This is a genomic window from uncultured Pseudoflavonifractor sp. (assembly GCF_944387275.1).
GTDB classification, from domain to species: domain Bacteria; phylum Bacillota; class Clostridia; order Oscillospirales; family Oscillospiraceae; genus Pseudoflavonifractor; species Pseudoflavonifractor intestinihominis.
In genome coordinates this window covers 1-51,278 of sequence record NZ_CALXEG010000020.1, presented here as the reverse complement: position 1 = coordinate 51,278, position 51,278 = coordinate 1, and the positions used below count along the sequence as shown (strand labels likewise).

The following is a 51,278-nucleotide window of genomic DNA, read 5'->3' as shown; positions in this document are numbered from 1 at the left end:
TGGTGTGCATGATGGCGTCCCACACGGACTGGCCGGTGCCGTACTTGTTGTCATAGTAGTGCTTGGCCTTGGCGTCGTTGACCGCCATCATGGGGCAGGGCAGGATGCCCTCCCGCTCCCGGGCACGCAGGCGCAGGATGCCGGTGGTGGTCTCCTCGCAGCCGCCGATCAGGTTTTCCGCCAGGTCGGAGCGCTTGCCGCCCAGCAGGTGGACCAGGTCGCCGCCGTCGTCCACGATCAGGTGGGGCTTGTGGGACAGGGCCTGGACCAGATGGTCCTCGTACTCCTCCGCCGTGGCGCCGTGGATGCCGAAGGTCTCCACCCCCAGACTGGCAAGACCGGCGGCCACGTCGTCCTGGGTGGACAGGGGGTTGGAGCCGGTGAGCCGCACCTGGGCGCCGCCCTTGGCCAGCACCAGGCCCAGGTTGGCGGTCTTGGCCTCCAGGTGGACGGACACGGTCACCCGCAGCCCGGCAAAGGGCTTCTCCTTCTCAAAGCGGGCCTCGATCCCGCTGAGGGCGGGCATAAAGTCCCGCACCCACTGAATCTTCCTGCGGCCGGACTCGGCCAGGGACATATCTCTTACCACGCTCATGGCGTATGCCTCCTCAAGGTGTGTTTTGTCGGTTTTTTCAGTTTAACATACTTTTCCGCCGGGCGGAAGAATGTTCACAGATTTTTTATTTACTTTACTAAGAAAAGCGGGTAGAATGATGCACAACACAATCTGATTGTTAGGAGGATTTGCCTTGCGCTCCATCGACAGCTGGTTTGACCGCTTTTGCCGGAAGCATCCCAGGCTGGCCATCCCCAACCTGATGATGTACATTGTCATCGGTACCGCCATCGTCTATGTTCTGGACCAGTTCGGCCCCTTCCCCATCTCCAATTATCTGGCCTTCAGCCCCTATTACATTATCCGCGGCCAGGTGTGGCGGCTCATCACCTTTATCTTTATCCCCCTGGACGACAACCCCCTCCTGTTTATCCTCTCGTTGTACATGTACTGGTGGATCGGCAGCGCGGTGGAGCGGGAGTGGGGCTCCACCAAATTCACCGTGTTCTACGGCACCGGTGTGCTGATGAACATCCTGGCCGGGCTGATCCTGGCCCTGTTCCTGGGCGGCTTCACCACTCCCCTCCCCACCCTGGCCGGCGCGGAGTATCTGAACATGTCCCTCTTCTTCTCCATGGCCACCCTGTTCCCCGATCTGACCATCCTGCTCTTTTTTGTCATCCCCCTGAAGTCCAAGTGGCTGGCCTGGTTTGACGCGGCTCTCTTCCTCTTCGGCATCGGCAAGGGACTGGCGTACACCGTGATGTACGGGCCCTTCATGCTGGTGATGGTCATCCCGCCTCTGGTGGCCATGCTCAACTACCTGCTCTTCTTCTGGTCAGACATCGCCGGGTTCTTCACCCGCACCATTGGGCGGGCCAAGCACCAGACCTCCCGCCAGACCATCAACTTCAAGCAGGCCACCCGCCACGCCCAGCAGCAGAAGGGGTATATCCACAAGTGTGCTGTCTGCGGCAAGACCGACACCGACTACCCCGACGAGGAGTTCCGCTACTGCTCCAAATGCAACGGCTACTACTGCTACTGCTCCGAGCATATCCACAACCATGTCCATATTGAGTGATCGACCGGGAGCCGGAGGCGCTGTCCTCCGGCTCCTTCTCTCCGGGACAAATGTCCGGCCTGCGAAAATTTCCTCTTGACAAATGCCTTTTCAGCTCCTATACTTACGCTATCAGTTGAGAACGAAGGTGTTCCGACCCCCATGGGCGGAGCATCTTCGTTTTTCTATTTTCGGCCAATTGCGGCAGGTGTGATCGGTCCGCCCGGCCGGACACGCCTTGCGCGGCGCCGGAGGATACTCCCCGGTCCGCCCGGAAAGGGGCAACCACGATGAAAACCAAACGACAGCGGGGGCTCTACTCCCCCTCTTTTGAACATGACAGCTGCGGCATCGGCACTGTAGTGGACATCCACGGCCGGCCCAGCCACCGGACGGTGGACGACGCGCTGAAGATCGTCGAGAAGCTGGAGCACCGGGCCGGTAAGGACGCCACCGGTGAGACCGGCGACGGCGTGGGCATCCTGCTCCAGATCTCCCACCGGTTCTTCGTCAACGCCGCCCGGGACGTGGGCATCTTCCTCCCCGGCCCCAGAGAGTACGGCGTAGGCATGTTCTTCTTCCCCCAGGACGAGAACGTCCGCCGCCGCGCCAAGAAGATGTTTGAGCTGCTCACCGCCCGCGAGGGGCTCACCTTCCTGGGCTGGCGGAAAGTGCCGGTCTGTCCCGAGATTCTGGGCCAGAAGGCCCTGGCCAAGATGCCCTATATCGAGCAGGCCTTTATCGGCAAGCCTGCCGACCTGCCCACCGGCCTTCCCTTCGACCGGAAGCTCTACCTGGTGCGCCGGGTGTTCGAACACTCCAACGGCAGCACCTACGTGCCCTCCCTGTCCAGCCGCACCATCGTCTACAAGGGCATGTTCCTGGTCCACCAGCTCCGCCGGTTCTACCCCGACCTCCAGAGCGAGGAGTACGAGTCCGCCATCGCCATCGTCCACTCCCGCTTCTCCACCAATACAAACCCCTCCTGGGAGCGGGCCCACCCCAACCGGCTCATGGCCCACAACGGCGAGATCAACACCATCCGGGGCAACGCCGACCGTATGCTGGCCCGGGAGGAGACCATGTACACCCCCCTGCTGGCCGGGGACATGGACAAGGTGCTGCCGGTGATCGACGCCTCCGGCTCCGACTCCTCCATGCTGGACAACACCCTGGAGTTCATGATGATGGCGGGCATGGACCTGCCGCTGGCGGTGATGGTGGCCATCCCCGAGCCTTGGCGTGAGGACCGGAACATCTCCCGGGCCCGCCGGGACCTGTACCGCTACTACGCCACCCTGATGGAGCCCTGGGACGGCCCGGCCTCCATTCTCTTCTCCGACGGCGACGTGGTGGGCGCGGTACTGGACCGGAACGGCCTGCGGCCCTCCCGGTACTACCTGACCGACGACGGACGGCTCATCCTCTCCTCCGAGGTGGGCGTGCTGGATCTGCCCGACATGGAGATCGTCCGCAAGGACCGGCTTCAGCCCGGACGGATGCTGCTGGTGGACACGGTCCAGGGCCGCATCATCTCCGACCACGAGCTGAAGGAGACCTATGCCGCCCGCCAGCCCTACGGCGAGTGGCTGGACCGGAACCTGATCCACCTGCGGGACCTGCCCATCCCCAACCGCCGGGTGGAGCGGCGCAGCCACCAGGACCTAGTCCGGCTGCGCACCGCCTTCGGCTACACCAACGAGGACATCACCAGCACCATCCTCCCCATGGCGGAGACCGGGGTGGAGCCCACTGCCGCCATGGGCGTGGACATTCCCCTGGCTGTGCTGGATCCCAAAGACCAGCCCCTGTTCAGCTACTTCAAGCAGCTCTTCGCCCAGGTGACCAACCCGCCCATCGACGCCATCCGGGAGGAAGTGGTCACCGACACCACCGTGTATGTGGGCGACGACGGCAACCTGCTCCAGGAGAACGCCGACAACTGCCGGGTCCTCCAGATCCACAACCCCATCCTCACCTCCACCGATATGATGAAGATCAAGGCCATGGATCAGCCCGGCTTCCGGGTGGAGACCGTGTCCATGCTCTACTATAAAAACACCTCCCTGGCGCAGGCTCTGGACCACCTGGCCCTGTTGGTGGACCGGGCCTGGCGGGAGGGCGCCAACGTCATTGTGCTGTCCGACCGGGGCGTGGACGAAAACCACGTGGCCATCCCCTCCCTGCTGGCCGTGTCCTCCATCGAGCAGCACCTGATCCGCACCAAGAAGCGGACCGCCGTGTCCATCCTGGTGGAGACCGGCGAGCCCCGTGACGTCCACCACTTCGCCACCCTGCTGGGCTACGGCGCCCGGGCGGTGAACCCCTACCTGGTGGAGGAGACCATCGTGGACCTCATCGAGTCGGGCAAGCTGGACAAGGAGTTCCACTCCGCCGTGGCCGACTACAACTCCGCCGTGCTCCACGGCATCGTGAAGATCGCCGCCAAGATGGGCATCTCCACCCTCCAGTCCTATGAGTCCGCCCAGATCTTTGAGGCGGTGGGCATCCGGAAGGACGTCATCGACCGCCACTTCACCAACACGGTCTCCCGGGTGGGCGGCATCGGGCTGGAGGAGATGGGCGCCATGGTGGACCGGAACCACTCCAAGGCCTTTGAGGCTCCCCCCGAGGAGGAGCCCGCCTCCCCCAAGCGCCCCGGAGACGGCGAGGACCACCTCTTCAATCCCCAGACTATCCGCCTGCTGCGTCAGGCCACCCATGAGGGCAACTACGAGGTCTTCAAGCAGTACACCGCCATGGTGGACGACGAGACCAGGCCCCACACACTCCGGGGACTGATGGAGTTCCAATACGCCGCCCAGCCCCTCCCCCTGGACGAGGTGGAGAGTGTGGACTCCATCGTCAAGCGGTTCAAGACCGGCGCCATGAGCTACGGCTCCATCTCTCAGGAGGCCCACGAGTGCCTGGCCCGGGCCATGAACCTGCTGGGCGGCAAGTCCAACTCCGGCGAGGGCGGCGAGGAGCCCGACCGGCTCCGCGACCCGGAGCGCAACTCCGCCATCAAGCAGGTGGCCTCCGGCCGGTTCGGCGTCACCAGCGAGTATCTGGTCAGCGCCAAGGAGATCCAGATCAAAATGGCCCAGGGCGCCAAGCCCGGCGAGGGCGGACACCTGCCCGCCGGAAAGGTGTACCCCTGGATCGCCAAGTGCCGCCACTCCACCCCGGGCGTCACCCTGATCTCCCCCCCGCCCCACCACGACATCTACTCCATCGAGGACCTGGCCCAGCTGATCTATGACCTGAAGTGCGCCAACCGCCAGGCCAGCATCTCGGTGAAGCTGGTCAGCGAGGCGGGCGTGGGCACCGTGGCGGCCGGCGTGGCCAAGGCCGGCGCCCAGGTGGTGCTCATCTCCGGCTATGACGGCGGCACCGGCGCCGCGGCCCGCACCTCCATCCACAACGCGGGCCTGCCCTGGGAGCTGGGCCTCTCCGAGGCCCACCAGACCCTGATCCAGAACGGCCTGCGCACCCGGGTCATGCTGGAGGTGGACGGCAAGCTCATGTCCGGCCGTGACGTGGCCATCGCCTGTATGCTGGGCGCCGAGGAATTCGGCTTCGCCACCGCCCCCCTGGTGGCCCTGGGCTGCGTGATGATGCGGGTGTGCAACCTGGACACCTGCCCCGTGGGCGTGGCCACCCAGAACCCGGAGCTGCGCAAGCGGTTCAAGGGCAAGGCCGAGTATGTGGTGAACTTTATGCGGTTCATCGCCCAGGAGCTGCGGGAGTACATGGCAAAGCTGGGCGTCCGCACTGTGGATGAGCTGGTTGGCCGCAGCGACCTGCTGGCCGTCCGCACCCCCGCGGCCAACCCCCGGGCCGCCACCGTGGACCTGTCCGCCATCCTTCACAACCCCTATGCGGGCCAGCCGGGCCAGCGGTTCAACCCCGCGGATATCTACGACTTCCACCTGGAGAACACCGTGGACCTGAAGATCCTGGAGCCCACCCTGGGCGAGGCCCTGTATGAGGGCAAGCCCACACGGCTGTCCCTGCCGGTGTCCTCCACCGACCGGGCCGTGGGCACCATCCTGGGCTCCGACATCACCCGGCTCCACGGCAACAGCCTCCCCGAGGACACCTTCCTCATCCGGTGCAGCGGCGGCGGCGGCCAGTCCTTCGGCGCGTTCCTCCCCGCCGGCGTGACCCTGGAGCTGGAGGGCGACGCCAACGACTACCTGGGCAAGGGCCTGTCCGGCGGCAAGCTGGTGGTCTATCCCCCCAGAGGCAGCCGGTTCGACCCGTCGGAGAACATTCTGGTGGGCAATGTGGCGCTGTACGGCGCCACCAGCGGCAAGGCCTTCCTCAACGGCGTGGCCGGCGAGCGGTTCTGCGTGCGCAACTCGGGCGCCACCGCGGTGGTGGAAGGCGTGGGAGACCACGGCTGCGAGTACATGACCGGCGGCCGTGTGGTCATCCTGGGCCCCACTGGCAAGAACTTCGCCGCCGGTATGAGCGGCGGCGTGGCCTACGTGCTGGACGAGAAGCGGGACCTGTACCTGCGCATCAACAAAGAGCTGGTGTCCATGGACCCGGTAAAGGAACGGCACGACGCCGAGGAGCTGCGCTCCCTGATCCAGGCCCACGCAGCGGCCACCGGTTCTCCCAAGGCCAAGCTCATTCTGGCCGACTTCGACCACTACCTCCCCCTGTTCAAGAAGATTCTCCCCCGGGACTACGACCGGATGCTCCACACCATTGCCCAGTACGAGGAGAAGGGACTGTCCAGGGAGGAGGCCGAGGTGGAGGCCTTCTACGCCAGCACCGGCAAGGGCGCCGGAATGGGCCATTGACGGCCCGTACCCCAGTCTTTCATCCCCCCATAACATGGCAGCAAAGGCGCTGCGGCACCTGCCGCAGCGTCCTTTTACATAAATTTCTGCACAATTCCAAGGTATCAATTCAAGGAGTGAGCGTTATGAAGAAGATTCCCGAGCTGTTTGGCAGCATGGTGTTCAACGAGTCCGTGATGAAAGAGCGTCTGACCAAGGACGCCTACCGTGCCCTGTGCCGCACCATCAAGGAGGGCAAGGCCCTGGACCCGGCGGTGGCCGACGTGGTGGCCTCCGCCATGAAGGACTGGGCCGTGGAGAAGGGCGCTACCCACTTCACCCATTGGTTCCAGCCCATGACCGGCGTCACCGCTGAGAAGCACGACGCCTTCCTCTCCCCCTGCGGGGACGGCACCGGCATCATGGAGTTCTCCGGCAAGGAGCTGATCAAGGGCGAGCCCGACGCCTCCTCCTTCCCCTCCGGCGGCCTGCGCGCCACCTTTGAGGCCAGAGGCTACACCGCCTGGGACCCCACCTCCTACGCCTTCATCAAGGACGACACCCTGTGCATCCCCACCGCCTTCTGCTCCTACCGGGGCGAGATCCTGGACAAGAAGACCCCCCTGCTCCGCTCCATGGACGTGCTTAGCCGTGAGGCCGTGCGGGTGCTCCGCCTGTTCGGCAAGGAGGTCCGCCGGGTCACCGCCACCGTGGGCCCTGAGCAGGAGTACTTCCTCATCGACAAGGCCGACTACGCCAAGCGCCCCGACCTGATCCTCACCGGCCGCACCCTGTTCGGCGCCCCCGCCCCCAAGGGCCAGGAGATGGAGGACCACTACTTCGGCTCCATCCGGCCCCGCGTCAAGGCCTTTATGGCCGACCTGGACGAGGAGCTGTGGAAGCTGGGCATCTACGCCAAGACCGAGCACAACGAGGTCGCCCCCAGCCAGCATGAGATGGCCCCCATCTTCACCACCGCCAACCTGGCCACCGACCAGAACCAGCTGACCATGGAGGTGATGAAGAAGGTGGCCGACCGCCACGGCTTCGTCTGCCTGCTCCATGAGAAGCCCTTTGAAGGCGTCAACGGCTCCGGCAAGCACAACAACTGGGCCCTGTCCACCGACACCGGCGAGAACCTGCTGGACCCCGGCAAGACCCCCATGGACAACGCCCAGTTCCTTCTGTTCCTGACCGCCGTCATCCGCGCCGTGGATAATTACCAGGATCTGCTGCGTATCTCCGTGGCCAGCGCGGGCAACGACCACCGCCTGGGCGGCAACGAGGCGCCTCCGGCCATCGTGTCCGTCTACGTGGGCGATGAGCTGTCCGAGGTGGTGGACGCCCTCATCCAGGGCGTGGGCCACAGCGACGCCGCCCCTGGCAGCATGGACATCGGCGTCACCGCCCTGCCCCCCATCCCCCTGGACAACTCCGACCGGAACCGCACCTCCCCCTTCGCCTTCACCGGCAACAAGTTCGAGTTCCGTATGCCCGGCTCCTCCTTCAACATCGCCTGCCCCAACGTGATGCTCAACTGCGCGGTGGCCGAGTCCCTGCAGCTCTACGCCGACGAGCTGGAAAAGGCCGAGGACTTTGACGCCGCCCTCTCTGCCCTGGTCCGCCGGGAGCTCTCCGCCCACAGCCGCATCCTCTTCAACGGCAACGGCTACGGCGTCGACTGGCCCGAGGAGGCCGCCCGCCGGGGCCTGATGAACCTGCACAACACCCCCGAGGCCCTGGAGCACTTTGACGACGAGAAGAACGTGGCCCTCTTCACCTCCCAGGGCATCTACACCCTGGAGGAGATCCACTCCCGTCAGGAGATCGCCCAGGAGGAGTATGCCAAGACCATCCTCATCGAGGCCAAGACCTCTCTGGACATCCTGCGCAAGCAGATCATCCCCGCCTGCATCTCCTACTCCGGCCAGGTGGCCGACGGCGCGGCGGTAAAGAGCTCCCTGGGCGTCTCCGCCGAGGGCGAGATCGCTCTGGTCCGCTCCATCACCAACAAGACCAGCGCCCTGATGGACCGCACCGACGCCCTGGAGGCCACCGTGGCCGCTGTGCCCGACGGTGTCAAGGAGAGCGCCCGCTACTGCGCCGAGACCGTCCTCCCCGCCATGGAGGCCGCCCGCGCCATCGCCGACCAGCTGGAGCTGATCGTGGACCGCGCCCACTGGCCCTTCCCCACCTACCGGGACCTGCTGTTCTACGTATAATCGGACCCGTCCGAACATATTCAGCCGCTTCGGCGGCCGGCTTTGCCCTCTCGGCAGCGCTGTTTTTCCGGGAATCCCCATTGGGGTTCCCGGAAAAACAGTCTGTCAGAGGGCTAATCGTCGTGTCTTGAGCCAAATCATACCGTCATCCCCATCCCTTTGAGAGAGGAAGTATATTCGTGTCCATTCATGAAGAATGCGGCGTCTTCGGCGTGCTGGACCCCGCCGGAGACTGCGCACGCACCACCTACTACGGGCTCTTCGCCCTCCAGCACCGCGGGCAGGAGGCCTGCGGCATCGCCTCCATCCAGGACCGGGAGATGTCCTTCCACAAGGACCTGGGCCTGGTGGGCGAGGTATTCACCCCGGAGATCCTGGACCGGCTGGGCGGCACCATGGCCGTGGGCCACGTGCGCTACGCCACCACCGGCGGCAGCCGCCGGGAGAACGCCCAGCCCCTCACCCTCAAGTACGTCAAGGGCACCCTGGCGGTGGCCCACAACGGCAACCTGGTCAACGCCGGCGACCTGCGCACCGCCTTTGAGTACCGGGGCGCCATCTTCCAGACCACCACCGACTCCGAGCTCATCGCCTACGCCATCGCCCAGGAGCGGCTGCGCTGCGCCTCCGCCGAGGAGGCGGTGTGCCAGGCCCTGAAGGGCCTGCGGGGCGCCTTCTCCCTCATCGTCATGTCCCCCCAGAAGCTCATCGCCGCCCGGGACCCCTGGGGCTTCCGTCCCCTGTGCATGGGCCGCCGGGGCGACGCGGTGATCTTCGCCTCCGAGACCTGCGCCCTCAGCGCGGTGGGCGCCAAGTTCGAGCGGGACCTGGACCCGGGCGAGATCGTGGTGGCCGACAAGGACGGCGTGCGCTCCATCCGGGAGAACTGCGTGGGCGCCTCCAGCCACATGTGCATCTTTGAGTACATCTACTTCGCCCGGCCCGACTCGGTGCTCTGCGGCCAGTCGGTCCATGAGGCCCGGCGAAACGCCGGCCGCCTGCTGGCCCAGGAGCACCCGGCGGAGGCCGACGTGGTCATCGGCGTGCCCGACTCCGGCTTGGACGCCGCCATGGGCTACGCCGAGGCCTCCGGCATCCCCTACGGCGTGGGTCTGGTGAAAAACCGGTACATCGGCCGCACCTTCATCACCCCCGGCCAGGAGAGCCGGGAGCAGGCGGTGCGCATCAAGCTGGGCGCCCTGGCCAGCTGCGTGGCGGGCAAGCGGGTGGTCATGATCGACGACTCCATCGTCCGGGGCACCACCTCCCGGCAGATCGTCTCCCTGCTGCGGGAGGCGGGGGCCACGGCGGTCCACATGCGCTCCTCCGCGCCCCCCTTCATCGCCCCCTGCTACTTCGGCACCGACATCCCCGACCGGAAAAACCTCATCGCCTGCCACCACTCGGTGGAGGAGATCAAGGAGATGATCGGCGCCGACAGCCTGGGCTTCCTCAGTCTGGAGGGCCTGCACAAGATCGCGCCCCAGGCCAACTGCGGCTTCTGCGACGGCTGCTTCACCGACAATTACCCCGTCTGCGTCTGAGTTCTCCAGACTCCGGCGGGTTGTGTCTGCCCTTCTGCAATGGTATAATGGCTGTGTTCCAGCCATTATACCATTTTTTATTGCGCCCGGCCGGTGTCCGGGCGCTTCCATACGGAGGTACTATGATTCGAATCCAAAACATCCCCCTGCCCATCGGCGGCGGTGAGGAGCAGCTGAAAAAGAAGGCCGCCCGCATCCTGGGTATAAAGCCCGACGCCGTCGTCCGTCTCTCTCTGGCCCGGCAGTCCATCGACGCCCGGAAAAAGAGCGACGTCCACTACGTCTGCACCGTGGACGTGACCGTGGCCGACGAGGCCGGGGTCATGGCCCGCTGCCGGGACAAAAACGTCTCCCTCCACGAGAATGTCCCCTATACCTTCCCGCCGGTGCGCCGCACCTCCGCCCTGCCGCCGGTGGTGGTGGGCATGGGCCCCGCCGGGCTCTTCGCCGCCTTCTACCTGGCCCGCAACGGCATCCCCTCCATCGTGCTGGAGCGGGGCCGCCCGGTGGAGGAGCGGACCGCCGATGTGGAGCGGTTCTGGTCCACCGGCGTGCTCGACCCGGCCTCCAACGTCCAGTTCGGTGAGGGGGGCGCGGGCACCTTCTCCGACGGCAAGCTGACCACCGGCACCCATGACAGCCGCATCTCCACCGTGCTCCGCACTCTGGTGATGGCAGGCGCCCCGGAGGACATCCTCTACCAGCACAAGCCCCACATCGGCACCGACGTGCTGCGGGACGTGGTGAAAACCATCCGCCTGGAGCTGATCCGCCTGGGGTGCGACGTCCGCTTCGGCCACAGGCTGGCCGGTCTGGGGCTGAAGGATGGCCGGGTGGCCTCCCTGACGGTGGACGGCCCCACCGGGCAATACGACCTGCCCTGCGACGCCCTGGTGCTCTCCCCCGGCCACTCCGCCCGGGACACCTTCCAGATGCTGATGGACGCCGGGGTGCCCATGGTCCCCAAGCCCTTTGCCATCGGCGTGCGCATCGAGCACAGCCAGGCGGCGGTGTCGGCGGCCCAGTTCGGCCCCGCCTGGGAGCAGCTGCCTCCCGCGGACTACAAGCTCTCCTGCCACCTGCCCGACGGCCGCAGCGCCTTCACCTTCTGCGTGTGTCCCGGCGGCTCGGTGGTGGCCGCCGCGTCGGAGCAGGGGCGGCTGGTGACCAACGGCATGAGCTGCCGGGCCCGGGACGGCGCCCTCATCAACGGCGGCTTCCTGGTGGGGGTCTCCCCCGCCGACTACGGCAGCGACCACCCTCTGGCGGGCGCCGCCTTCCAGGCCAGGTGGGAGGAGGCGGCCTTCCAGCTGGGCGGCGGGGACTTCCGGGCCCCGGCCCAGACCGTGGAGGACTTTCTGGCGGGAGTTCCCTCCAGGAAGCTGGGCAGCATCGTGCCCACCTACCGGCCCGGCGTCACCCCCGCCGACCTGGACCGCTGCCTGCCCGGCTTTGTGACCGGCACCCTCCGGGCCGCTCTGCCCCTCTTTGACCGGAAGCTCCACGGCTTTGCCGCCCCCGAGGCGGTGCTCACCGGCGTGGAGACCCGCTCGTCCTCCCCGGTGCGCATGCTCCGGGACGACACCTTCCAGTCCCCTGTCCGGGGGCTGTACCCCTGCGGCGAAGGGGCCGGGTACGCCGGCGGCATCATGAGCGCCGCCGTGGACGGCATCCGGGTGGCCGAGGCCATCGCCCAGGCCCTGTAAACAGCAAGCGCCTCCGGGCTTGGACCCGGAGGCGCTGTTTTGTCTTATTCACTCTGTGCGTCACTCACGCCGGAAAAGCTGTGGGTGTCCGCCGAGAGGGTGAACTCGGTGGACGCCTCTCCTTCCCCGTCGTCCGTCATGCCGCCCTGGGGCGGCTGGCGGTCTCCGCCGTCGGTGGGCTGGGGCGGCTGCTGGCCGTCCTCACCGGCGCCCTCAGGCGGTTCAGGCCGCTCTCCCTCCGGCATTTCGCCGTCCTGGGGCGGCTCTCCCATGCCTTCAGGGGGATTTTCCATGCCCTCCGGGGGCTCTCCCATGTTCTCAGGAGGATTCTCCATCCCCTCGGGCGGCTCCCCCATATCCTCAGGGGGCTGCCCGCCCTGGGGACCGCCGCCGCCCATCATGCCGAAGTTGTGGCCGGTGAACTGCTGCTGCACCCCGTCCACATAGACGGAGTAGGTGGCCCCGTCGGCCAGGGCGGCGTCGGTGTAGGTCAGGGAGGAGAACACCCGCTGGGCGGTGTAGTTGACCAGCTCGTTGCCTTCGCTGTCCTTGATGACCAGATTGCTGCCGGCGGCCTGTTCCCCGGCAAAGGACATCTCCATGTAGGCCTGGCCGGAGGCGGTATCCGCCGCGTCGTTCCGGCTGCCCAGGGCCAGAACGCTGCCTCCGTTGAGGTAGATCCCGCTGTCCGAGTCGATGCCGCCGTCGCCGGACTGGCCGTTGGCCACGGTCACCACCTCGCCGCCGTTGATGGTCAGGTAGCCGTTGGAGTCGATGCCGTCTCCCTCCGCGCCCGGCCGGCGTTGATGGACAGCCGCCCGCCGTTGATGGTGGTGACGGACACGCCGTCCTCATTGGTGTTGATGCCGTCGTTCTGGGCGGTGATGAAGATGCTGCCGCCGTTGATGGTCAGGTGGAGCTCGCTGTCCAGGCCCTCGTTGTCGGCGATAATGTTGAGGGTGCCCGACTCGTCCGACTCCCCGTCCACATTCATGGACATCTTGGAGTAAAAGGCGCCGTCGTACTTGTGCAGCTTTTTGTCGGTGCCCTCCTTGTAGATCCGGGCCATGTGGGAACCGGTGACCGTATTCACCGAACCGTCGGCCAGAAGCACGTTGGCGCCTGCGGCGGAGGTGTCCACCGTGGGAGAGGCGGTCTCCGTGTCCTTGCTGCCGCACTCATAGACGTTGTAGAAGATGACCGCCGGAGCCACCGTACAGGTGATGTCCACCCCGTCCAGGATCAGGGTGACCACTGCATCCGGGTCCTCCTCCGCGTCCTCCCCCAGATCCACCGCCACCTGTCCGGCGGAGAGGGTACCGGAGAGACGATAGGTGCCGGGCTGGGTGATGGTGACCACCGTGTGGGCGACCGCCTCCTCGGCGGTGTGGGCCTCCTCCTGTCCGGCGCACCCGCCGCAGGAGAGCAGCAGCGCCAATATCAGAGCCGCGGGAATCCATTTGTTCCGCATAACTGAAGTTCCTTTCTGTCTCAGGATGGGAGCAAGTATAGCAGTCAAAGCTGAAAGCAACCTGAAATTTCGGTAAATGGACTGTAAACTTTCCGGCTGCGAAATAAACGGAAAAAAGATTTTTTATCCCGCAATAATCTGACCTGCTCAGGTGTGTTAGGGGTGAAAGGAGGAGGAAGCCTATGACCGGACAATTCCAGCGGGAGTGCCCGTTCTCCTACGCCTGCGACCACTACATGGACACGGTCTACCGGGTGGCGGTCCACAACGCCCCGTCGGCGGAGGACGCGGAGGACGTGACCCAGGAGGTCTTTGAGCGGCTGCTCACCTGCCGCAAGGGCTTCGCCGATGAGGAGCACCTGAAGGCCTGGCTCATCCGCTGCACCCTGAACCGGTGCAAAAACCTGTTCCGGAACCGCCGGGAGGTGGCCCTCAGCGAGACGCTGCCCGCCCCGGAGCGGGAGGAGGGCTCCGTACTGGATGAGGTGCGCCGCCTGCCCGAGCGGTACCGGAACGCCATCTACCTGCACTATTTTGAGGGGTACACCGCCGCCGAGATCGCCCAGATCATGGGCGGCACCACCAGCACGGCCCTCTCCTGGCTGCGGCGGGGCCGGGAAGCCCTGCGGAAACGGATGATAGGAGGGTTTGACGATGAATAAGCGGGATTATATCAGAGAGGTGGAGGCGCTCCGCGCCCCCGACCACCTGCGCCGCCGGATCACCTCCCTCCCCGGCCGGCGGACCGCCCGCTCCTTCCGGTGGGGCAGGCTGCTCTCCCTGGCCGCCTGTCTGGTGCTGGCGGTGGCGCTGGCGGTGGTCCTGCCTGTGCTCCTCCGGGGGCTCCACCACGGCGGAGAGATCACCCCGCCTCCGGTGGCTACCGGCTCCAGCGACACCATACCGAACGAGGAGCTGTGTACGCTGCTGGGAGATCAGCTTCCCGATCCCGGCGGGGGCGGGGAGATGTACTACTCCGCCGCCGGCAACGGCTGCACCCTGGGCGTGCTGCTCTACACCTCCCACCTCCCAGGCGTGGGTGGGGACAATCTGATTCTGTGCGTCTTTGACAACCGGACCAGGGAGCCGGTGGACCCGGCCACCATCATCTACGGCGATAGCGGCTGTCTCTACGTCTGGGACGACCTGACCACCCTCCAGCGGTATCTGCTGTGCACCAACATGACCGTTCATGAAGACGGCCGCCAGGACTGTACTGCCGCTCTCTTCGTCTTTGACGGCAGCAAGCTGCGCGCCGTAACCGAACTGCCTGAGACTGCCCTCGGAGCGGAGAACCTTCCCCAGGGTGCGGAGACCATGTTCCAGGAGGGCACCACCTTCTGGGAGGACCACAAAGGGGTCATCAACGGCGCCGGGCTGGACCTCTATGCGCGCAACCCCGACTGGGACGCGGCATCGGGCGACGAGGACAGCCAGTGGGTCTACCTGTGCTACCTACCCCTGGGCGCGGAAGACCAGGCCCCCCTCATCGGCATCACATATCCCACCCAGACCGAGCCCACAGTGGGCTTTGAGTGGTACAATCCCCCCGTTCTGCCCCTCATTGTGGACGGGGACAGCGCGGGCCTGCGGACCTGGCGGAAGCTGACCGTGGACTTTACCGACGACCTGCTCTACGGCCAGGACTATGACAGTGGCACGCCCACGCCCCGAGTGACCGACCGGTACGTGGTGGAGAACAGCAGCGACAGAGCTCTGACCGTCACCCTCTGCTACCCCCAGGCCAACAACCTGACCGCCTACTCCACCTCCCTGCCCGCCATCACCCTGGACGGCTACCAGCAGGACAACACGCCCCTCATCGGCGGGGCCCTCTTCCCCGACACCAGCGACAGCTGGGTCGGTACCTTCACCACCTGGGTGGACTACCGGAACGCTATGGACAGCGGCGACGCCCTGGCCGGGGCCAAGGCCGACCCGGTGGGAATGCTGGCCGGCGTGCCAGTGGCGGTGTACGACATTGTGCCCAGTCAGGGCTATGAGGCCGTCCGGGACAGCCTGGACGACCCCTGGTCCGCCACTCTGGCGGTGGACTGCACCCTCTCCAACCCGGAGGCCCAGGTCTTTGTCTACGGTTTCAACGGCTATGAGCCCCTCTCCAGCGACGGTCTGAGCCGGCGTTACTCCTTCTCCTGCAATGACAGCAGCCGGGCGCTCCACCGCATCATTGTGGTGGGCGGCACGCTGGAGATGGGCCCTGTCACCTGCTACACCGACGGCTCTTGCGCCCAGACAGTGCCGGAGCTCACCGGACAGGTATCTGTCAAAGAGAATCTCTCCCTCTCCGACGCGCTTCTGGGCTGTGTGGAGGACTTCTACTACCAGCCCGAGGGCAGCGTCTACTACACCGAGGATACGGTGCAGCGGGTCCTGTGCGACCTGATCCTCCTCTATGTCTGCGGTCCCGCCCTGTCCACAGCGGTGTACGGCGACCCAGATCAGGGCGTGATGGCCGACCTCTACGCGGAAAACGCCGCCTTTATCCGGGTGGACGACCTGATCTCCACCGCCTCCGGCATGATGCGGTTCCTCTTCTGGACCTACGACGTGACCATCCCGGCAGGCGGACACGTGGTCCTGGAGGCCACCCAGCACATCTCGCCCAGCTGCACCCAAACAAGAGACGAGGACGGCTACCTGGTCTCCAGCGCCCCCTATGGCTTCGACTTCGCTCCCGCCTTTGCGGGCAGCCCGCCGCTGGAGGCCATGGAGCTGGAGGTCATCCACGGCGACAGTCTGACCGTGGCTGAGAGCAATTTCAACCTGTCCTTCGACGGCTACGGCGCCATCTCCGCGCTGGACCCCTCGGCGGAGCGGTACTTCTTCTCCGTCGCCAACACAAAATAGCTGCCTCCAGCTCCAGTCTTTTTCCGGCTGGAAAGCCTTTCGGCTTTCCAGCCGTTTTTTATTTTCCTCACAGTTATTCCCTTCTCTCTCCGCCGCAATCTGGTCAAGATGTCGAAATACGCGGATTACGTTATTTATTTTGTAGAATATTGTGACTATATTGCTGATTTCTCCGATAAAGTGGACTTCATCCAGATTTTATGATATGCTGGGCGTGAGATCACCATGTTCACTTTGCACAAATCCTCCCTGCTCACACTTTTGAATTTAAAACACAATATGGAATTTGGGGCATATGCAAAACCGCTGTGGGGAGCGGCGGCGCATACTGTGCCAAGGTGAACGGAATCCCCCAGGAAAGGAGGCCGCCGAAGGGTACACAGGAAGGAATACACTGATCAGAGAAGGAGCGTGTATATGAAAAGAATGGCAAGAAGATAGATGGCAGGCCTGCTGGCCCTGAGCCTTCTGCTGGGCATGCCGGCCCTGGCCGTGGAGACCCCTGCCGGCGCCGCTCCGGCAGCGGAGGCCCAGGTCTCTCCCCTGGCCGCTGCCGATATGGGCGACGAGAGCCGCGACATCCCGGTGGACGGCCTGCGGTACCTGCCCCGTCAGGGCAACCAGCTCAACGGTACCATCACCCAGTATGAGATCTGGGCCAGCACTGACGGCGATCAGTTTGTAAAGATCGCCTCCGGCGACTGGGCGGCAGACCACGAGTGGAAGACCGCCTCCTTTACGCCCTACTACATCCAGTACATCAAGCTGGTGGCTGTAAACGCCTGTGATGAGGGCGGCGCCAAGTTTGCCTCCGCCGCCGAGATCCGGGTCACCCAGGCCGACGTGGAGGAGCCCTACGCCCTCTCCTCCTTTACCGAGGAATCCCACGGCGGCTGGCAGGTGGGCGCGGACAGCGGCACCGGCACCATCGCATTTGCCGACAATGAGATGGAGCTGTGGGGCACGGGCGCCAACGGCAACACCGCCTACTGCGACGCCCAGTCCCCCGCCCTGGCCAACGGCTACGTCCAGGCCACCATCACCCCTGTGACCACCTCCCGCTTTGCCCTGCTCTACCGGTACACCGACAGCACCCACTACACCGGCATCAGCTATGATGACAGCAAATGGGGCTGGTGCGGCAACGGCGGCAACAAGTGGGGCGGCCTGACTGCCGACGCCTCCTATGCCGTGGAGGCCGGCACCCCCTTCACCCTGCGGCTGGTCTTCAGCGGCGCCGACGTGAGGGTGCTGGTGGACGGCATCCAGGTGGCCCACGGCACCATCGACGACCCCGCCATCAGCCAGGAGGCCGGCCACATCGGCTTCCGGGTGTGGGGCGACGGGGACGACAGCGCCCGCGGCCACATCAAGGTCAGCGCCATTGAGATGGGCGCCGTCCAGGTGGAGCCCCTGCCCGAGCCCGAGGAGCCCCCTGTGGAGCCTGTGGAGCCCGTGGACGAGACCGACGCTGACGGCAACTACCTGGTCACCTTTACCGACGCCTCCAAGCGCGGTGAGCTGGCCCTCAAGTCGGGCGACGGCACCGTCACCTTCCAGGACGGCGAGGGCGCCAACGGTTACGCCACCGTGTCCAAGGTGGACGGCATGCTGACCAAGGCGCTCTTTGTGGTGGGCCGCTCCCCCGAGGTGGAGAACGGCTTCCTCCAGGCCGACGTGACCAACCTGTCCGGCGGCCGTCTGGGCATCGCCTTCCGCCTCCAGGACAACGGCAACTATGTCAGCGTGGTCTACGACATCGGCAGCTCCTGGCAGATCACCAAGAACGGCACCCAGGTCGCCTCCTTCGACGCCGGCTCCTGGGACAAAAACGCCACCAAGAACCTGCGCGTGGACTTCGCCGGCACCAAGGTCACTGTGACCATCGACGGCAGCCGGGTCTTCTCTCAGGACATCCCCGAGCTGGCGGGCACCGGCTCCGGTAAGGTAGGCGCGGTGGTCTGGGGCTATGACTCCGGCGACAACCAGGGCAAGGCCAAGCTGGACAACATCGTGGTGGGCCAGCGGGTCGCCGTGGAACTGAGCCCTGAGGAGTACTCCCTGACCTATGCCGAGGCGGGTACCGCCGACATGATCGTCCGTCTGGGCGAGACCGCCGAGCAGAACCCGCTGACCGCCGTCAAACTGGGCGAGCAGGAGCTGGCAAAGGACACCGACTACACTGTGTCCGGCAGCACCGTCACCCTGAAGGGCTCCCTCATCACCGAGGAGATGAAGGAAGCCGGCGGCGCCGCCTTTACCTTTGTGTTCCAGGACGGCTTTGAGGCCTCCTTCCACGTGCTGGTCCAGGCCAAGCCCCAGGACAGCCAGATCAACTACGTCCGGGACTTCACCACCGACCCCACCCAGGGCGAAAACCCCATGGCCGTTCTCTCCGGCAGCGCCAACCTGCGCTATGACGCGGAGAAGCAGGCCCTCATCATCTCCAACGCCTCCAACGCCTTCCTGGTGGACCAGAGCGCCCCCCAGCTGAAGAACTGCGACGTGGAGTTCACCTTCAATCTGACCACCGATTCGGGTTCCTTCTCCGCTCTGGCCCGGTATGCCGGCACCTCCAGCTACGTGGCCATGGGCCCCACCTCCAGCTCCGGCAACATGAGCCTGCCCAACTATGACGACGGCAACCAGATGTTCGGCAACCGCACAGTGCCCTACACGGTCCGGGTCCGTTTCCTGGAGAAGAACGCCGTCGTGTGGGTGGACAACTACGAGGTCTGGTCCGGCCCCGTGGACTGCTTCAACGGCGGCAACGGCCTGCCCGGCATCATCGTGAAGGGCGCCACCATGGAGCTGCTCAGCTTCAAGGTCACCTCCGTGGATATGCCCGTGGCTGAGGAGTCCACCGGTGAGGAGAAGGTCATCTCCTCCGACAGCATGTCCGTCACCATGGACAGCAGCTTCCCCCGGGTCATCAGCTACACCCTGGACGGCAAGACCCTGAACGGCCAGGAGATCCCCTACTATGTGGTGGAGCTGAACAACAAGGAGTACAGGCCTGCGGTCACCTCCGAGTTTACCGGCAGCACCGCCACCTACCACCTGACCGTGAACGTGTCTGAGACCCAGACCGTCACCTTTGACGTGGAGTTCACTGTCACCAACAACGTCCTTCAGATGAAGCTGAAGAACATCGACGACAGCGCCTACCACCTCTACAACATCAACTTCCCGGTCCACAGCCTGGTGTCCGTGTCCAGCGCCCAGGCCGGGGCCGAGCTGCGGGCTGCCAATTACAGCACCAGCGAGGTGCGCACCGACCTGACCACCGCCCCCGCAGCCGACATGTACCAGTCGGCCTCCATCGTGGTCATCAGCAACAACGAGCTGGCGGCCAGCATCAACAACGAGACCTACAACGGCCACCGGGGCATCTCCTACCAGACCATGCGCAACGGCGACCACACCACCACCGGCCTGTGGAGCACCGGCTTCCCCTACCGTGGCCTGGACGACGAGATCATGTTCGCTGAGCCCTGGGTGAAGGTGGCCGTCACCGGCGACCGCAACCAGGACAACAAGGTGGACTACCAGGACGGCGCCATCGCCCGCCGCGACGACTGCCAGAAGGACGGCCAGACCTCCGACGCCTACGGCTACGAGGTGGTCATGGGCAGCTACAACACCATCGCCATGGACGTGGGCAGCGCCGCCCAGTACCCCTTCCTCCGCATCCTGGACAACATCAAGAAGATGTCCCTGGGTCTGGACAACTTCCCCCAGACCGTCATCATCAAGGGCTACAACGGCCAGGGACACGACTCCAACAACAACGACTTCGCCAACTACAACCAGGCGGCCGGCGGTCTGACCGACTTCAAGACCCTGCTGTCCGTGTCTGAGGACTACAACACCAACATCGGTATCCACATCAACGAGACCGAGACCTACCCCGAGAGCTCCACCTACGGCCGTCTGGCCACCTCCCTGGGCGGCTGGCCCTGGTACGATGTGGCCCGGCTCATCAACCACGAGAACGACTCCCTGGACAAGTCCGATGAGGGCATGACCGCCCGTCTGGACCAGCTGAACGAGGACACCGAGGGCATGCTGGACCTCATCTATGTGGACGTGTACCACAAGACCCGCTGGCCCATGTACACCCTGGTGAGCAAGATCAACTCCATGGGCATGGCCATGGCCACCGAGTACCCCAGCGCCGTGGACCAGCACAGCGTGTGGGCCCACCATGTGGGCGCCCATGTGACCCAGGACAGCCTGGCCGGCAACCTGATCCGGTTCGTCAATAACCAGTATCAGGACATCTTCGGCAGCAGCAATCTGTTCCGTGGCACCAACCGTGTCTCCGGCATCAACGGCTGGCAGGGCGCCTCCGACTACAACGGCTCCCTGGAGCACTTCTTCACCAGCGTCCTGCCCAACCGCTTCCTGGTGCAGTACCCCATCATGCAGTGGGAGAACACCAACGAGGTGGTGCTGGGTGAGAAGCTGAACGTGGTCACCAAGATGGAGAACGGCACCAACGTCATCACCCTGGACGGCAACGAGGTGGCCAGAGGCAACAATATCTTCATCCCCTTCACCGTGGAGGGTGTGGAGAAGATCTACCACTGGAACCCCTCCGGCGGCGAGAGCACCTGGACCCTGCCCGCCACCTTCGCCGGCCAGACCAGCGTGAAGGTGTTCAAGCTCTCCGACAAGGGCCGCACCGACATGAAGACCGTGGAGGTCATCAACGGCAATCAGGTCAAGATCAATGCCGACGCCAAGACTCCCTACGTCATCTACAAGGGCGACGCCGATGTGGATGTGACCGGCAGCCTGACCAGCTACAACTGGGGCGAGGGCGGCCTGGTGAAGGACGCCGGCTTTGACAGCTTTACCCCCGGCTATGGCTGGACGGTGGAAAACGCCCAGTTCTGGGACAACGACCACGAGAACACCTACCTGGTCATGAACGGCAGCCAGGACGGCTCCGCCACCCAGACCATCACCGGCCTGACCCCCGGCAAGACCTATCAGGCCTCCGTGTGGGCCGAGGTCAGCGGCAAGACCGCCTCCATCACCGTCAGCGACGGCGACACTCAGCTGGCCACCAACTACATGACCGAGAGCAACGTGGTCTACGGCATCCACCACACCGATAAGTACAAGCGCTACCTCCAGCGGATGTGGGTGGAGTTCACCGCCCCCGAGAGCGGCACCGTCACCTTGGCCCTCACCGGCACCAACGGCACCGGCGAGAATTCCTACGTCCACTTTGACGACGTCCGCATCGTGGAGCACACCCCCAGCGACTACGGCTCCCACTACTTCTACGAGGACTTTGAGAACGTGACCGAGGGCTACGGCCCCTTCGTGTCCACCGAGTCGGACACCAGCCACCTCTCCGAGACCAACGCGCCCTACACCTTCGACACCATTGACGGAAGATTCTCCCTGAAGACCAGAGCGGGCGACTACTTCCGCACCCTGCCCCACACCCTGCGCCTCCAGCCCAACACCAAGTACACCATCGGCCTGGAGTACATCGCCGGCAGCGCCGGACAGGTCTTCACCCTGGCTGTGAAGTCGGACAAGGCCGCCGCCGCTCAGGACACCGCCAACGCCGTGGTGGGCTCCCTCGTGTGCTCCGCCGTGGGCAACTGGGGTGAGAACGCCCCCGTCACCCTGACCTTCACCACCGGCGACTACGACGACTACTATGTGGACATCACCAAGTCGGGCAGCATCTCTGAGTACGCCATCGACAACTTCTTTGTGGACGAGATCTCCGAGGCCTCCAAGGACTCTCTCCAGGCCCTGTACACCCAGTGTGAGGCGCTGGTCCAGGCGGACTACACCCCCGAGACCTGGGCTGTCTTCGCCGAGAAGATGACCGCCGCCAAGGCTGTCCTGGATGCCGACGCGCCCACTCAGGAGCAGCTCCAGCAGGCTCAGGACGCCCTCCAGTCCGCCAAGGACGCCCTGGTGGCCTACGCCAAGGCGGAGGATCTGGACCGACTCCAGGCCGTCATCACTGAGATGGAGGCCGTCTCCTCCGACTACTACCAGCAGGATGAGCAGTGGACCGCCTTCCAGAGCAAGATCGCCGAGGCCAAGGCCCTCAAGGAGACCGAGCAGGTCACCGTTCCCCAGGTGGACGCCATGATCCAGGCCCTGCGGGACGCCAAGGCCGCCCTGAACAGCCTGGTGGACAAGAGCAAGCTCCAGGAGCTGTACACCCTCTGCGCCGCCATCCCCCAGAACGATGTGGTGGACGGCAACGAGGTGGCAGCCTTCCTGAAGGCCCGCAGCGACGCTGAGACGCTCCTGAAGGACGAGACCGCCCAGCAGGCCGCGGTGGACGCCGCTCTGAAGGCTCTGTCCGACGCTTACGGCAAGATCATCCCCAAGCGCACCACCAACGAGGGCCACATGGACGCCGCCATTGTCACCCAGCTGGCGGCCAAGCTGGCCGAGGCCAAGGCCGTGGAGCAGCCCAGCGCCGAGCTGACCGCCGCCATCGCCCTGGCGGAGGCCGCCAGCGAGCCTCTTGCCACCTGGAAGTCCGTGGTGGAGGCCATCGAGGCCCTGGATGCCGCCATGGTCCCCTCCGGCAACACCTTTGTGGTCACCTTTGATTCCCAGGGCGGCAGCGACGTGGCCGCTCAGACCGTGAAGGAGGGCGAGAAGGCCGCCGAGCCCACCGCCCCCACCCGTACCGATTACATCTTCACCGGCTGGTACACCGAGGCCGCCTGTGAAAACCGCTACGACTTCGATACCCCTGTGACCGCCCCCATCACCCTGTACGCAGGCTGGTCCTACGACGGCGACTCCCAGTCCACCATCCCCATGCCCGGCAGCCCGGTCACCAGCGACGGCACCACCACGGTCACCACCCAGCTCTGGCCCGGTGTCTCCGCCGGCACTGCCGCCGTCAGCGTCACCACCTTTACCATGAACCGGGCGGTAAACAGCGCTCTGTCCGCCGCCCAGGCCAACGGCTCTGCCCCCGTGGTGGAGTTCGTGGTCAAGGGTCAGGCCGGCACCGTGGAGATCACCCTCCCCACCGACGGTCTCAAGACCCTCAGCGCCAACGCGGACGCCTCCCTGCGGGTCGTATCCGGTCTGGGCACCATCACGCTGGACTCCGCCGCGCTGGCTGCCGCCTCCGCCGTGGAGGGCCGGTCCGTCACCCTCACCATCTCCCTTCTGTCTGAGGACGACCTGACCGACGCCCAGAAGGCGGCCGCCAACGGCATGCCCGTATACGAGATCACCCTGACCAGCGGCTCTGTCACCATCAGCGACCTGGGCGGCGGCCTGGCCTCCGTCACCCTCCCCTACGCCGCTGAGGACGGCCAGAAGCCGGAGTGCATCGTGGTCTACTACATGGCTGAGGACGGCGCTCTCACCCCCTGTGAGACCACCTACCACGCTGTGGACAAGACCGTCACCTTTGTCACCGGCCACTTCTCCAAGTATGTCATCGGCTACGATCCCGCCCTCACCTGGGTCAACCCCTTCACCGACGTGAAGGAGGGCGAGTGGTACTACCCCGACATCCGCTATGTCTGCAGCACCGGCCTGATGACCGGTACCTCCGCTACCACCTTCAGCCCCGACATGTTCACCACCCGCGGCATGATCGTCACCATCCTCTACCGGCTGGAGGGCTCCCCCGCTGTCAGCGGCGCGGCCCCCTTCGGAGACGTGCCCACCGGACAGTACTACTCCGAGGCTGTGGCCTGGGCCTCCGCCAACGGCATTGTGAAGGGCTATGACACCGGCCTCTTCGGGCCTGACGATGTCATCACCCGGGAACAGCTGGCCGTCATCCTGTACGGCTATGCCCGGTACAAGGGCCTTGACGTCACTGTCAGCGGCGACCTCTCCGGCTTTGCCGACAGCGCCTCTGTCAGCGCCTGGGCTGCCGACGGCCTCAAGTGGGCCAACGGCCAGGGCCTGATCAACGGCAAGAACGGCAACCTGCTGGACCCCGCCGGTACTGCCACCCGCGCCGAGGCGGCCGCCATCCTCAGCCGCTTCTGCCAGAACATCTGATTTTCCCATCAGCGCACAAAAGAGCGCCTGCGAACCAAGTTCGCAGGCGCTCTTCCTTTTCAGTTTGCAGGTAAGGGCAACTGCCCTTCCTCCGCCAGCGTTTCCCGGGTAATCTGCCGGTAGGGCAGCCAGACATAGTGCCCGTCCTCCAGGTCTACCGCCTCCCCCGGGTCCTCTCCCCTGTTCAGGGCCAGCACCAGGTCCAGCATGGCTCCCGCGATGCCCTGGGCGTCGTTGAGGACGGTGCCCTGCAGCGTACCGGCGGCCACCGCCTCCAGAGCCGGGGCGGTGGCGTCCACCCCCACCACCAGGGGCGGCTCCAGTCCCGCCTCCCGGATGGCGTCAATGGCCCCCAGGGCCATATCGTCGTTGTTGGAGAACACCACCTCGATCTCTTCCCCAAACTCCTCCAGCCACTGCTTCATCTTGGCCTCCGCCTGGCCCCGGTTCCAGTTGGCGGTGTCGCTGGCCAGCTTCTCCACCTCCAGCCCGGCGTCGGTGAGGGCTTTGACCGAGTATTCCGTGCGCAGCAGGGCGTCCTGATGGCCGGGCTCCCCCTCCAGCATGGCGTACTGGACCACGCCGTCTCCGTTCCGGTCCCAGCGGGCCCGGTCGGCCTGCCACGCCTCCAGCACCAGCTGGCCCTGGAGGGCGCCGCCCTCCTCCGCCCGGGCGCCCACGTAGTAGATCTGCTCCCAGCGCTGGATGTCCTCCGCCACCGGCTGGCGGTTGAAGAAGATGACGGGCACCCCCGCCTCCTCCGCCTTGTCAATGAGCACGGCGGCGGCAGTGCGGTCCACAATGTTGACGCACAGCACATCGCAGCCACGGCTGAGGAACTGGTCCACCTGGTCCATCTGGGTGGTCTGGTTGCTCCGCCCGTCGGCCACGGACAGGTTGATCTTCAGCTCTCCGTCCTCCCCCTCGGCCTCCCGGGCCAGCCGCTCCAGGTCCTGGGCCACTGTGGAGATAAAGGTGTCGTCCTGGGTGTACAGGGCCACCCCCACCCGCAGGGTGTTGTCCCTGCCGCCGCCGTCGGCCCGGCAGCCCGCCGCCAATGTGAGCAGCATAGCCGCCCCCAGGGCCAGCGCCGCCAGGCGGTCAGGACGTGACCGGGAAGAGCAGCTTCTGGTTGTCCGCCTCATAGATATCCTCCCCTCGCACAACGGTAAACGGCAATTCCTCCGCAGTGTACGCCTCGCCCCGGGCCAGGCGGATGGCCCCCTCAGCGGCCAGATAGCCCGCGGCGTAATCGCTCCAGGCGGCCACAGCGGCGGCGCTGCCCCGCTCCAGCGCGCCCACCACGTAGGTGCTGACCCCCACGCCGTACACCAGCTGGCCCAGGCCCCCGGCCTCCACGGCCCGGATGGTCTGTTCCGTGGCGTAGGGGTCAAAGGCCATGATGGCCTCCGCCTTCTGTACGCTGGAGAGCACCCTCAGCCCGGCGGCCAGCCGCCCGGGCGCAGCGGTCTGTCGGAAGACAGGCACCCCCGCCGCCGTCAGCACCGCCTCTGCCCCGTCCAGCCGGGCGGCCACGCCGGTGCTCCCGACGGCAGTGTCCAGCAGCAGCACCATGCCGCCCCTCCAGTCCTCCAGCACCGCCTCGGCCAGCTCCCGGCCCAGGGCCTCGTTGTCGGGGGCCACCACCAGCCCGGCCCCCTCCAGCGGGGACTCAATGCTCACCACCGGGCAGCTGCCCACGGTCTCGCTCAGCTGAAGCTTCAGATTTTCCGGGTCAGCCGGCACCACCACCAGGGCGCCGGCGCCGCCGTCGGCCTCCCGGCGGAGCAGTTCCGTCTGCTCGACGCTGTCCCCGGTCCGGGTCAGGGTGAGAAACCGCAGCTCCGCCCCCAGATCCCCTGCCGCCTGCTCCATGCCAAGACGGGTGTTGGACCACAGGGCGGTGTCCGCCTCCCGGAAGATGACCGACAGCTCCAGGGGCTGCACCTCCCGGCCTCTGCCCGGCAGCTGGGGCAGCACCAGGGAGAGGATCACCGCCGCACCCAGCACCACCAGGATGGACAGCTGGATCAGGTCTCTGCGTCTCTTTTTCATAGGCCGTCCTCCCTCCGGCAGGCCGCCGCCTGCTCCTCGTCCAGAGCCGGGAGCCGGAGCCGCACCCGGGTGCCCTCGTCCGGCTCGCTGAAGATGGTCAGGCCGTACCCCTCGCCGAAGGTAAGGCGGATGCGGCGGTGGACGTTGCGCACGCCGATACCCGAGCCGGTGGTGCGCATCTCCGGCCGGTTCTCGTCCAGCAGGGAGGCTGCCACCTCCGGCCGCATGCCCATGCCGTTGTCCTCCACGTCGATGACCAGGTCGTCCCCCTCCCGCCGGGCGTCCACGGTGATGAGCCCGTCGTCCTCCGCCCCCGCCATGCCGTGGTAGATGGCGTTCTCCAGGATGGGCTGGACGATCAGCTTCAGGGTGTACAGCCCCTCGGTGCCCGGATGGGCGGTGATGCGGGTGGAGAATTTTTTCTTGAACCGGATCTCCTGGATGGTCATGTAGTGGAGGGCGTGCTCCAGCTCGTCCTTGAGGGGAATGACGCTCTTGCCCCGGCTCAGAGCGATGCGGAAGAGGCGGGCCAGGGAGGTGACCATCTGGATGGCCTCGTCGTACCGGCCTGCCTCGGTCATCCAGATGACCGAATCCAGGGTATTGTAGAGAAAATGGGGGTTGATCTGGGACTGGAGTACCTCCAGCTCGCTGCGGCGCTTCTGCCGCTCCTGCTCGATGATGTCGTCCATCAGGTGGCGCATGGTGGACACCATGGAGCGGATGGAGTGGCTCAGCCGCCGCACCTCATAGCAGCCCGCCGCCTCCTCGATCTCCACGTTCTCCTTTCCCGCCTCCAGCTCCTTGATGGACTGCTCCAGCCGCCGGATGGGGTCGGCGATATAGGCGGAGATGCGGAAGTTGAGAAAGGCCAGCAGAAATGCGGAGAAGAGCAGCAGTGACAGTCCGAACAGCAGTGGCTGCTGGGACCCGGCGGCCAGGTTGTCCGCCGGTACCACGCCCACCAGCTTCCATCCGGTGTAGCCCACGGTCTTGACCGTGACCTGCCTGCGGCTGCCCTCAAAGGTCTCCCAGCGGGTGCCGTCCCGGTAGGCGGCGGCCGCCTGGTTGTTCTCCTGCTGGAGCCCGGCGTAGATCAGCTGCTGCCGGGGGTGGTAGATCAGCTCCCCGTCCCCGTCGATCAGGTAGAGATACCCGCCGTTGGACAGCTCCACATCCCGGCACACCTGCTCGATGCCCGCGAAGCTCATGTCCACCAGCAACACGCCGCTCTCGGTGACGCCGCCCCGGGTTAGCTGGACGTAACGGCTCAGGGACACCACCCACCGGTACCGGTAGTCCGGGTCGTCAAAGAGCCGCTGGACGTGGGGTGCGGAGAAGTGGAGATTCTCCATCTTGTCCACGGCCGCCTGGAACCAGCCGCTCTCCTGGGGCAGCGCGGAGCTCTTCAGCCCGGACAGAGGCGCGGCGGACACCAGCGCCCCGCCGCCGTCAAAGACGGCGATGGACACCAGGGCGTCCCGGTTCTCCTCGTAGAGCAGATTCATGCCGTCGGACAGGCTGCCGCCCGACAGGTCGGTGTATTTGATGACCCGGTAGTACATGGTGTCGGAGATGCGCATCATCCGCCGCAGGTAGCTGTCCAGGTTCAGGTTGACCTGGTGGAGCACCCGCTGGGTGTTTTTCTCCAGCAGCGCCGAGGTGGCGTTGGAGAACCGCAGCACCAGGCTCAGGCCCATAAACACCACCCCCACCACTGCCACAATGGTGAAGGAGAGGGCGATGACCATCTGGATACTCATCTTCCGGTACCGGCCCGCCAGCCGCCCCGCAACACGCCGAAATACGTGGCCCATAACGCCTCCTTTCCGCCTGCTCAGGCCCGCTGTCCCGCCCGGTACTTGGAGGGCGTGACGCCGAAATGGCGCTTAAACACATAGCTGAAGTAGTTGGGGTCTGTGTACCCCGTCTTTTCTGCGATCAGATAGGTCTTTTCATCGGTGTCCTGGAGCATGCGGGCCGCCTGGCCCATCCGCAGCTCGGTGACGTAGGCGGTAAAGCTCTGCCCTGTCTCCCGCTTGAAGAGGGTGGAGAAGTAGGTGGCCGACAGATGGAGATGGGCACACAGGCTCTCCACGCTCAGATCGCAGTCGGCGTAGTTTCCGGCGATAAAGGCCTTGGCCTGCTCCACAGTCTTCCAGGCCGAGTCGGTCCGCTGGCGGCCCAGCAGCTCCTGCAGCTTCAGGCACCGGGCGCACAGCCACCGGCCCAGCTCCTCGGGGGAGTGGAAGTCGGAGAAGGACACCATGCCGGTAAAGCTGCGGCTGAACTGCTCCTCCACCTCGTCGCCGCCGGAGCGGGCCAGGCGGATCATGGCGGTGACGATCTCCAGGAAGAACAGGTGGCACTGAGACAGGGAGCGCCTGGTCTCCCGCACCCGGTGGGTCAGCTGTTCCACCAGGGCCTCCACCTGCTCCCTGCTGCCCAGTTTCACCGCGCTCTCCAGGGCCCGCTGGTCCTCCTCGCCAAAGGACAGCCGGACCGACCGGTCGGGCTCCAGGTCGCCGATATAGATGGCCCGCTCCTCCCCCACCAGCACCTGGTAGTCCAGGGCGGAGCGGGCGCCGTCGGCCGACTGGCGCAGCTCCCCCGGCCCGGCGCAGGGCTGGCCGATGCCCACCGTGAGGGACATGCCCAGAATGCTGCGGGCCAGCGCGCACAGCCGCTCCATCTCCTCCGTCAGGGCGTACACCTGCTCCGGGCCCTCCAGCCGGACCAGCAGAGCCACCGCGTCGTTGTAGAGCAGGCTGCGGACACAGGCGCCGGGCAGCTGGAAGTGCTCATCCAGAAAGGCCAGGGCGGAGAGCAGCAGCAGCTCGTCCCGCTGGGCCTCGCTCTCCCCTGCGCCCCCCACCCGGGTCAGGGCTGCCGTCCAGGCGCCCTCCGGCATGTCCAGCTCGTACCGGGCGGCCCGGTCGGCCACCTGGTCGGGCCGGATCCGCCCGTCCAGCAGGCGGGTGTAGAACAGCTCCCGCAGTACGGGCAGGCTCTCCTCGTACCGGCGGCGCAGGGTCTCCATGTCCCGGCGCTCCATGCGCTGCCTGTCCAGCTGCTCCCGCAGGCGGATGAGCACCTCCCCCATCTCGGGAGCGTTGATGGGCTTCATAATGTACTCCGACACCCCCATGCCCACCGCCTGCCGGGCGTACTCAAAGTCGTCAAACCCGGAGAACACCACCAGCTTGGCCGCGGGCAGGGACTGGCGCAGCCTGCGGCACAGCTCCAGGCCGTCCATAAAGGGCATCTTGATGTCGGTGAGGACCACGTCGGGCCTGAGCTGCTCGGACAGCTCCAGGGCCTCCGCCCCGTTTTCCGCCTCTCCCACCAGCGCAAAGCCCAGGCCGGCCCAGTCGATTTTCCGGCTGATACCGGCGCGGATCTCCTCCTCGTCGTCCGCCAGCAGCACACGGTAGGGCTCCATGGCAGTTCCTCCTTACCGAGCAGGCCCATCAGGCCCCGCTCTTCCCCAGAATTTGGTCATTATCCTCAGCAGATATGATCATAACACAAGTTTTCATCGGTGAATATACCCAAAAACAGTCTGGCGTCCGTCCGTCTTCTGACGGGCGGACGCCGCTGTAAACAGGTCCTGGAATTGTTTCCTCTTATTTCTTGACCAGGTACTTGCGCATATCCAGGGCGCAGGCGAAGAGGATGATGCCGCCCTTGATGGCGTACTGGAGGTTCTGGTCCATGCCCACCAGAGGCAGGGCCACGAAGATGAGGCGGAGCATGATGACGCCGATGATGATGCCGCTGACCTTGCCGATGCCGCCCACGAAGGACACGCCGCCGATGACGCAGGCAGCGATGGCGTCCAGCTCGTAGTTGACGCCGGTGTTGGCGGTGTTGGAGGCCACGCGGGCGGACTCCACGAAGCCGGCCCAGCCGTACATGGCGCCGGCCAGGGCGAAGACCAGGATGGTGGTCATAAACACGTTGACGCCGGACACCCGGGCGGCCTCCTCATTGGCGCCCAGGGCGAACATGTTCTTGCCGAAGGTGGTCTTGTTCCAGATGAACCACATCAGCGCCGAAAGAAGCACCGCGTAGATGACGTAGTTGGGAATCTGGATCTCACCGCCGTTGAAGTTCAGCAGCGGGGGATCGCCCACCACGAAGTTGCGGTAGCCCTGGTCCAGAGAGGAGATGGCCATGCCGTTGTTGTTGCCCATCTGGACGTAGAGAAGCAGAAGGGTATACAGAATAAGCTGGGTGGCCAGGGTGACGATGAAGGGGTGGAGCTTGAACTTGGCCACAAAGAAGCCGTTGAAGGCGCCGATGAGGGCGCCCAGGCCAACCGCGATAATGATGACCACGGGGATGGGCAGGGTGCCGATATTGGGCCACATCTTGTTGGCCGCGCCGGACGCCTGAAGCAGGGAGGCAGACACGCAGGCGGTGATGCCCACGGCCCGGCCGGCGCTCAGGTCAGTGCCGGTGAGGACGATACAGCCGGCGATGCCCAGGGCCACGGGCAGGTAGGCGGCGGTCAGGGACAGCAGGTTGATGAGGGAGCGGGGGGTCAGAAAGGACGGCTGGGTGACGGCCACATACACGGCCACCAGCAGCATGATGATGATCAGGGCGTTGTTCAGCAGGGCGTTTCCCACCCGCTTGGCGGAAAAGCCCTGGGCCTTTTTGGCCAGCTCCTTGGACTGGGTACTCATAAGACAGTCTCCTCCTCTTTACACATACTTGGCCGCCAGGGTGAGGATCTCCTCCTGGCTGGTATTGCGGGCGTCCACCTCTCCGGCCACCTGGCCGCCGGACATAACCACGATCCGGTCACACACGCCCAGCAGCTCGGGCATCTCCGAGGAGACCATGATGACTCCCTTGCCCTCGTTGGCCAGGTCGATGATGAGCTGGTAGATCTCGTACTTGGCGCCCACGTCAATGCCGCGGGTGGGCTCGTCCAGCAGCAGCACCTCCGGCTTGGTGAGCAGCCAGCGGCCGATGATGACCTTCTGCTGGTTGCCGCCGGACAGGGAGCGGATCTGGGTGCGCTGGGTGGGGGTCTTGATGTGCATGGCCTGAATGGCCCAGTCGGTCTTGTCCCGCATCTTCTTGTCGCTGAGGCAGAAGCCGCCCAGGAGGTAGTCCTTCAGGCTGGACACCACGGTGTTCTCCTTGATATCCCGGATGCCGAAAATGCCGGTGGCCCGGCGCTCCTCGGTGAGGAGGGCAAAGCCGTTCTTGATGGCATCCTTGGGATTCTTGTTCCGGATGGGCTTTCCGTGGAGGGTGATGGTACCGCCTCCCCGGGTCATGGCGCCGAACAGATTCTCCAGCACCTCGGTGCGGCCCGAGCCGTCCAGACCGGCGATGCCCAGAATCTCCCCCTTCCGAAGCTGGAAGGTGGCGTCTTTCAGGCGGGTGTACTTGCCGGAAATGTGCTGCACGTCCAGGATGACTTCGCCGGGCTGGTTGGTCTTGGGCGGGAAGCGGTTGGTCAGCTCCCGGCCCACCATCAGGCGGATGATCTCGTCCATGGTCAGCTCCTTGGCCGGACGGGTGGCCACCCATTGGCCGTCCCGCATGATGGTCACGTCGTCGCTGATGCGGAGGATCTCCTCCATCTTGTGGCTGATGTAGATGATGCCGCAGCCCTTGTCCCGCAGCATGTTGATGATGCGGAACAGGTGCTCCACCTCGGTCTCCGTCAGGGAGGAGGTGGGCTCGTCAAAGACAATGATCTTGGAATTGTAGGACACGGCCTTGGCGATCTCCACCATCTGCCGCTGGGAGACGGGCAGGGTGGACATGATGGCCTTGGGGTTGACGCTGACGCCCAGAGTCTCAAAGATCTCCTTGGTGCGCTTCTTCATCTCGCTCTCGCTGACCATGATGCCCATCTTCTTGGGGTAGCGCCCCAGCCACAGATTGTCCTGTACGCTGCGGGTCAGGGCCTGGTTCAGCTCCTGGTGGACCATGGCCACGCCGTTTTCCAGTGCGTCCTTGGCGCTTTTGAATTCCACTTCCTTGCCGTCCAGGGTCACAGTGCCGCTGTCCCGGCGGTAGATGCCAAACAGGCACTTCATCAGGGTGGATTTGCCCGCGCCGTTCTCCCCCATCAGGGCGTGGACGGTACCGGGCCGGACCGTCAGGTCCACATTGTCCAGGGCCTTGACGCCCGGGAATTCCTTGCAGATGCCTCGCATCTCCAGCAGTGCCGGCTGCTCCATATTCTTCCTCCTCTCACCTTGCGGAATCATCGCTTCATCCGCGGTCCGTTTTCCGCGCATCAAGCGGTGATTCCGCGTCAGGCCGCAAGCGGGGCTGCCTCAATGGCAGCCCCGCTCGGCCGTTTGCTTCTCAATAGGGGCTGATGCCGCTGTTCAGCTCGGCGCTGATCTTAGCCCTCGCTGGTGGCGTCGTACATGGCGTAGGGCACGCGGATCTTGGCCACGTCGCTGTCCACGGAAAACTGGTCGGTGTTGGCCATCAGCTCGGCGCCGTCCATCACGTTCTTCACCAGAGTGTTGATGGTGGTAGCCATACCCACGGCGTCCTGCTTGATGGAGCCCACCATGCTGCCGGCCTTGATGAGGGCCTTGGCAGAGTCGGTGGCGTCCACGCCGAAGACGGGGATGTTGGTGGACAGAGGCTCGCCGTTCTCGTCGATGCCCTTGTTGTAGCCCACGTTCTGGAGGGCGGAGATGGCGCCCTCGGCCATGCCGTCGTTGTTGCAGATAATGAGCTCCACCATGTTGTTGTTGCCCTCGTTGTAGGAGCCCAGCAGGGCCACCATGTAGTCGTTGGCGGCCTTGGCGGACCACTTGCCCTCGGTGTCGACCAGGTACTTGGTGGAGGCGGAGGCGTCGTAGTAGGCCAGGGCGGGCTTGCCGGCGTCGGTCAGGATCTTGTCGGCGTCCTCCACGGCGAACTGGGTGCGGGCCTCGGCCTCGGCGTTGCCCTCCTGGCCCTTGAACATGACGTAGGAAATCACGCCGTCGCCGTTGAGGTCTACGGCGTCATAGTTCTCCAGCAGGTAGTTACCGATCATCTCGCCCTGCATGTGGCCGGCGTCGGGGGCGTTGGTGCCCACGAAGGCGCACTTCTCATAGCCGTTGATGACGCTGTTGTCGGCCACCTCGCGGTTGAAGAAGATGACGGGGATGCCGGCGCTCTTGGCGGCATTCACAATGTCCTGGGCGGGGGAGGAGGTGGCGGTCTCCACGATGTTGACGATCAGCAGGTCGGAGCCGGCGGTGATGGCGGTGTTGACCTGGTCGGTCTGGGTGGGCTGGGAGCCGGCGGCGTCCCAGTTGTTGGGCTCAATACCCATGGCCTTGAGCTGCTCGTCCATGGCGATGCGGACGGTAGAGATGTACACATCGGAGAAGTCATAGTAGAACACGTCTACCCGCATGGCATCGGCGCTGCCGCTGCCGGAAGGCGTGCCGCTGCCGGTGGGGGTCTTGTTGGAGCATCCGGCGAACAGACCGAGCATCATGACGGCCGCCAGGATCAGAGCCAGTTTCTTCTTCATCTTGATTCCTCCTGTTGATTTGGATGGGTGGATTCCTTTCCTTACCGGAGGCGGCGTTGCCTCCCTTGTGTCTCTCATTTTAGAGATTGGAGGGCCAAAAGACGATAGAAAAATCTACTGTGTTCTATGAAAAAACTACGGTGCTATGTGAAGTATTTCACAGTTTTTGGACAGATGTCAGAATTCTTTTTGTGGAATTTCTCCATCGCCATCCCAGTCCGCACCGCCGGGCTCGTCCGCCGGGATACGCCGGTAGAACAGCAGCTGGATGAGTCCCAGCAGGGCCCCGTACAGCACCAGCAGAAACAGCCCCCTGGGCAGCACGCCGCTGAGCTTCTCCAGGGGCGTGCCCACGCCGCCGGCGGTGTAGCAGTAGTCCCAGCCGAACAGCCGGTTGAGCAGCAGGCACACCCCCACCAGCGCCGCCACCGGCACAAAACAGCGGTAACGGTCCTCCCGCCTGGGGCTGTACCAGCCGCTACTCCACATCACGGCGGGCACCAGTACCATCAGCATGTGGTAGAGTAGGCTGCGCACCGGCACAAAGCTGAAAAAGGGGTAGCGGCTGAGATAGATGTTGAACACCAGGCCGAACACGCCCCCCAGCAGTCCCATGGTGCACACGGTGGCCGAGGCCATCTGCCGCAGCCAGTCCCGCCGGGCGAACACCGCCAGAGGCAGCATCATCCAGAACAGGGAGCACAGGTACAGCGGCAGAGAGGTGGCCGGGTTGATGCGGCCGAAGCTGCCCACCTCCCAGAGCCAGTAGGCCGGATCGAAGAGCAGCACCGCCACGGCCCCCACCCTGAGCCAGCGCGCTACGGCCTCCCTGGGCGCGCTGCGGGCCCACCGGCAGGCCAGGACAGTGAAAAGGGCGGTGCAGACCAGCACCGCGATGTGGGGCGGCTGAAACATGATATACACTCTTTCCCGAGTAAAAATCAGCGTGCCCCGGCCGGGAGACCGGTCGGGGCATCTATCTCCAGCGCGGACCGGGGTCCAGAGTCCTCCGCCGCGCGCTTGTCTCCATCATAGCGGGAAAAGCTGTATTCTCTCTCTGCGCCGCCTTAAGATTTAAAAAGATTTTCGGCTTTCGTACCGTTGGGGGTTTCAAGGTCCCGGGGAATCTGATAGAATGTCGGTAGGAATTATTTTTATAAAGGAGGACGCCTGCTTGAATCCACTGATTCTCATTGCCGAGGATGATGCGGACATCCGCGCCCTGCTGCGGCTGTACCTGGAGGGAGACGGCTTCCGGGTGCTGGAGGCGGAGGACGGCAATACCGCCCTGTCCCTGGCCCGGGAACACGCGCCCGATATGGCCATTCTGGATATCATGATGCCCGGGATGAACGGCTTCGAGCTCACCCGCGCCCTGCGGAAGTACAGCGAGATCCCCATCCTCATCCTCTCCGCCAAGAGCCAGGACAACGACAAGATCCTGGGGCTGAACCTGGGTGCGGACGACTACATCGCCAAGCCCTTCAACCCGGTGGAGATCGTGGCCCGGGTGAAAGCCCAGCTCCGCCGTGCCGCCCGCAGCAGCGGCGACCTGCTGACCGTGCGGGAGCTGACCCTGGACACCGCAGCCTTCCAACTGACCAAGAGCGGCGTCCCCATCCCACTCACCCCCATGGAGTACAAGATTTTGGCCCTGCTCATGCGCTCCCCCGGCCGCATCTTCACAAAAATCCAGCTCTATGAGGGCGCCATCGGCAACTATTTCGAGGGGGACGACAACACCATGATGGTGCATATCTCCAAGCTGCGGGAGAAGATCGAGGACGATCCCAGAAACCCCCGCTACATCATCACCGTGAGAGGACTGGGGTACAAGCTTGAAAAATGAAAAAGTACCGGGGAGCCTCTTCGGCCTGCTGGTGCGCAACTACCTGCTCTTCACCCTGACGCTGCTGGCCATGGCCGGTGTGGTATTCGCCCTGTGGAACAGCTGGCTGGACAGCCTGTACCAGCCGGCAAACTGGAATTCACTGCTGTCCGACCCGGCGCTGGCCGCCGGGGACTATGAGTCCCTGCGGCGGCACCTGGGCCGGGCTGGCAACGACTTCGCCGTCTATGACAGCGGCGGTGCCCTGGTGTACGCCTCGGGCAACGGCTTTGACGCACAGTGTACCCCGGCGGAGCTGGGCTTTGTCCCCCTGTGGGGCGGGACTGAGGAGATCAGCGTCTACGAGCTCTCCTCCTTTCAGGGGGAGGAGCCCCGCTGTCTGCTGGTCCGCCGGCTCTTCGGGCAGGACGGCACGCCGGAGCAGACCGACACCATGGTGCTGGACGGCAATTTGCAGGTGGTGTACGGCGGCTTTGGGGACGGCCGCACCAGCTACACCCGGCGGGAATTCCTCTACCTGACCGACACCCGCTTCCCCGACGCCTATCTGTACCGGGACACCTGCCCGGACCAGTCCGGCCAGACTATGACGGTCCTGCTGCGCAACGCCTACATCACCGACGAGATCTACTACCAGCACTACACCCACTCCTGGCGGATCTGGCTGCTGTTCATCCCCCTGTATCTGGCGGGGGCCGGGGTGTTCATCTGGTGGATGCGCCGGAAGATCGGGCGGCCCCTGCGGCGGCTCAACGACGCGGTGGTGTCCCAGTCGGAGGGCCGTGTGGTGCGGGTGGGAGACTGCGGCGGCCCGCGGGAGATCCGGCTCATCGGGGAGAGCTTTGACCGCTTCTCCGACCGGCTGGCCGAGAGCGAGGCGGAGCGGAGGCGGCTGGACCAGGGCCGGCAGAAGCTCATCGCCGACATCTCCCACGACCTGAAGACCCCCATCACCGTCATCGCCGGGTACATCGACGCCATCTGCGACGGCAAGGTGCCCCCCGAGGAGACGGGCCGCTATCTGCGGGCCATCCAGGGCAAGGCGGAGGCCCTCACCGAGCTGGTCAACGCCTTCCACGAGTACAGCAAGGTGGAACACCCCGAGTTCGTCCTCCACACCGAGCGCACCGACCTGTGCGAGTTCCTGCGGGAATACCTGGCGGGCAAGTACGATGAGATCGATCTGGCCGGCTTCTCCCTGGAGGTGTCCATCCCGGAGCGCCCCGTGTTCTGCGCCCTGGACCAGCTCCAGTTCCGCCGGGTGCTGGACAACCTGCTCTCCAACGCCCTGCGCCACAACCGGCTGGGCACCATTCTCTTCTTCGACGTATCGGTGGAGGAGGGCGCCGCAGTCCTCCGGGTGGCGGACAACGGCTCGGGCATCCCTGCCGACCGGGCCAAGTACATCTTCGAGCCCTTTGTGGTGGGCAGCGACGCCCGCTCGGGCACGGGCAGCGGCCTGGGCCTGTCCATTACAAAGCGGATCGTGGAAAAGCACGGCGGCACCGTGGCCCTCTCTCCCCGACCGGGCCCGGGCAGAAGCACCGAGTTCGTCCTCCGCCTTCCTCTGACATCGTGAAACAGACACGTCCGCCGGACCATGAGTCCGGCGGACGTTTTTTGTGTTTTCCTTGCGTTTTTCTTTACGAATCTTAAATCGACGCAAACGGCAAACAAAGAGTGGAGGTGTATGCTCTGTGTCAGAAAGGGGGCAGAGCCGATGAACGGATCTGACCTGCGCAGCCGCCCCATCATCGAGGTCAAGGACCTCCGCAAGGAGTACCCTGTGGGCGACGAGACGGTGGTGGCGCTCAAGCGCATCAATTTAAATGTCATGCGGGGGGAGATCTGCTGCATCTTCGGCACCTCCGGCTCGGGCAAGAGCACCCTGCTCAACCAGCTGGCCGGGATGGAAAAACCCACCCGGGGCAATGTGTCCATTGGCGGCGTGCCCATCTCCCGGCTGAGCGAAAACCAGCTGGCCTCCTTCCGCCAGCGGCACCTGGGCTTTGTGTTCCAGTCCTACAACCTGCTGCCCAACCTGACCGCCACGGAAAACGTGGCCATGCCCCTCATGTTCCGGGGCGTGCCCCGGAAGCAGCGGGAGGAGGCGGCCCGGAAGATCCTCTGCCAGGTGGGCCTGTCCCACCGGCTGGACCACTTCCCCCGGCAGATGTCGGGCGGACAGCAGCAGCGGGCCGGCATCGCCCGGGCCTTCATCGCCCGGCCCGACGTGGTTTTCGCCGACGAGCCCACCGGCAACCTGGACTCCAAGACCACAGTGGAGATCATGAATATGATCTGTTCCTTTGCCCGGGACTACCATCAGACCATCATCCTGGTCACCCACGACCCGGAGATGGCATCCTACGCCGACCGCATCGTCACCCTCATTGACGGCGAGATCGTCCGCAATCAAGTCAACGACAAGGAGAGCAAGCACCATGAATCATAAACGTTTTCAGCGCATCTTCTCCGTCCTCATCCTGCTGGCCCTGGTCACGGCGCTTGTCCCTCTGGCCGCCCGGGCCGAGGGCGGAAACCTGTACGTCACCGGCTACACCGTGCTCAGCGCCGACGGCAAGCCCCTCAGCAGCGTATCCAAGAGCGCGGTGGTGAGCATTGCCGTGTCCGTCAAGGACATCAGCGAGAACAGCAGCTCCAAGGTACCCTCGGCCCTGGACATCAGCAAGCTGGACGACAGCTTTACCGGCGGCACCGTCTCGGTGAAAAAGACCTCTCAGGACGGCCAGCCCCTGTCCTATGAGATTCTGGTGAGCAACACCCGCTACAAGGGCGTGGGCCAGCTGCTCAAGCTCCAGATCGGCGAAAAGGGCAAGCCGGACAGCTATCAGACTCTGGATGTGACCGTCACCGAGGCAGTGGTCTACGAGGCCGCCCCCACCACTCCGGACACCACCCCGGATACTGCCCCCGCCCCCATGGTGCTCATCTCCCGCAGCGACATCGCCTCCCCCCTCCAGCCCGGCCAGGAGAAGGAGATCGAGCTCACCTTCCAGAACCTGAGCACCACCAAGCTCAAGTCCCCGGTGGTCACCATCACCCCCTCCGATGGCCTGACCCTGTCCGGCGGTTCCTCCTCCTTTGTGCTGGAGGAGATCGCCGGCAAGAAGTCCGCCACCCTCAAGGTGCGGATCAAGGCCGCCGACGTCATCTCCTCCTCCAGCCAGTCCCTGGGGGTGGAGCTGAAGTTCAACTACTACAACAATATCTCCTCCGTCCAGGCCAGCGTCACCGACAAGGTGACCATCCCCGCCCAGGCCAGAGAGAGCGTCCCCCAGCCGGTGGTCATCGTCACCCGCTCCCCCATGGACACCCCCATCGCCCCCGACGAGATTCGGGAGATGACCGTCACCTTCCAGAACGCGGGCTCCGCCAAGCTGGTGGCCCCGGTGGTGACGGTGGCCCCCTCCGAGTCCCTCATGCTCCTCAACGACGTGTCCACCTTCCTCCTGTCCGACATCGAGCCGGGCAAGAGCGCCACTGTCAGCCTGAAGATCAAGGCCGCCAAGACCATCTCCTCTACCAGCCAGTCCATCGCCACCGAGATGAAGTACGGCTACGACAACGGCACCACCCTGACCCAGGCCACCGCCTCCGACAAGGTCAACATCCCCGCCCAGGCCAGGGAGAGCGTCCCCCAGCCGGTGGTGCTGGTGACCCGCTCGGCGGTGAACAAGCCCATCTCCGCCGGGGAGACCATGAGCCTGACCCTCACCTTCCAGAACGCGGGCTCCACCAAGCTCATCTCCCCCTCCGCCTCGGTGACCCCCTCCGACTCCCTCATCCTCCTCAACGACACCTCCACCTTCCTCCTGCCCGACATCGAGCCGGGCAAGAGCGCCTCCATCAGCCTGAAGGTGAAGGCGGCGGCGGAGATCTCCTCCACCACCCAGTCTATCGGCACCGACCTGAAGTACAGCTACGACAACGGCGAGACCATCACCCAGGCCGCCACCTCCGACAAGGTCAACATCTCGGCCAACGCCACCCTCAAGTCGGACACGTCGGTGCCCAGCATCGTCATCCGGGACTTCTCCTACGGCGGCACCTCGGTGGCGGCGGGCAGCAAATTCCCCCTCAGCTTCACCTTTGAGAACACCGGCAAGGTGGCCATCGAAAACGTGGTGGTGACCGTGGACGGCGGCGAGAGCTTCACCATGGACGGCAGCACCAATACCTTCTACTACAGCAGCCTTGCCGCCGGCGGCACCCAGGTCCAGGAGGTGCCCATGCGCACCGTGCCCAACAGCAAGAGCGGCGCTCAGAGCATCAGCGTGGGCTTCAAGTACGAGTATGTGGACGGCGAGAAGCGGTCCCAGGCCAGCGCGGACATCAAAATTTCCCTGCCCGTGTACCAGCCCGACCGGTTCCACATCAACGCCCCCACCGTGCCCGAGTCGGTGACCGTGGGCGAGGAGGCCGAGGTCCTCCTGTCCTATGTCAACAAGGGCAAGGACGACCTGGCCAACCTGGAGGCCACCGTGGAGGGCGACGGCATCTCCACCCCCGCCCGCACCCAGTACCTGGGCAACGTGACCGCGGGCACCAACGGCAACATCGGCTTCGCCATCACCCCCGAGCAGGAGGGCGACCTCAAGCTGGTGCTGAAGATCTCCTATGAAAACGGCGACCAGCAGGTACAGACCAAGGAATTTCCCATCACCCTCCGTGCCATCGACATCCCCCCGCCCGACGACTACTCCCCCGACGATCTGCCCCCCGAGGAGGGCAGCTTCCCGGTGGTGCCGGTGGCCATCGGCGCCGGCGCTGTGGTGCTGGCCGTGGCCGCGGTGCTGATCGTGCGGAAGAAGAAGGCCTCCAATGCCGTCCAGACGGAGTGGAGCGACTGGAACGATGAGGATTCCGGCAGCTCCGGCGGGGAGGGATGAGCTGTGAAGCGCAACGATCTCCTCCGCATGTGCCTGCAGAATCTGATGCGCCGGAAATCCCGCACCTTTCTCACCGTGCTGGGCGTGCTCATCGGCTGCTGCTCCATCGTCATCATGGTGTCCCTGGGCATCGGCATGAAGGAGACCCAGGAGCGGCTGCTCTCCGAGATGGGCGATCTGACCATCATCACCGTCAACGCCCCCCAGGGCGGTCGGGGCAAGAACAAGCTGGACGACCCGCTGGTCAAGCGGCTCCGCTCTATCTACGGTGTGGAGGCCGTCACCCCCAAGCAGCGGCTGGAGGCCGACTCCATCACCCTCATCACCGGCACCGGCCAGCGCTATATCGCCGACTGGACCACCGTGGTGGGTCTGGACACCGGCGAGGTGGAGAAAATGGGCTACAAGCTGCTGGAGGGCGGCGCACCCGCCAAGAGCGGCGAGGTGATCGTGGGCCAGTACCTGGCCTACAATTTCCGGGACAAGCTCCGCCCCGAGGGCCGCAACATGGTGGACCGGTGGAGCGGCAACTGGGATGAGAACGGCAACATGACCGACGTGCCGCCCCCCTACTTTGACGCCATGAAGGCCACCTATACCATGGAGATCGAGTCCCAGGGCAGCAAGTTCACCTTTACGGTCAAGCCCTCCGGTGTCACCAAGGAGGACTACTCCAAGGGCGGCGAGACCTCCGACGGCATCATGGTCAGCCTGGCCGACCTGCGCAAGATGCTGGACAAGGTCCAGGGCAACAAGAAAAAGTCCCTGCCCTACGACTCCATCATGGTCAAGGTCTCGGGCATCAACATGGTGGAGCCGGTGGAGCAGGAGATCCGGTCCATGGGCTACTCCACCGACTCCATGGAGAGCATCCGCAAGCCCATGGAGAAGGAGGCCCGGCAGAAGCAGATGATGCTGGGCGGCCTGGGCGCCATCTCCCTGTTCGTGGCCGCCCTGGGCATCACCAACACCATGATCATGTCCATCTCCGAGCGGACCCGGGAGATCGGCATCATGAAGTCCCTGGGCTGCTATGTCACCGATATCCGGGTCATGTTCCTCTCCGAGGCCGGTGCCATCGGCCTCATCGGCGGCCTCATCGGCTGCGTCATCAGCTTTATCACCTCGGTGATCATCAACCTGGTCTCGCTTGGGCCGTCGGTGGAGAACCTGCTCCCCGCCATCATCGGCGGCGAGACGGTGAACCGGGTGTCCGTCATCCCGCCGTGGCTTCTGCTGTTTGCCATTGTGTTCTCCGTGTTCATCGGCCTCGGCTCCGGGTACTACCCCGCCAACAAGGCGGTACAGATCCCCGCCCTGGAGGCCATCAAGAGCGAATAAGTGCAAAAAAGAGACCTGCCGGCAGGCAGGTCTCTTTTTTGCACTGTCTCAGGCCATTCAGCCTCACAGCCCGCAGATGCACTGGCAGCTCTCCAGCACCCGCTTGAGAACATCCTGAGGGATCAGGTGTCCGTTGGCGTGCATGACAGGGTTGCGGATCTGGTGGAACTCCTCCAGCCGGTCCTTCCACCCGTCGCCGCCTTCCTTGGGAAAATACTTGGCAAAGCGGTCCTCCCAGCTGGTATTGATGATGCTGACCACCGTACCCAGGGTGATCCCATCCAGGAAAGAGGGATTCTCCTGCCAGTTGGAGAGGGTGCGGCAGCTGGTGTAGGTCTTTTCCAGGAAATTCTGATATCCCGGCAGGCCGGCGCTCTGGTAGGGGCCCAGGGCCGTTGCCCACCGGCGGATCTCCTCCTCTTTGGGTTTGCCCGCCTGGTAGCGCACCTCCGCCATGACGGGAAACTCCCTCTGGATCATCTCCTTGAGCCGCCGTTCCGCCCGGATGAGCGTCTCAAACAGGGGAATATTCGTCTGCTGCAGCTCCAGATATATGGTGAAGTCCCGGGTCATGGAATAATATCCGTTCTCGTCCTCGCTCAGATAGCCCCGCTGCTCCAGCACGCTCACGTTCCGCTGCTCCTCCAGCGTCATGGGCCCGAACAGCGCCCCCAGCATGGCCTCCAGCTGGTGGTCCTCCTGAAAACGGTTGCGGAGGGTTATGTAGAAGTCCTCAATGTCGCCCCTCAGCCGCCGGGCAAAGATCTCGTCCACCCGGTCGGCGTCCACCGTCCGCTGCTGCATCTGGTCCTCCGCCATCTCCCGGGCGAACATGGAGAGCAGATAGGGGATCCGGCCGCAGTAGTACGCCAGGCGGCCCTTCATCTCCTCGTCGGGGAAGATGTCGTAATCCGTCAGGGCCCCATAGAACTCGTCCATATCCTGGTCGCTGAAGCCGTACAGGGGAAAGGTGGTGAACACCCCGTGGAAGGTGGAGATGCCGTCGGCGCTGCGCTCGATCTCCGCCACGGGGCTGCGGGAGATGAGGACCGTGGTCATATTGTACTTGTCCGTCTCCGAGGACAGGGTGCGGATGAACTGGAAGTAGCACTTCTCGTCCAGCACCCACCTGGCCGCGTCAAACTCGTCCAGCACCCAGAGCACCCGCAGGCCCTGCGTCTGCGTCTTTCTCAGCATGGCCGTCAGGGGCTGGCGCATGCGCATATACCAGTTCTCCGCCTTGGCCGCCACGCATTCCAGCTTTGCCCGGGCGCGCTCCAGCTCATCGTCCCAGACGCCCTGCCGGCGCAGCGCTCCCTCCAGCTCCTCGGCAAAGATGTACCAGAAGGAGGCCGCGTCCGGGTATTCGGCCAGGTTCATCCGGATCACCAGCACATTGCCCTGCCCGGCGTGCTCCCGCAGCACCTGGGCCACCAGGGAACTCTTTCCGATGCGGTGGGGGCCCACGATGGACAGCCCGTAACAGGGAGAGCTGCCGAACATCCACTCGCCCAGCCGGTCCAGCTCGCTCCGCCGCCCGAAGAAGGAGTCCCCGGACACCTGGGGGCCCGCCAGAAAGCGATTTGTCTTTCTCATCTCTACTCCCCTCTTGTCTCCAGCAGCCAGCGCTCCAGCAGCTTGACCTCAATGCGGTAGGCGTCGCCGGTCACCTGTTCCAGCACATTGCGCTGCACCAGCCGGTCCAGGGCGTTTTTCACGCCCTCTTCCCCGGGCAGGGCGGCGCAGATCTCCCGCTGGCTGGCCTGCCCGGTGGTCCGGGAGATCCGGGCCACTGCCAGCAGGATCTTCTCGTTGATCTCCTTCAGCTCCGGCCGGCCCCGCTCGTTGAGCTGGGGTTCAAAGATAGACTCGTCCAGGAAGGACATCCGCCCAAAGGCCCGGGTCCGCAGGAAGCTCTTCACGATGGCCTCCCCCGCCATGGCCGCGCCGCTGGCGTTCATGTAGTCCACCAGGTTGGCGCACAGCAGGATGGTCAGGTAGGCGCTGCCCGCCGTCAGGTTGTACAGCGTGTCCACCGCGCCCTCCCGGAAGGGGGTCTCGGCCAGGTGGTTCTCCCGCATCAGGGGCTCCCGGATGAGCTGCTTGGCCGGCTCCTCCTCCAGGTAGGTGATGCGCATCAGCTCCATGCAGGCGAACTCGTTCTGGTTCTCCCGGATGAAGTCGGGCATGTCGTCCTGTCCGGCCACCACGGCGAACACGCAGTAGTTCTGCAGAAATCCCTTCCAGAACTTCATGAAGTCGCTGGTGATGGTGCCGTCCTTGATCTTGGTGTGCAGGTAGGTGAACTCGTCCAGCAGCACCACCACCACCATGCCCCGCTCCCGGAAGATCCGGTCCAGCTGGCGCATGTAGTTGGCAAAGAGCACCGAGGCGTACTCCGGCCGCCCCAGGATCTTTTCCGCCGGGTTCTCCACCTCCCGCTCGGCCAGAGCGGCGGCCAGCTCGGGCCGGTTGTCGAAGGCCTCCTGGGCGATGTTGAGGATGTGGTAGAAGAAGCCCACCACCGCGTTTCCGCTGTCCATCAGGATGTCGCCCATGTTCTGGACCTCCCAGATCACCACCCGGTCCCGGTAGGCTGGCTGGCTCAGGCGGCGCTTCAGGTGGTAGAGCAGGCTGCTCTTGCCCGTGCGGGTCTGGCCGTAGATGGCGATGCCGTGGCTGTAGCTGGGGGGCGCGTCGGGGGGGCAGATCTTGCCGCAGATCCGGTCCAGCTCGTCGTTTCTGCCGTAGAACATGGTCTCGTCGTGCATGGGGCTGCCCACGTTCTTGGTGTAGGGGTTGGCCAGCTTGCGGAACTGCTCCGTCCGCACCACGCAGGTCAGCTCTGTCACCTGGGGCTCGCTCTTGGTGAAGTCCTTGGCGGTACGGTTATAGCGGTAGCTGTACCGCAGGTTCAGGGTGAAGCTGCCCATCTGCCGGGCCTGCTCGGTGAGCCGCACCAGCAGGATGACCTCCGTGTGGGTGTCGCCCCGCAGGCCGTTGATGCTGCCCCGGTCGTCCTCGGGCCGGCAGGACAGGATGTCCTCGCCGTCGCCCTCGTACTCGATGGTGTCGGCGGTCTGGTGGTTGCGCTGGTTGGACACAGTCAGGTACACCCGCACCTCGCCGCTGGCGTCGTAGTGGGGCGGCGTGGACAGCTCCCAGGTCAGCTGGGGCGGCAGCATTTCATACATATTGGTCTGCTGCTCGGTGAGCTGGCTGCGGATGTCCTCCAGGGCGGGGACGTAGACGTCAAAGGACAGGCGGGTGGGGGTCTCCCGGATGGCGGCGTTGAGCTGGTCGATGCGCTGGATGGTGTCCTTGAGGCACTCGGCCCGGTGCTCGAAGTCCATGCCCTTGTGGTAGTCGCACTCCCGGCGCAGGATGTCGCAGAACTCCTGGAGCCGGGCGTAGTCGGTGGCGTCCAGCCAGTTGGCCCAGTCGGAGGACTGGAGCTCGTGGAAGCTGCGCTCCTCCTCCAGGCTGCCCATCACGTGGCGGGCACACTCCTCCATATGCCGCGCCAGCTCCTCCTCCCGCTTGCGCAGCAGGTCGCCCGCCCGGTTGAGAAGGCGGCTGAAATCGGCCATGTCCTCCCGCATGGTCACCGGCTCCTCCAGCACCCGGCCCAGCTGGCGCAGCAGGCCCTCCCGGAGGGGCTTGGCGTCGTACAGGCCCTGCTTGAAGTCCAGGCGGCGGCCCCGCAGCTCCCGCATCAGGCGCAGCACGCCCACCAGGAACTCAGGGTACAGGGCGTCGGCCAGGCTCCGCTCGGAGAGAAAGCTGAAGTCCAGTCCGTCGTGGCTGCTGGCGTTCTGCTGGGCGGAGATGAAGTTGGACAGCTCCCGCTGGCCCATGGTGTAGGACCGGAGGAAACAGTACACCGAGTCCCGGAAGCAGCGGTCCCTGGGGCCCAGGTTGGGCAGGCAGGACAGGTAGGCGAACCGGGCGGTGTCCAGCTGATTGGCGTTGTCCACCATGTAGTCGCCCCAGGCCGCAATGGCCCGGGAGGCATAGATCTTCTCGTTCTGGACCGTGAGCTTCTTTTTCCACATGGCGCCGTATCTGCGCCCCGGCTCATACCGGTCCAGCAGCTCGTCCACGATCCTGGCCGCCGCAAAGAGTTTGTCGCTGCGGGCCTTGGCCGAGCCGCCGCCGGCGTCGACCTGCTTCCGGATCTCCTGCACGGCCTCAGAAGGCGTGCCGATATAGTGGCCGGCGGAGATGTGGCTCTTGACCACCGCGGCCAGGTCCAGATTGCGGATACGGGAGAGCACATAGCCGTTGAGCAGGCCGTCGCTCACCTCGTCCCCGTCGTCATCCTCGTCAAAATTCTCGTCATTGAACTCGTCCTGGGTATAGGTGCCCACCCCCAGGGTGCGGTCCAGGATGCCGTTGGCGATGGGATCGGCGGGATAGAGGCGCAGCACCTCCTTGGCCAGCCGTTCGGCCTCGGCGAACTCGCCCTGGTGGTAGTAGCAGGTGGCCTCCCCCTTCTTCACCGACAGCTCGGCCTTGGCCAGCCGGTCGCCCTCGGGCGTGCTGCGGTACTGGCTGTACAGGTCCCGCCACCTGCGGTAGGTCTCCAGGGCGTCGCCATACCGGCCCAGACGGATGTAGGTCTGGGCCTTCTGGATCATGTGGTGGGACTTGCGGCTGCCCCGGTTGGCGGCCCGGATGGCCTGCTCCAGCACGGTGCACAGGTGCTCCAGGGCGTCGGTGGTCTTGCCCTTCTGGTAGATCTGGATCTCCAGGTTCAGGGCCTTCTCCTTGGTGAGGTAGTCCCGGTAGTGGTTGAACAGGTCCACCGCGTCCTGCCAGCTGTCGGGCAGGCGGTTATAGAGGCCGATCAGATCCGCCACCGTGGACTCCAGCTTTTCCTCCCGCTCCAGGGCCTGCTTGTAGTAGTACAGCGCCGTCTCCAGATTGCCCCGGATCAGCAGCTGGTGGGCCTTGTCATAGTTGGGGCAGGGGTCCCCCAGCTTCCAGGCCGTGGACTTGCGCACCGGCTCGTCCTCCGGCTTGGGCGCCGGGGCGGGCGCGGGCTGAGCGGGCTCCGCCGGCTTCTGGACGCTGTCGTCGCTCTGCTTCTCCTCGGACACGGGCTGCACCCGCTTGCTCAGCGGGGTCTGGTTCTTCTCCCCGCCGGGCAGGTCCTTGGCCGGCTCCAGGGCCTCATAGGGGCAGTCCTCATAGGGGTCGGACTCATCCTGCTTGGGGGGCGCCTCCAGCGCCGCCTTGAAGACCTCCCACTGCTCCAGCCGCTCTGCCGAGGGCTTGAGCTGGAGATAGCTGATCTCCGCGTCATTGAAGGGCTGCTCCCGCATCATCTGGCCTACCACCTGTTTGCCGTCCTTCAGGGTGTCCAGACGGAACAACACCTCCTGCTCACTGAAAAAGAGGTTGGTGTGGCAGTACTCCTCCAGCCAGGGGTCTACCAGGGCGTTGTCCTTGAAGGACCACTTGTTGCCCTTCAGGTCCACCACCTTGCCCCAGGTCTTGTCCTTCTGATAGAACAGAAGGGTGCCCTGCTGAAACTCATCCCGGCCGATCCGCCCCAGCCGCTTGTCCGCCTCCTGCTGGCCCCGCTCGGTCAGGCGGATGTTGGAGGCCGCCAGAGCGCCCAGGTGGTTGGTCCCCCGCTCGTAGGACACCTCCAGGCCGCTGTAGTTCCCTTTTGCCAGGAGCTGCCGCAGCGCCAGGTCCTGGTCGGTCACCTGGGTGACATAGAAAAAGATATTGTCCGGGTATGCCCGCAGGAAGCCGTACCGCTTCTCCGGGAAGAAATTCTGGATGGTGGTGGTCAGGGCCGCCGTCTCCGCGGGCGCCGCCTCCTCCTTCTGGCGCTCCAGCTCTGCCTGGGCCATCTGCTCCTCCCGGTCACGCACCTCCTGGCTCAGCTCCTTCCAGGAGGCGGGCAGCGCATAGAACAGGGCGTCCAGCAGCTCACCGGACGCGGCGGAGGCATCCCCTTCCAGCTCCACGCTCTCTCGCTCCGCTGCCACAGCGGCGGCCAGCAGCAGCCGGTGGAGGGTCTCCTCGTCCTCGGTCTGCTCCTTGCCCCGGATGATGGGGGAGAGATTCCGCGCCTTACGGCACCCCTCGCCCAGGACCCGGCAGCCCGCGTACTGGAGGCAGCGCCCGCTGAGGGCCGACTGGACCAGCAGCGGCAGGGCCTCCTCCGGTTTTTCGGCCTGGATCAGGCACTCGGCCGCCAGCTCCGGCCACTCAGCCTGGGAAAAGCAGAGGGCCGCCGTCTGATACTCCCCCGCGCCCAGCTCCAGCACGCCCATCAGGACCGCCAGCAGCGCCTTGGACGACGCTGTCTCCGCCGTCTGCTCGATCCGGTTGGTCCGGGCCTTCAGGTCGTGGAGCTTGTCCGCCAGGGTGTGGTTGGCCACGGCGTTCTCCAGGCTGTCCAGCACGCCGCCGGCCGTCTCCCGGACGGTCTTGGGCTCCTCCTTCAGCGCCTTCCGCAGCAGCTTGGCCGCCGTCTTGACGTCCAGAGGCTTCTCTTCCCGCTTCAGCTCCGCCCGCAGGTCGGCCAGCACATGCCCCGCAGGCACCGTCCGGACATCGGGCGCAGGATCCTGCTGCTCCTCCCCGCCGCCGTCCTGCTGCTCCTCTTCAGGCGGAAGGATATCAAAGGAGATGATCTGATTCAGCAGGATTCTGGGCTCGCTCTTCTCGCTTTTCAGGTGGATCAGCACCTCGTTGATGCGCAGCACCGTACCTGTGGCGGTCTGGGCCCCCTGCTGCCCGTAGCAGATCTGGACTCGGTCCCCTACATGGATTTCACTGAGGATGATATCTTGAAAGGTTTCCATCTCGTTTCACCCCGTTCGAATTGCCTGTTGTCTCATTGTAACACAGTATTTTCCTATTTGACATACTCTCGCCCAATTTTTTGCTGTTTTTCTCCGCCCCATGCCCTCGCCCTGTCAGAGATGACGGCAATCCAGATCGGGATTGTCCTCGGTTTGTAGGCCTCGTTGCTTGCGTCCGGGGTGGAAATATGGTATTCTAAACTATAAAATCCCGCGCTGGCCCTTCAACGGGAGCAGGCGGAAAATCAGAGAAAGAAGGTCGGACGATGTCCCATCAGCTTGTCGTTGTTCTGGACTTTGGCGGTCAGTACAACCAGCTCATCGCACGCCGCGTGCGTGAGTGCGGCGTCTACTGCGAGGTCAAGCCCTATACCACTCCTCTGGAGCAGATCAAGGCCATGGCGCCCATCGGCATCATCTTCACCGGCGGCCCCAACAGCGTCTACGACGAGAAGGCCCCCCATGTGGCCCCCGAAATCTTTGATCTGGGTATCCCCGTGCTGGGCATCTGCTACGGCTGCCAGCTCATGGCCCACACCCTGGGCGGCCGGGTGACCGCCGCTCAGGACGATTCCGCCCGGGAGTACGGCAAGACGGAGACCTATTACAATACCGACTGCAAGCTCTTCAAGGGCCTGCCCGCCCAGGGCATCTCCTGGATGAGCCATGGCGACTATATGGCCAAGGTGCCCGAGGGCTTCGACCTGGTGGCCCACTCCGACGCCTGCCCCAACGTGGCCATTGCCGACGAGAAGCGGGGCTTCTACGGCGTGCAGTACCACCCCGAGGTCAACCACACGGAAAACGGCGTGGCCATGATCCGCAACTTCCTCTATGAGGTCTGCGGCGCCGTTGGCGACTGGTCCATGGGGGACTACAAGCACACCGCCATCCGGCAGATCCGGGACAAGGTGGGCAGCGGCAAGGTGCTGCTGGCCCTCAGCGGCGGCGTGGACTCCTCCGTGGTGGCCGCCCTGCTGGCCGAGGCGGTGGGCAATCAGCTCACCTGTGTGTTCGTAGACCACGGCCTCATGCGCAAGGACGAGGGCGACGAGGTGGAGCGCGCCTTTGCCCGCTGGGACATCAACTTTGTCCGTGTGGACGCCGAGAGCCGCTTCCTGGGCAAGCTGGCCGGCGTGACCGAGCCGGAGCGCAAGCGCAAGATCATCGGTGAGGAGTTCATCCGGGTCTTCGAGGAGGAGGCCAAGAAAATCGGCGCCGTGGACTTCCTGGCTCAGGGCACCATCTATCCCGACGTCATCGAGTCCGGCGCCGGAGACGCCGCCGTCATCAAGTCCCACCACAACGTGGGCGGCCTGCCCGACTATGTGGACTTCAAGGAGATCATCGAGCCCCTGCGCCTGCTGTTCAAGGACGAGGTCCGGCAGCTGGGCCGTGAGCTGGGCCTGCCCGAGTACCTGGTCTCCCGCCAGCCCTTCCCCGGCCCCGGCCTGGCCATCCGTATCATCGGCGACATCACCAAGGAGAAGGCCGACACCCTCCGGGAGGCCGACTTCATCTTCCGGGACGAGATCGCCAAGGCCGGCCTGGACGGCAGCATCAACCAGTACTTCGCCGTCCTGACCAACACCCGCTCCGTGGGCGTCATGGGCGACGGCCGCACCTACGACTACACCCTGGCCCTCCGGGCCGTGACCACCGACGACTTCATGACCGCCGACTGGGCCCGCATCCCCTACGAGGTACTGGACCGGGTGTCCGTGCGCATCGTCAACGAGGTCAAGGGCATCAACCGTATCTGCTACGACATCACCTCCAAGCCCCCTGCCACGGTGGAGTTCGAATAAGTAAAAAGTGGATATGGGAGCCTGTAAACCCGCATAAACACTGGGTTTTCGGATTTCAGATTTCCCCTTTGATAGCAGATTGATAGCACCCGTCAAATTCAGAGTTATTCTGGTGATTTGGGTGGCTTGCGAATTCGCAGGATTTTTATTCTAAGAGAAAAGGTCTAACTGATTTTTGCCGATCAGTTAGACCTTTTTTATTTTGCTCTCATGTATCTGAATTTACTGATTTTGTGCAACAAACAGGCTCTCCTGTGGCCTACAAGTGAGAGGGTCAGATCAGGCCCTCCGGCGGCACCTTGGCGTGGATCTGGCTGCTGTCGTACTCCGGGTAGTGGTAACGCCAGCGGTCATAGTCCTCCTGAGAGATCTCACCGGCTTCCAATTTGGCCACCTGTTCCCGCCAGGCCCAGAGCATCTCGTGAAGTCTGGCAGCATCCTTATTTTTGCGGAAATCTACCTGCAGGGAGAGTACACCATCCTGTTCTGTGACTTTCAGCCCGTAGTTATCCTCCAGGGCAAACAGGGTGTGCATGAGCCCAACATAGGAGTCTATATCCGGAACAGAGAGTGCGTGGGGGGATACATCAAGCACCTGTGCCAGGGCAGCAGTCAGGTCTGCCTTAGGGGTTCTTGATCCTGTCTCATACTGAGCCAGGCGCACATCGGCGGATTTCTCGGGGAAGCCCACGGCCATACCCAGATATTTCTGTGTCAT

General features: G+C 64.7%; 28 protein-coding genes. 14 read left to right on the top strand and 14 right to left on the bottom strand.

Features of this window, described 5'->3' with window-relative positions:
• On the bottom strand, window positions 1–595 hold a 595-nt coding region (locus Q0K23_RS06720; protein ID WP_294519612.1), incomplete at its 3' end, for an adenosylhomocysteinase.
• 154 nt (window positions 596–749) lie between these two features.
• Between Q0K23_RS06720 and Q0K23_RS06715 the strand changes: the two genes are divergently transcribed.
• The 5 genes from Q0K23_RS06715 (at window position 750) to Q0K23_RS06695 (ending at window position 11,884) form a co-directional block, all read left to right on the top strand.
• Complete coding sequence (locus Q0K23_RS06715; protein ID WP_294519608.1) at window positions 750–1,640, top strand: rhomboid family intramembrane serine protease; 891 nt, start codon at window positions 750–752, stop codon at window positions 1,638–1,640.
• A 269-nt stretch (window positions 1,641–1,909) separates the two neighbouring features.
• A complete protein-coding gene (gene gltB, locus Q0K23_RS06710; protein ID WP_294519605.1) occupies window positions 1,910–6,433 on the top strand; it encodes a glutamate synthase large subunit in 4,524 nt (1,507 codons plus the stop codon).
• A 125-nt stretch (window positions 6,434–6,558) separates the two neighbouring features.
• The gene (locus Q0K23_RS06705; protein WP_294519602.1) at window positions 6,559–8,634 is read left to right on the top strand and encodes a glutamine synthetase III; all 2,076 of its coding nucleotides are present in this window, start codon (window positions 6,559–6,561) and stop codon (window positions 8,632–8,634) included.
• 179 nt (window positions 8,635–8,813) lie between these two features.
• Window positions 8,814–10,178: an amidophosphoribosyltransferase gene (purF, locus tag Q0K23_RS06700; RefSeq protein WP_294519599.1), complete on the top strand. Its 1,365-nt coding sequence runs from the start codon at window positions 8,814–8,816 to the stop codon at window positions 10,176–10,178.
• Between the two features lie 122 nt (window positions 10,179–10,300).
• Window positions 10,301–11,884 (top strand): NAD(P)/FAD-dependent oxidoreductase, encoded by a 1,584-nt coding sequence (locus Q0K23_RS06695; RefSeq protein ID WP_294519596.1) that lies wholly within the window; start codon window positions 10,301–10,303, stop codon window positions 11,882–11,884.
• Between the two features lie 44 nt (window positions 11,885–11,928).
• Here Q0K23_RS06695 and Q0K23_RS06690 read toward each other — a convergent pair whose 3' ends face one another.
• Window positions 11,929–12,618, bottom strand: a complete 690-nt coding sequence (locus Q0K23_RS06690; RefSeq protein ID WP_294519593.1) for a hypothetical protein — start codon at window positions 12,616–12,618, stop codon at window positions 11,929–11,931.
• A 20-nt stretch (window positions 12,619–12,638) separates the two neighbouring features.
• A complete protein-coding gene (locus Q0K23_RS06685) occupies window positions 12,639–13,355 on the bottom strand; it encodes a carbohydrate-binding domain-containing protein (protein ID WP_294519591.1) in 717 nt (238 codons plus the stop codon).
• 182 nt (window positions 13,356–13,537) lie between these two features.
• On the opposite strand from Q0K23_RS06685, the gene Q0K23_RS06680 reads away from it, so the two are divergent.
• The 3 genes from Q0K23_RS06680 to Q0K23_RS06670 all read left to right on the top strand — a co-directional run bounded on the left by Q0K23_RS06680 (window position 13,538) and on the right by Q0K23_RS06670 (window position 24,251).
• The gene (locus Q0K23_RS06680; RefSeq protein WP_294519589.1) at window positions 13,538–14,017 is read left to right on the top strand and encodes an RNA polymerase sigma factor; all 480 of its coding nucleotides are present in this window, start codon (window positions 13,538–13,540) and stop codon (window positions 14,015–14,017) included.
• Window positions 14,010–16,223, top strand: a complete 2,214-nt coding sequence (locus Q0K23_RS06675; protein WP_294519587.1) for a hypothetical protein — start codon at window positions 14,010–14,012, stop codon at window positions 16,221–16,223. The genes Q0K23_RS06680 and Q0K23_RS06675 overlap by 8 nt, the downstream gene beginning before the upstream one ends.
• A 441-nt stretch (window positions 16,224–16,664) precedes the next feature.
• Window positions 16,665–24,251, top strand: coding sequence for an endo-alpha-N-acetylgalactosaminidase family protein (locus Q0K23_RS06670; RefSeq protein WP_294519584.1), 7,587 nt, complete (start codon window positions 16,665–16,667; stop codon window positions 24,249–24,251).
• A gap of 59 nt (window positions 24,252–24,310) precedes the next feature.
• On the opposite strand, the gene Q0K23_RS06665 is transcribed toward Q0K23_RS06670, so the two are convergent.
• From Q0K23_RS06665 to Q0K23_RS06630, 8 genes are all read right to left on the bottom strand, one after another.
• Window positions 24,311–25,321 carry a galactose ABC transporter substrate-binding protein gene (locus Q0K23_RS06665; protein WP_294519581.1) on the bottom strand — a complete coding sequence of 337 codons (1,011 nt, stop codon included), beginning with the start codon at window positions 25,319–25,321 and terminating at the stop codon, window positions 24,311–24,313.
• Between the two features lie 31 nt (window positions 25,322–25,352).
• A complete protein-coding gene (locus tag Q0K23_RS06660; protein WP_294519578.1) occupies window positions 25,353–26,306 on the bottom strand; it encodes a substrate-binding domain-containing protein in 954 nt (317 codons plus the stop codon).
• Window positions 26,303–28,123, bottom strand: a complete 1,821-nt coding sequence (locus Q0K23_RS06655; RefSeq protein WP_294519575.1) for a sensor histidine kinase — start codon at window positions 28,121–28,123, stop codon at window positions 26,303–26,305. Before Q0K23_RS06655 ends, Q0K23_RS06660 begins: the two co-directional genes overlap by 4 nt.
• Window positions 28,124–28,143: 20 nt before the next feature.
• Window positions 28,144–29,748, bottom strand: coding sequence for a response regulator (locus tag Q0K23_RS06650; protein ID WP_294519572.1), 1,605 nt, complete (start codon window positions 29,746–29,748; stop codon window positions 28,144–28,146).
• 184 nt (window positions 29,749–29,932) lie between these two features.
• Window positions 29,933–30,997 carry a beta-methylgalactoside transporter gene (locus Q0K23_RS06645; protein ID WP_294519568.1) on the bottom strand — a complete coding sequence of 355 codons (1,065 nt, stop codon included), beginning with the start codon at window positions 30,995–30,997 and terminating at the stop codon, window positions 29,933–29,935.
• A gap of 18 nt (window positions 30,998–31,015) precedes the next feature.
• Entirely contained in the window at window positions 31,016–32,515 is a 1,500-nt protein-coding gene (locus tag Q0K23_RS06640; protein ID WP_294519566.1) for a sugar ABC transporter ATP-binding protein, read from the bottom strand.
• 170 nt (window positions 32,516–32,685) lie between these two features.
• Window positions 32,686–33,822 carry a galactose ABC transporter substrate-binding protein gene (locus tag Q0K23_RS06635; RefSeq protein ID WP_294519563.1) on the bottom strand — a complete coding sequence of 379 codons (1,137 nt, stop codon included), beginning with the start codon at window positions 33,820–33,822 and terminating at the stop codon, window positions 32,686–32,688.
• Between the two features lie 177 nt (window positions 33,823–33,999).
• Window positions 34,000–34,737, bottom strand: coding sequence for a YwaF family protein (locus Q0K23_RS06630; protein WP_294519559.1), 738 nt, complete (start codon window positions 34,735–34,737; stop codon window positions 34,000–34,002).
• Window positions 34,738–34,996: 259 nt separating this feature from the next.
• Here Q0K23_RS06630 and Q0K23_RS06625 point away from each other — a divergent pair, with 259 nt between their 5' ends.
• The 5 genes from Q0K23_RS06625 to Q0K23_RS06605 all read left to right on the top strand — a co-directional run bounded on the left by Q0K23_RS06625 (window position 34,997) and on the right by Q0K23_RS06605 (window position 41,925).
• Window positions 34,997–35,671 carry a response regulator transcription factor gene (locus Q0K23_RS06625; protein ID WP_294519557.1) on the top strand — a complete coding sequence of 225 codons (675 nt, stop codon included), beginning with the start codon at window positions 34,997–34,999 and terminating at the stop codon, window positions 35,669–35,671.
• Window positions 35,661–37,250: a HAMP domain-containing sensor histidine kinase gene (locus tag Q0K23_RS06620; protein ID WP_294519554.1), complete on the top strand. Its 1,590-nt coding sequence runs from the start codon at window positions 35,661–35,663 to the stop codon at window positions 37,248–37,250. Before Q0K23_RS06625 ends, Q0K23_RS06620 begins: the two co-directional genes overlap by 11 nt.
• Before the next feature lie 141 nt (window positions 37,251–37,391).
• Window positions 37,392–38,126, top strand: coding sequence for an ABC transporter ATP-binding protein (locus tag Q0K23_RS06615; RefSeq protein ID WP_294519549.1), 735 nt, complete (start codon window positions 37,392–37,394; stop codon window positions 38,124–38,126).
• Entirely contained in the window at window positions 38,116–40,584 is a 2,469-nt protein-coding gene (locus tag Q0K23_RS06610; protein WP_294519547.1) for a COG1361 S-layer family protein, read from the top strand. Before Q0K23_RS06615 ends, Q0K23_RS06610 begins: the two co-directional genes overlap by 11 nt.
• A 3-nt stretch (window positions 40,585–40,587) precedes the next feature.
• Window positions 40,588–41,925, top strand: coding sequence for an ABC transporter permease (locus Q0K23_RS06605; protein WP_294519545.1), 1,338 nt, complete (start codon window positions 40,588–40,590; stop codon window positions 41,923–41,925).
• A 63-nt stretch (window positions 41,926–41,988) separates the two neighbouring features.
• Here Q0K23_RS06605 and Q0K23_RS06600 read toward each other — a convergent pair whose 3' ends face one another.
• Together Q0K23_RS06600 and Q0K23_RS06595 are read right to left on the bottom strand one after the other, a co-directional pair.
• Window positions 41,989–43,521 (bottom strand): ATP-binding protein, encoded by a 1,533-nt coding sequence (locus tag Q0K23_RS06600; protein WP_294519543.1) that lies wholly within the window; start codon window positions 43,519–43,521, stop codon window positions 41,989–41,991.
• 2 nt (window positions 43,522–43,523) lie between these two features.
• On the bottom strand, window positions 43,524–48,752 hold the full coding sequence (locus tag Q0K23_RS06595; protein WP_294519541.1) for a hypothetical protein: 5,229 nt from the start codon (window positions 48,750–48,752) through the stop codon (window positions 43,524–43,526).
• A 266-nt stretch (window positions 48,753–49,018) separates the two neighbouring features.
• Here Q0K23_RS06595 and guaA point away from each other — a divergent pair, with 266 nt between their 5' ends.
• Entirely contained in the window at window positions 49,019–50,560 is a 1,542-nt protein-coding gene (gene guaA, locus Q0K23_RS06590; protein WP_294519539.1) for a glutamine-hydrolyzing GMP synthase, read from the top strand.
• 274 nt (window positions 50,561–50,834) lie between these two features.
• Here the strand turns inward: guaA and Q0K23_RS06585 are convergent.
• Window positions 50,835–51,278, bottom strand: a 444-nt coding sequence (locus Q0K23_RS06585) for a helix-turn-helix transcriptional regulator (RefSeq protein WP_294519536.1), incomplete at its 5' end; no start/stop codon positions are given.

Bases quoted from the DNA above. Each gene is read 5' to 3' on its own strand.
- gltB (WP_294519605.1), top strand. From the start codon at position 1,910: ATGAAAACCAAACGACAGCGGGGGCTCTACTCCCCCTCTTTTGAACAT.
- Q0K23_RS06705 (WP_294519602.1), top strand. From the start codon at position 6,559: ATGAAGAAGATTCCCGAGCTGTTTGGCAGCATGGTGTTCAACGAGTCC.
- Q0K23_RS06695 (WP_294519596.1), top strand. From the start codon at position 10,301: ATGATTCGAATCCAAAACATCCCCCTGCCCATCGGCGGCGGTGAGGAG.
- Q0K23_RS06685 (WP_294519591.1), bottom strand. From the start codon at position 13,355: ATGCGGAACAAATGGATTCCCGCGGCTCTGATATTGGCGCTGCTGCTC.
- Q0K23_RS06680 (WP_294519589.1), top strand. From the start codon at position 13,538: ATGACCGGACAATTCCAGCGGGAGTGCCCGTTCTCCTACGCCTGCGAC.
- Q0K23_RS06675 (WP_294519587.1), top strand. From the start codon at position 14,010: ATGAATAAGCGGGATTATATCAGAGAGGTGGAGGCGCTCCGCGCCCCC.
- Q0K23_RS06670 (WP_294519584.1), top strand. From the start codon at position 16,665: ATGGCAGGCCTGCTGGCCCTGAGCCTTCTGCTGGGCATGCCGGCCCTG.
- Q0K23_RS06665 (WP_294519581.1), bottom strand. From the start codon at position 25,321: ATGCTGCTCACATTGGCGGCGGGCTGCCGGGCCGACGGCGGCGGCAGG.
- Q0K23_RS06660 (WP_294519578.1), bottom strand. From the start codon at position 26,306: ATGAAAAAGAGACGCAGAGACCTGATCCAGCTGTCCATCCTGGTGGTG.
- Q0K23_RS06655 (WP_294519575.1), bottom strand. From the start codon at position 28,123: ATGGGCCACGTATTTCGGCGTGTTGCGGGGCGGCTGGCGGGCCGGTAC.
- Q0K23_RS06650 (WP_294519572.1), bottom strand. From the start codon at position 29,748: ATGGAGCCCTACCGTGTGCTGCTGGCGGACGACGAGGAGGAGATCCGC.
- Q0K23_RS06645 (WP_294519568.1), bottom strand. From the start codon at position 30,997: ATGAGTACCCAGTCCAAGGAGCTGGCCAAAAAGGCCCAGGGCTTTTCC.
- Q0K23_RS06640 (WP_294519566.1), bottom strand. From the start codon at position 32,515: ATGGAGCAGCCGGCACTGCTGGAGATGCGAGGCATCTGCAAGGAATTC.
- Q0K23_RS06635 (WP_294519563.1), bottom strand. From the start codon at position 33,822: ATGAAGAAGAAACTGGCTCTGATCCTGGCGGCCGTCATGATGCTCGGT.
- Q0K23_RS06630 (WP_294519559.1), bottom strand. From the start codon at position 34,737: ATGTTTCAGCCGCCCCACATCGCGGTGCTGGTCTGCACCGCCCTTTTC.
- Q0K23_RS06615 (WP_294519549.1), top strand. From the start codon at position 37,392: ATGAACGGATCTGACCTGCGCAGCCGCCCCATCATCGAGGTCAAGGAC.
- Q0K23_RS06610 (WP_294519547.1), top strand. From the start codon at position 38,116: ATGAATCATAAACGTTTTCAGCGCATCTTCTCCGTCCTCATCCTGCTG.
- Q0K23_RS06600 (WP_294519543.1), bottom strand. From the start codon at position 43,521: ATGAGAAAGACAAATCGCTTTCTGGCGGGCCCCCAGGTGTCCGGGGAC.
- Q0K23_RS06595 (WP_294519541.1), bottom strand. From the start codon at position 48,752: ATGGAAACCTTTCAAGATATCATCCTCAGTGAAATCCATGTAGGGGAC.
- guaA (WP_294519539.1), top strand. From the start codon at position 49,019: ATGTCCCATCAGCTTGTCGTTGTTCTGGACTTTGGCGGTCAGTACAAC.